General features: G+C 57.3%; 49 protein-coding genes and 1 riboswitch (2 of these 50 running past the window's edge). Of the genes, 21 read left to right on the forward strand and 28 right to left on the reverse strand.

Translation table 11 applies throughout. The features are described from left to right. On the reverse strand, positions 1-249 hold the start of the coding sequence (cmoB, locus tag ACT3UM_RS07350) for a tRNA 5-methoxyuridine(34)/uridine 5-oxyacetic acid(34) synthase CmoB (RefSeq protein ID WP_498897481.1). 762 nt of this gene lie to the left of the window's left edge; only the first 249 of its 1,011 coding nucleotides appear in the window; it begins with the start codon at positions 247-249; the stop codon falls past the left edge of the window. Between the two features lie 2 nt (positions 250-251). Continuing rightward, the gene (gene cmoA / locus ACT3UM_RS07355; protein WP_035578187.1) at positions 252-995 is read right to left on the reverse strand and encodes a carboxy-S-adenosyl-L-methionine synthase CmoA; all 744 of its coding nucleotides are present in this window, start codon (positions 993-995) and stop codon (positions 252-254) included. Positions 996-1,103: 108 nt separating this feature from the next. Here cmoA and pgi point away from each other — a divergent pair, with 108 nt between their 5' ends. The 5 genes from pgi to serB all read left to right on the forward strand — a co-directional run bounded on the left by pgi (position 1,104) and on the right by serB (position 10,183). Then, positions 1,104-2,786: a glucose-6-phosphate isomerase gene (gene pgi / locus ACT3UM_RS07360; protein WP_498897483.1), complete on the forward strand. Its 1,683-nt coding sequence runs from the start codon at positions 1,104-1,106 to the stop codon at positions 2,784-2,786. A gap of 154 nt (positions 2,787-2,940) precedes the next feature. Further along, positions 2,941-4,836 carry a DNA topoisomerase IV subunit B gene (parE, locus tag ACT3UM_RS07365; protein WP_498897485.1) on the forward strand — a complete coding sequence of 632 codons (1,896 nt, stop codon included), beginning with the start codon at positions 2,941-2,943 and terminating at the stop codon, positions 4,834-4,836. 111 nt (positions 4,837-4,947) lie between these two features. Further along, positions 4,948-6,912: a methyl-accepting chemotaxis protein gene (locus ACT3UM_RS07370; RefSeq protein WP_498897487.1), complete on the forward strand. Its 1,965-nt coding sequence runs from the start codon at positions 4,948-4,950 to the stop codon at positions 6,910-6,912. A gap of 83 nt (positions 6,913-6,995) precedes the next feature. Then, the gene (gene parC, locus ACT3UM_RS07375) at positions 6,996-9,242 is read left to right on the forward strand and encodes a DNA topoisomerase IV subunit A (protein ID WP_498897489.1); all 2,247 of its coding nucleotides are present in this window, start codon (positions 6,996-6,998) and stop codon (positions 9,240-9,242) included. A 20-nt stretch (positions 9,243-9,262) separates the two neighbouring features. Then, positions 9,263-10,183 carry a phosphoserine phosphatase SerB gene (serB, locus tag ACT3UM_RS07380; protein WP_498897491.1) on the forward strand — a complete coding sequence of 307 codons (921 nt, stop codon included), beginning with the start codon at positions 9,263-9,265 and terminating at the stop codon, positions 10,181-10,183. 64 nt (positions 10,184-10,247) lie between these two features. On the opposite strand, the gene ACT3UM_RS07385 is transcribed toward serB, so the two are convergent. Genes ACT3UM_RS07385 through ACT3UM_RS07410 form a run of 6 tightly spaced genes read right to left on the reverse strand, consistent with a single transcriptional unit; the run spans position 10,248 to position 16,115 of the window. Continuing rightward, on the reverse strand, positions 10,248-10,634 hold the full coding sequence (locus ACT3UM_RS07385; protein WP_498897493.1) for a Na+/H+ antiporter subunit G: 387 nt from the start codon (positions 10,632-10,634) through the stop codon (positions 10,248-10,250). 43 nt (positions 10,635-10,677) lie between these two features. Then, complete coding sequence (locus ACT3UM_RS07390; RefSeq protein ID WP_008958594.1) at positions 10,678-10,947, reverse strand: K+/H+ antiporter subunit F; 270 nt, start codon at positions 10,945-10,947, stop codon at positions 10,678-10,680. Continuing rightward, positions 10,941-11,438, reverse strand: coding sequence for a Na+/H+ antiporter subunit E (locus tag ACT3UM_RS07395; protein ID WP_498897496.1), 498 nt, complete (start codon positions 11,436-11,438; stop codon positions 10,941-10,943). Before ACT3UM_RS07395 ends, ACT3UM_RS07390 begins: the two co-directional genes overlap by 7 nt. Further along, positions 11,435-12,946, reverse strand: coding sequence for a monovalent cation/H+ antiporter subunit D (locus ACT3UM_RS07400; protein WP_498897498.1), 1,512 nt, complete (start codon positions 12,944-12,946; stop codon positions 11,435-11,437). Before ACT3UM_RS07400 ends, ACT3UM_RS07395 begins: the two co-directional genes overlap by 4 nt. Then, entirely contained in the window at positions 12,943-13,275 is a 333-nt protein-coding gene (locus ACT3UM_RS07405; RefSeq protein ID WP_035578205.1) for a Na+/H+ antiporter subunit C, read from the reverse strand. Before ACT3UM_RS07405 ends, ACT3UM_RS07400 begins: the two co-directional genes overlap by 4 nt. Beyond that, positions 13,275-16,115, reverse strand: a complete 2,841-nt coding sequence (locus ACT3UM_RS07410; protein WP_498897500.1) for a monovalent cation/H+ antiporter subunit A — start codon at positions 16,113-16,115, stop codon at positions 13,275-13,277. Before ACT3UM_RS07410 ends, ACT3UM_RS07405 begins: the two co-directional genes overlap by 1 nt. 173 nt (positions 16,116-16,288) lie before the next feature. On the opposite strand from ACT3UM_RS07410, the gene ACT3UM_RS07415 reads away from it, so the two are divergent. The 6 genes from ACT3UM_RS07415 to ACT3UM_RS07440 are packed head-to-tail and all read left to right on the forward strand — an operon-like array spanning position 16,289 to position 25,673. After that, positions 16,289-17,140 carry an ion transporter gene (locus tag ACT3UM_RS07415; protein ID WP_498897502.1) on the forward strand — a complete coding sequence of 284 codons (852 nt, stop codon included), beginning with the start codon at positions 16,289-16,291 and terminating at the stop codon, positions 17,138-17,140. Between the two features lie 56 nt (positions 17,141-17,196). Next, on the forward strand, positions 17,197-18,903 hold the full coding sequence (gene leuA, locus ACT3UM_RS07420; protein ID WP_498897504.1) for a 2-isopropylmalate synthase: 1,707 nt from the start codon (positions 17,197-17,199) through the stop codon (positions 18,901-18,903). A 36-nt stretch (positions 18,904-18,939) separates the two neighbouring features. Beyond that, on the forward strand, positions 18,940-20,442 hold the full coding sequence (locus ACT3UM_RS07425) for a DUF3375 domain-containing protein (protein ID WP_498897506.1): 1,503 nt from the start codon (positions 18,940-18,942) through the stop codon (positions 20,440-20,442). Positions 20,443-20,444: 2 nt separating this feature from the next. After that, on the forward strand, positions 20,445-21,200 hold the full coding sequence (locus ACT3UM_RS07430) for a DUF4194 domain-containing protein (protein ID WP_498897508.1): 756 nt from the start codon (positions 20,445-20,447) through the stop codon (positions 21,198-21,200). Then, the gene (locus ACT3UM_RS07435) at positions 21,200-24,544 is read left to right on the forward strand and encodes an ATP-binding protein (RefSeq protein WP_498897510.1); all 3,345 of its coding nucleotides are present in this window, start codon (positions 21,200-21,202) and stop codon (positions 24,542-24,544) included. The genes ACT3UM_RS07430 and ACT3UM_RS07435 overlap by 1 nt, the downstream gene beginning before the upstream one ends. Further along, complete coding sequence (locus ACT3UM_RS07440; protein ID WP_498897512.1) at positions 24,528-25,673, forward strand: Wadjet anti-phage system protein JetD domain-containing protein; 1,146 nt, start codon at positions 24,528-24,530, stop codon at positions 25,671-25,673. Before ACT3UM_RS07435 ends, ACT3UM_RS07440 begins: the two co-directional genes overlap by 17 nt. On the opposite strand, the gene ACT3UM_RS07445 is transcribed toward ACT3UM_RS07440, so the two are convergent. Continuing rightward, positions 25,670-26,119, reverse strand: coding sequence for an RES family NAD+ phosphorylase (locus ACT3UM_RS07445; protein ID WP_498897514.1), 450 nt, complete (start codon positions 26,117-26,119; stop codon positions 25,670-25,672). The genes ACT3UM_RS07440 and ACT3UM_RS07445 overlap by 4 nt on opposite strands. Then, a complete protein-coding gene (locus tag ACT3UM_RS07450) occupies positions 26,116-26,532 on the reverse strand; it encodes an Xre family toxin-antitoxin system antitoxin (protein ID WP_498897516.1) in 417 nt (138 codons plus the stop codon). Before ACT3UM_RS07450 ends, ACT3UM_RS07445 begins: the two co-directional genes overlap by 4 nt. 196 nt (positions 26,533-26,728) lie before the next feature. Between ACT3UM_RS07450 and ACT3UM_RS07455 the strand changes: the two genes are divergently transcribed. Then, entirely contained in the window at positions 26,729-27,865 is a 1,137-nt protein-coding gene (locus ACT3UM_RS07455) for a hypothetical protein (RefSeq protein WP_498897518.1), read from the forward strand. A 73-nt stretch (positions 27,866-27,938) separates the two neighbouring features. On the opposite strand, the gene ACT3UM_RS07460 is transcribed toward ACT3UM_RS07455, so the two are convergent. Both ACT3UM_RS07460 and ACT3UM_RS07465 read right to left on the reverse strand, forming a co-directional pair. Continuing rightward, the gene (locus ACT3UM_RS07460; RefSeq protein WP_498897520.1) at positions 27,939-30,020 is read right to left on the reverse strand and encodes a pyrroloquinoline quinone-dependent dehydrogenase; all 2,082 of its coding nucleotides are present in this window, start codon (positions 30,018-30,020) and stop codon (positions 27,939-27,941) included. Between the two features lie 10 nt (positions 30,021-30,030). Next, positions 30,031-30,396, reverse strand: coding sequence for a hypothetical protein (locus tag ACT3UM_RS07465; protein WP_498897522.1), 366 nt, complete (start codon positions 30,394-30,396; stop codon positions 30,031-30,033). Between the two features lie 239 nt (positions 30,397-30,635). Between ACT3UM_RS07465 and ACT3UM_RS07470 the strand changes: the two genes are divergently transcribed. Together ACT3UM_RS07470 and ACT3UM_RS07475 are read left to right on the forward strand one after the other, a co-directional pair. Beyond that, positions 30,636-30,875, forward strand: coding sequence for a type II toxin-antitoxin system Phd/YefM family antitoxin (locus tag ACT3UM_RS07470; RefSeq protein ID WP_144814653.1), 240 nt, complete (start codon positions 30,636-30,638; stop codon positions 30,873-30,875). 1 nt (position 30,876) lies between these two features. Next, positions 30,877-31,263, forward strand: a complete 387-nt coding sequence (locus ACT3UM_RS07475) for a type II toxin-antitoxin system VapC family toxin (RefSeq protein ID WP_035578224.1) — start codon at positions 30,877-30,879, stop codon at positions 31,261-31,263. Between the two features lie 80 nt (positions 31,264-31,343). On the opposite strand, the gene atzF is transcribed toward ACT3UM_RS07475, so the two are convergent. The 10 genes from atzF to epmB form a co-directional block, all read right to left on the reverse strand. Beyond that, positions 31,344-33,164, reverse strand: coding sequence for an allophanate hydrolase (gene atzF / locus ACT3UM_RS07480; protein WP_498897524.1), 1,821 nt, complete (start codon positions 33,162-33,164; stop codon positions 31,344-31,346). 2 nt (positions 33,165-33,166) lie between these two features. After that, on the reverse strand, positions 33,167-33,880 hold the full coding sequence (locus ACT3UM_RS07485) for a hypothetical protein (RefSeq protein WP_498897526.1): 714 nt from the start codon (positions 33,878-33,880) through the stop codon (positions 33,167-33,169). Next, positions 33,880-34,941: an isopenicillin N synthase family dioxygenase gene (locus ACT3UM_RS07490; protein WP_498897528.1), complete on the reverse strand. Its 1,062-nt coding sequence runs from the start codon at positions 34,939-34,941 to the stop codon at positions 33,880-33,882. The genes ACT3UM_RS07485 and ACT3UM_RS07490 overlap by 1 nt, the downstream gene beginning before the upstream one ends. Next, a complete protein-coding gene (gene uca, locus ACT3UM_RS07495) occupies positions 34,938-38,567 on the reverse strand; it encodes an urea carboxylase (RefSeq protein ID WP_498897530.1) in 3,630 nt (1,209 codons plus the stop codon). Before uca ends, ACT3UM_RS07490 begins: the two co-directional genes overlap by 4 nt. 247 nt (positions 38,568-38,814) lie before the next feature. Further along, complete coding sequence (locus tag ACT3UM_RS07500; RefSeq protein WP_498897532.1) at positions 38,815-39,453, reverse strand: urea amidolyase associated protein UAAP2; 639 nt, start codon at positions 39,451-39,453, stop codon at positions 38,815-38,817. Between the two features lie 12 nt (positions 39,454-39,465). Next, positions 39,466-40,203 (reverse strand): urea amidolyase associated protein UAAP1, encoded by a 738-nt coding sequence (locus ACT3UM_RS07505; RefSeq protein WP_498897533.1) that lies wholly within the window; start codon positions 40,201-40,203, stop codon positions 39,466-39,468. After that, complete coding sequence (locus ACT3UM_RS07510) at positions 40,200-40,994, reverse strand: ABC transporter ATP-binding protein (RefSeq protein WP_498897535.1); 795 nt, start codon at positions 40,992-40,994, stop codon at positions 40,200-40,202. Before ACT3UM_RS07510 ends, ACT3UM_RS07505 begins: the two co-directional genes overlap by 4 nt. Continuing rightward, positions 40,991-41,818 carry an ABC transporter permease gene (locus ACT3UM_RS07515; protein ID WP_498897537.1) on the reverse strand — a complete coding sequence of 276 codons (828 nt, stop codon included), beginning with the start codon at positions 41,816-41,818 and terminating at the stop codon, positions 40,991-40,993. The genes ACT3UM_RS07510 and ACT3UM_RS07515 overlap by 4 nt, the downstream gene beginning before the upstream one ends. Before the next feature lie 76 nt (positions 41,819-41,894). Further along, positions 41,895-43,010 (reverse strand): putative urea ABC transporter substrate-binding protein, encoded by a 1,116-nt coding sequence (locus ACT3UM_RS07520; RefSeq protein WP_498897539.1) that lies wholly within the window; start codon positions 43,008-43,010, stop codon positions 41,895-41,897. 57 nt (positions 43,011-43,067) lie between these two features. Continuing rightward, a riboswitch (guanidine-I (ykkC/yxkD leader) is annotated at positions 43,068-43,190 on the reverse strand. Positions 43,191-43,401: 211 nt separating this feature from the next. Continuing rightward, positions 43,402-44,436, reverse strand: a complete 1,035-nt coding sequence (epmB, locus tag ACT3UM_RS07525) for an EF-P beta-lysylation protein EpmB (RefSeq protein WP_498897541.1) — start codon at positions 44,434-44,436, stop codon at positions 43,402-43,404. Positions 44,437-44,535: 99 nt separating this feature from the next. Between epmB and efp the strand changes: the two genes are divergently transcribed. Further along, on the forward strand, positions 44,536-45,102 hold the full coding sequence (gene efp / locus ACT3UM_RS07530) for an elongation factor P (RefSeq protein WP_035578240.1): 567 nt from the start codon (positions 44,536-44,538) through the stop codon (positions 45,100-45,102). An 82-nt stretch (positions 45,103-45,184) separates the two neighbouring features. Next, on the forward strand, positions 45,185-46,165 hold the full coding sequence (epmA, locus tag ACT3UM_RS07535; protein WP_498897543.1) for an EF-P lysine aminoacylase EpmA: 981 nt from the start codon (positions 45,185-45,187) through the stop codon (positions 46,163-46,165). A gap of 26 nt (positions 46,166-46,191) precedes the next feature. On the opposite strand, the gene ACT3UM_RS07540 is transcribed toward epmA, so the two are convergent. Next, the gene (locus ACT3UM_RS07540) at positions 46,192-47,700 is read right to left on the reverse strand and encodes a DHA2 family efflux MFS transporter permease subunit (protein WP_498897545.1); all 1,509 of its coding nucleotides are present in this window, start codon (positions 47,698-47,700) and stop codon (positions 46,192-46,194) included. A 38-nt stretch (positions 47,701-47,738) separates the two neighbouring features. Then, a complete protein-coding gene (locus tag ACT3UM_RS07545; RefSeq protein WP_498897547.1) occupies positions 47,739-48,944 on the reverse strand; it encodes an HlyD family secretion protein in 1,206 nt (401 codons plus the stop codon). A gap of 180 nt (positions 48,945-49,124) precedes the next feature. On the opposite strand from ACT3UM_RS07545, the gene ACT3UM_RS07550 reads away from it, so the two are divergent. Continuing rightward, positions 49,125-49,787 carry a TetR/AcrR family transcriptional regulator gene (locus ACT3UM_RS07550; protein ID WP_498897549.1) on the forward strand — a complete coding sequence of 221 codons (663 nt, stop codon included), beginning with the start codon at positions 49,125-49,127 and terminating at the stop codon, positions 49,785-49,787. A 12-nt stretch (positions 49,788-49,799) separates the two neighbouring features. Here ACT3UM_RS07550 and asd read toward each other — a convergent pair whose 3' ends face one another. From asd to rsgA, 3 genes are read right to left on the reverse strand one after another with little or no spacing between them, the layout of a single operon-like run. Next, the gene (gene asd / locus ACT3UM_RS07555; RefSeq protein ID WP_498897551.1) at positions 49,800-50,633 is read right to left on the reverse strand and encodes an archaetidylserine decarboxylase; all 834 of its coding nucleotides are present in this window, start codon (positions 50,631-50,633) and stop codon (positions 49,800-49,802) included. 10 nt (positions 50,634-50,643) lie between these two features. Continuing rightward, the gene (locus ACT3UM_RS07560; protein ID WP_144814693.1) at positions 50,644-51,486 is read right to left on the reverse strand and encodes a sulfurtransferase; all 843 of its coding nucleotides are present in this window, start codon (positions 51,484-51,486) and stop codon (positions 50,644-50,646) included. A gap of 18 nt (positions 51,487-51,504) precedes the next feature. Continuing rightward, a complete protein-coding gene (rsgA, locus tag ACT3UM_RS07565) occupies positions 51,505-52,524 on the reverse strand; it encodes a small ribosomal subunit biogenesis GTPase RsgA (protein WP_035578253.1) in 1,020 nt (339 codons plus the stop codon). A 136-nt stretch (positions 52,525-52,660) separates the two neighbouring features. On the opposite strand from rsgA, the gene orn reads away from it, so the two are divergent. Further along, entirely contained in the window at positions 52,661-53,254 is a 594-nt protein-coding gene (orn, locus tag ACT3UM_RS07570; RefSeq protein WP_035578256.1) for an oligoribonuclease, read from the forward strand. Positions 53,255-53,270: 16 nt separating this feature from the next. On the opposite strand, the gene queG is transcribed toward orn, so the two are convergent. Beyond that, the gene (gene queG, locus ACT3UM_RS07575) at positions 53,271-54,362 is read right to left on the reverse strand and encodes a tRNA epoxyqueuosine(34) reductase QueG (RefSeq protein WP_498897555.1); all 1,092 of its coding nucleotides are present in this window, start codon (positions 54,360-54,362) and stop codon (positions 53,271-53,273) included. A gap of 144 nt (positions 54,363-54,506) precedes the next feature. On the opposite strand from queG, the gene ACT3UM_RS07580 reads away from it, so the two are divergent. The 3 genes in view from ACT3UM_RS07580 to ACT3UM_RS07590 are tightly spaced (at most 11 nt apart) and all read left to right on the forward strand, a layout consistent with a single transcriptional unit that may run on beyond the window. Then, positions 54,507-55,979: an NAD(P)H-hydrate dehydratase gene (locus ACT3UM_RS07580; protein WP_498897660.1), complete on the forward strand. Its 1,473-nt coding sequence runs from the start codon at positions 54,507-54,509 to the stop codon at positions 55,977-55,979. An 11-nt stretch (positions 55,980-55,990) separates the two neighbouring features. Then, positions 55,991-56,506: a tRNA (adenosine(37)-N6)-threonylcarbamoyltransferase complex ATPase subunit type 1 TsaE gene (gene tsaE / locus ACT3UM_RS07585; protein ID WP_498897557.1), complete on the forward strand. Its 516-nt coding sequence runs from the start codon at positions 55,991-55,993 to the stop codon at positions 56,504-56,506. Then, a protein-coding gene (locus tag ACT3UM_RS07590) for an N-acetylmuramoyl-L-alanine amidase (protein WP_498897559.1) crosses the window boundary here: on the forward strand, positions 56,497-57,671 show its 5' portion. 289 nt of this gene lie beyond the right edge of the window; 1,175 of the gene's 1,464 nt are visible here — the first part of the coding sequence; its start codon is at positions 56,497-56,499; its stop codon lies beyond the right edge, outside the window. The genes tsaE and ACT3UM_RS07590 overlap by 10 nt, the downstream gene beginning before the upstream one ends.

Below are 57,671 nucleotides of genomic sequence, written 5' to 3' on the forward strand. Positions count from 1 at the left end.
GCTATCGCTAAGGTCGAGCTCAACGCTGACGGTATCACTGTTTAAATCCACGCGCCGATCAGAGGGCAGCGTGGGCAGTTTGGCCACAGCTTTTTCCCAGGCAGACAAGTCGCCGTGGCGGTTGCGGTCAAGCCCATAAGCTAGCTGCTCAGGCAGCTTCGCTAGCCAGGGTGTTAGCGAGGCATCCAGTGTAGCTTGATCTAAAAACGCCTGATAAATTGCGCGATGATCGTCGGATAACGGTGCCACCTTTAGCCCTCCTTAAACGCAATCAGCGAGGCAAAATTGAGGTACTGAAACCAAGTCATTGAGCGCGGAAAGCCTGCCTGCTTTAGCCGCCCATGCAGTGCGTCCAGCGTGTCTGGTACCAGCACGTTTTCCAGGGCAGTGCGCTTTTGGCTGATTTCTAAATCGCTGTAGCCATTGGCGCGCTTAAAGTCGTGGTAGCGTTCGACCCGCCAGGCGTTATCGCGCTCGTCGGCATCGACGGTTTTCTCGGAAAGAATCAGCACGCCGCCGGGTTCCAGTGCTGCATAAAGCCGCGCCAGTAGCGCATCGCGGTCAGCGGCGGGTAGAAACTGTAGGGTAAAATTGAGAATGATCATGCCCGAAGGCGCATACTCTAGGGTACGAATGTCGGCTTCTTCGACCTGCATAGCGTACGCTGGGCACTCGTCAGCGAAGGTTTGCCGTGCCTGAGTCACCATGGCGGGGGAAAGATCGACGCCTGTGTAGCGAAAAGCATCAGGCGGCAGCGCGCCCGCCAGTGCAAGCCCGGAGGCGCCAAGGGAGCAGCCCAGGTCATATACATGGGCACCGTGGCGAAGGTGGCGCTGGGCAATTAAACTCAGCATGCCCAGAATTTGCCCGTATCCAGGCACTGATCGACGGATCATATCAGGAAAGCATGCGACGACCTTCTCATCGAAAGAGAACCGCGCTACGCGGTCAAGGGGTGTCGAAAAGATAGCGTCACGGTAAGATGCATCACTCATGGGCAAGCCGGTATTGTTAATGAGGCTGCGTAGTTTACGCGTCCTTCGTAAGTCAGAACAGTACGCCAGAACAGACCTTGCATGGAACGACGCCACTGGAGATGCCACATGGCCTCAGCATCAAGCGCTACCCCCGATACGTTACCCGCGTGGCAGACGTTAAAGCATCACGCTGAAACGCTGCAGCACGTTCACCTAAAAACGCTGTTTGGTACCGAGCCCTCGCGCTGGGAAAGTTTTACTCGCCAGGTGGCGGGCTTGACGCTGGATCTCTCCAAGCAGCGCTGGGATGACGATACGCTCGAGCATCTGTTTACGCTGGCGACTGAAGCGGGGGTGCCCTCGGCGATTGAGGCACTGCTAAGCGGTAAGCGAGTGAATGTTAGCGAAAACCGTCCGGCGTTACATACAGCGTTGCGTTTGCCCGCCGATGCCTCGCTTGAGGTTGAAGGTGAAGATATCGTCGCTGCCGTGCACGAAAGCCTTACCCAAATGGAGCGCTTGGTGAGCCGGCTGCACGCAGGGCAGTGGCGCGGTGCCACCGGCAAGCCGATTCGCCATGTAGTGAATCTGGGCGTTGGCGGTTCAGATCTGGGACCCTTGATGGTCACCCATGCGCTGGCGGATTTCCGTCCCAAAGATATTCACCCGGTTGAGGTGCATTTTGCTTCCACCATGGATGGCTCGCAGTTAGCGGACTATCTGAGCCGGTTGAATCCTGAAACCACCATCTTTGTGCTGTCGTCCAAATCATTCACGACCATTGATACGCTCTCCAACGCTAACACTGCCCGGGAGTGGCTGCTGGGCCGTTTGACTCAGCATGGCGCGACGCCGATCAGCGCAGAATTAGTTGTTCGCCAGCACTTTATCGGGGTGTCGGCGAGCCCCGAGAAAATGACCGAGTGGGGCATTGCGGACGACCATCAGTTAACCTTTTGGGAGTGGGTCGGCGGGCGCTACTCGCTGTGGGGCACTATCGGCTTGCCGATTGCGCTGGTGGTGGGGATGGCGAATTTCCGCGAATTTTTAGCCGGTGCGCACGCCATGGATCACCATTTCGCTAAGGCAGAAATGTCGGAGAACCTGCCCGTGCTGCTAGCGTTAGCAGGAATCTGGAACGTTAATTTTCTGGATATCCGTGCGCACTCCATACTGCCCTACGATGGACGCTTGGAGTATTTTGCCGCCTACCTTGAACAGCTTGAGATGGAGTCCAACGGCAAGTCGGTCACCCGCCAGGGGCAACCGGTCAACTACTCCACCTGCCCGGTGCTGTGGGGGCAGCTTGGCCCCAATGCTCAGCACGCGTTCTACCAGTTGCTGCACCAGGGCACTCAGCCGGTGGTGTGCGATTTTATCGCGCCGCTCAAGCGCTATGATGAGGTGGAAGACCCGGATACCCGCCGTCACCTTAAAACCCAGCACCGTTTGGCACTGGCCAACTGCTTTGCTCAGTCTCGGGTATTAATGCTCGGTGACGACGCCTTGGAAGACGACGGCCCGCGACCGGAGCACAAGCGCTATCGTGGCAACCAGCCCTCGACAACGGTACTGCTCGACCAACTGACGCCCGCTACCCTGGGCTCACTTATCGCCCTTTACGAGCACAAGGTCTTTGTTCAGGCGGTGATTTGGGATATCAACCCGTTCGATCAGTGGGGCGTTGAGTTAGGCAAACAGATTGCCACGGATACCCAAAAGATTATCGACCATGAGGGAGATCTATCGCGGATGGATGCTTCCAGTAAGGGATTGATTGAAGCATTTTGGGCGGCGGAGCAGGAGTGACCTATCCCCGGCACCCCTGGCAACAAGCATGAAGCATGGCTAGATATACAGCTTTTTGCTTTTCAGCTATCCTGTGCGTCTTTGCCAGCCGCCAATTACTCGATTCAGCATTCAATATGGCTGCCAGTACGATTTTTCAGGGAACCGACGTTACATGACCCAGTTTGATGCCTCTCAGTACGGCGCGAGTTCCATCGAAGTCCTGTCGGGCCTCGAGCCGGTACGTAAGCGTCCCGGTATGTATACCGACACCACTCGCCCCAACCACCTTGCCCAGGAAGTCATTGATAACAGTGTCGATGAGGCGTTAGCAGGCCACGCCACCGAAATCAATGTCGTGCTACATAGCGACGGCGGGATCGAAGTGCAGGACAATGGCCGCGGCATGCCTATCGACCTGCATCCTGAGCACGGCGTATCCGGCGTTGAGCTGATCTTTACCAAACTGCACTCGGGGGGGAAGTTCTCCTCCACCAGCTACCGCTTCTCCGGCGGCCTGCATGGTGTCGGTGTTTCGGTGGTGAATGCGCTTTCGCGCCGCTTGGATGTGGAAGTTACCCGCGACGGTGCACGCCATGCCATGGCCTTCGAGTTCGGTGAAAAAGTTGAAGAGCTGCATGAAATTGGTAAAGCGCCCAAGCGGGCGAGTGGCACACTGGTGCGTTTCTGGCCCGATGAGAGCTACTTCGATAGTCCCAAACTAGCGCTAACCCGGCTCAAACACCTGCTGCGTGCCAAAGCGGTGCTTTGCCCCGGGCTCAAGGTCAAGCTGGTAGAGCCCGAGGGCACCACCACCGAATGGGAGTTCGCCGATGGCCTGCGCGACTATTTGGTAGAAGCCACCGATGGCTATGAAGTGCTGCCCCCCGAGCCATTTGTCGGCCACTTTAGCGACGACGAACACGGCGTGGACTGGGCCATCCAGTGGCTACCCGAAGGCGGCGAAGCGCTGCTGGAGAGCTACGTTAACCTAATTCCTACCCCCCAGGGCGGCACCCACGTCAACGGTTTCCGTTCCGGGCTCTTGGATGCCCTGCGCGAGTTCTGCGAATACCGCAACCTGTTGCCCCGCGGCATCAAGCTCACCGCCGATGATTTATGGGAGCGCACTTCCTTTGTGCTCTCGGTAAAAATGCTCGACCCGCAGTTTGCCGGACAAACCAAAGAACGGCTCTCATCGCGTACCATTGCTGGTTTTGTTTCCGGCGTGGTTAAAGACGCTTTCTCGCTATGGTTAAACCATCATGTGGATCAAGCCGAAGCGATTGCAGAGCTGGTGATTAGCGCGGCGCAGAATCGTCAGAAAAAAGCCAAAAAGGTCGCCCGTAAAAAGGTCACCTCCGGCCCCGCGCTGCCCGGCAAGTTGGCGGATTGCTCCGGTCAGGATCCCGCTCAGAGTGAGCTGTTCCTGGTCGAAGGGGACTCCGCCGGCGGCAGTGCCAAACAGGCCCGCAACCGCGAAACGCAGGCGATATTGCCGCTGCGCGGTAAGATCCTGAATACCTGGGAAGTGGAAACCCACGATATCTACGGCTCCCAGGAGGTGCACGATATCGCCGTTGCCATCGGCGCTGACCCTGGTAGCGCTGATTTGGAAAAGCTGCGTTATCACAAGATCTGTATTCTCGCCGACGCCGATTCCGACGGTCTGCACATCGCCACGCTGCTTTGTGCACTGTTTGTGCGCCACTTCCCAAGCTTGGTCGATGCGGGTCACGTCTATGTCGCGATGCCGCCACTTTACCGTATCGACTTGGGTAAAGAGGTGCACTACGCCCTGGATGAGAGCGAAAAGGCCGCCATTCTCAAGCAACTGGCCAACAAGCGCGGCACGCCAAACGTACAGCGCTTTAAAGGCTTGGGGGAGATGAGCCCGCTGCAGCTGCGTGAAACCACCATGTCGACGGAAACCCGGCGCCTGGTACAGCTCACTTTGACCGAGGGCGACGGCACCATGGAAATGATGGATATGCTGTTGGCTAAAAAACGTGCCGGTGATCGCAAAAAATGGCTGGAAGATTACGGCAACCTCGCCGATATCGAGGTTTAGCTAAAAACGGATAAGCGTTAACTAGGCGTTGTTACAGTAACGCGTGCTTTAGCCGATAGTTGAATGCAGGGCTTACAAACTCTAAAACCGTGCATTCATAGGGGAAAAACGTTGTTCAAAACCATATCTAGGCAGCTAACGCTGGCCGCGCTCGCTCTTATGCTACTGATGGCCGCCAGTATCTACGCCGTGATGGCGTGGCGGGGCCAACCGCTGGTGATTGAAGCAAGCCAGTCGTTGGTGGATCGAACGGGCGGTTCGATAGTCAACGCTTTGGATGCGCAGTTATCGCGGGTTGAAGGCAATACCTCGAGTCTTGCCGCCTTGGCTGAGTCGTTACCTCGCGACGAAGAACTTTATTTGCAAGCCTTCCCAAGAGTGGTAGATGACAACGGTAATAGCGTCATTGTCGGCGGTGGCATCTGGCCAGAGCCCAATGCATTTGAAGCGGGGGTTGAGCGTTTTAGTTTCTTCTGGGCAAGAAACGAGCAAGGCGGGCTTGAGTTTTTAGATGATTATAATGCCCCCGGTATGTCGCCTTATCAGGATGAAGAGTGGTACAGCAGCGCCCGTGATGCCGAACCGGGTCAGTGCGTATGGTCCACGGCGTATCGTGACCCTGCCACAGGCGTGGCAATGGTGACGTGTAGCGTCCCTTACTATCTGGATGATGAGTTTGCGGGCGTGGCCACTATTGATATGCAGCTAGAAGGTGTTGCCGAGTTTTTAACTGAAAACGGCGGTGCTACCGGTGGATATGCGTTTGTGCTTGATAGTGCGGGTAATGTCATTCATTTCCCAGGTGCTGACCTGGAAACGGATGAAATGCAGGGTTTAGCGAATTTAACCAGCAGTATGCCTTGGTTGCAGCCCGTTGTTGATGGCCTCAATGAAGGGCGCGACGAAATCAGCGTTGAGACCGCTGGGGTGCTGGATGCTCCCGCTTCGGTGCGCTTGTTTGATATGCAGGATACCGGTTGGACGCTTGGGTTAATGACGCCGCAAGAGGAAGTGACGGCGCTGGCGCGCACCCTAACGCGTGATTTGCTGGTTGTCATTCTGCCCCTGTTAGCCCTGTTGCTTGCACTTGGCTGGTGGGGCGGACGTATCCTGTTGCGGCAAATCCGCAGTACCACCCTGCAGATCGACCAGTTAGGCCAAGGTGGCTCCAGCCGCGAGCTAACCATTTACCGTGACGATGAAATCGGCGAATTGCGCAGCGCCGTTAACCGCTACTCAGATAAGTTGCAGCATCTATTTGGTGACGTGCGCAGTGTGGCGGATGCCATCGCCAGTGAATCGACGGAAATTGCCGCGGGCAATACCGAGCTTTCTAGCCGCACCGAGCAGCAGGCGGCTTCTTTGCAAGAGACCTCTTCCACGATGGAAGAGATGGCCGCGACGGTGAAGCGCAACGCTGACAACGCCCAAGAGGCGGATCAGCGAGCGAAAGAGTCAGCGGAAAAAGTGAAACAAGGTGGTGAACAGGTATCGCGGCTGGCGCAATCCATGGAGGCGATCAACGAAAGCTCCGGTGAAGTGTCGACCATTGTTAGTGTGATTGAGAATATTGCTTTCCAAACCAACATATTGGCGCTAAACGCCTCAGTTGAGGCAGCGCGTGCGGGTGAGCATGGCCGTGGGTTCGCTGTGGTGGCTAGCGAAGTTCGCGAGCTGGCGTCACGCAGTGCTGCCTCTGCCAGAAACATTAATGGGCTGATTAAAACCACTTCTGAGCAGATTGCGACCGGTAGTGGCTATGCTCAAGCCGCTGAATCTGCCATGAAAGACATAGTGGTGGCGATCGAAGAGGTGACTGCGCGGATTAGTGAAATTAGCCAAGCGTCTGGCGAGCAGACTAACGGCATTGACGAGATCAACCGGGCGGTTACCCAAATGGATACGGTAACTCAACAGAACGCCGGCTTGGTCAGCCAGGCCGCTGGTGCTGCCAATGAACTATCGCTCCAGGCCCAGCGCTTGAAAGGATTGCTGGATGAGTTTCACGGCAGTTCTCAAGCGGCTGTACTGTCACACGAGACGAAGGCACCAAACGAAAGGTATCAATTAACATAGCGAGCCATGTTAAGTGGCCGCGCGTCCGCTTATCAGCCGCCCCGACTGGGGCGGTTTTGTTGTCAAGGTAGGATATAATCGACATGGATATTCAAGTAGCGGAGGGCGACGTCGAACGTCTCTCCCTGCGCGACTACACTGAAAAAGCGTACCTCGACTACTCGATGTACGTCATTCTCGACCGCGCCTTACCCAATATCGGCGACGGCATGAAACCCGTGCAGCGGCGAATTATTTACGCCATGCGCGAGCTGGCGCTGCATGCTAATGCCAAGTACAAAAAATCGGCGCGTACCGTCGGTGACGTACTGGGTAAATTCCACCCCCATGGCGACAGCGCCTGCTACGAAGCCATGGTGCTGATGGCGCAGCCGTTTAGCTACCGCTATCCGCTGGTGGATGGACAGGGTAACTGGGGGAGTCCTGACGATCCTAAATCCTTTGCCGCCATGCGCTACACCGAAGCCAAACTCTCCAAGTTTGCCGAAGTGCTACTCGGCGAGCTGGGCCAAGGCACCGTCGATTGGGTGCCCAACTTCGACGGCACCATGCAGGAGCCCCTGGTACTGCCTGCAAAGCTACCCCATGTACTGCTCAACGGCGGTACCGGGATTGCCGTGGGCATGGCCACCGATATTCCGCCGCATAACGTCTCGGAAATCGTCGAAGCCACCTGCCACCTATTGCGCAACCCCAAGGCGACCACCGCTGATTTAATGGAATTCGTGCCCGCGCCGGACTTTCCCACCGATGCGGAAATCATTACCCCGCCGGCTGATCTGCGTAAGCTCTACGAGTCCGGCCGGGGCTCGGTAAAACTGCGTGCTCGCTATATTCGCGAAGAAGCCAATATCGTGATTACCTCGGTGCCCTATCAGGTCAGCGGCGCCAAGGTGCTGGAGCAGATTGCGGCGCAAATGCAGGCCAAAAAGCTGCCCATGGTCGCCGACCTGCGCGATGAGTCGACCCACGAAGAGCCCACCCGCCTGGTGATTGAGCCGCGCTCCAACCGTATTGACGTTGAGTCGCTGATGGCCCACCTGTTTGCCACGACGGATCTGGAAAAGAACGTGCGGGTGAACATGAACGTGATCGGCCTGGACGGTCGGCCACGGGTGATGCCGCTGCCCGAAATGCTGGGTGAGTGGCTGCAGTTTCGCCGTAGCACGGTGCGCCGTCGTTTAGAGCACCGCCTGGGCAAAGTCGAAGATCGCTTGCATATCCTCGAAGGCCTGCTAATTGCCTACCTGGATCTGGACGAAGTGATCCGCATTATTCGCGAAGAGGATGACCCGAAAGCGTCGTTGATCGCAGCCTTTAGCCTCTCCGAGCGTCAAGCGGAAGCGATTCTAGAGCTGCGCCTGCGTCACCTGGCCAAGCTCGAAGAGATGAAAATTCGCGGCGAGCAGGATGAACTGGAAAAAGAGCGCAAGTATTTAGAAGGCCTGCTAGGCAGCGAAGCCAAGCTCACTACCCTGATCGAAAAAGAGATTCGTGCCGCGGGTAAAGAGCACGGCGACGAACGCCGCTCACCGCTGGTCGAGCGCGAAGAGTCCAAGGCGCTTTCAGAAGTCGAACTGCTGGGCGCTGACCCGATTACCGTGGTGCTTTCCGATAAGGGTTGGATTCGCGCGGCGAAAGGGCACGATATCGACCCCGAAGGGCTCTCCTATAAAGCCGGGGATAGCTTCCAGCTGGCGGCGAAAGGTAAAACCAATCAGCCGCTGGTGCTGCTGGATGACACCGGGCGTGCTTATACGCTATCGGCGCATAACTTGCCCAGTGCCCGGGGCCAGGGTGAGCCAGTCACCGGGCGTGCAAATGTCGCCGCCGGGGCAAAAATGGCGGGGCTGATGTTTGCACCGCCCGAACGCCGCTTTGTGCTCGCCACCGACGGTGGCTATGGCTTTGTGGCGCGCCTTGATACGCTGACGGGTAAAAATAAAGCCGGTAAAGCGGTGCTTAGCCTGCCCAAAGGCTGCAATGTGATGGCGCCGGTTGAAGTGCCAGAGGGTGACGAGCTGTGGGTTGCCTCGGTTTCAAACGAAGGCCGGCTACTGCTGTTTCCCTTGGATCAACTACCGGAAATGTCCAAAGGCAAAGGCAATAAGATGCTCGATATACCCGGCCCAAGGGCTGCGCGCAGAGAAGAATTTGTCTGCGGTCTTACCGTGCTGGCGTCTAACGATGCACTAATGATTCATGCCGGTAAGCGCAAGCTAACCCTAAAAGCCGACGATCTGGCCTATTATCGTGGCGAGCGTGGCCGACGCGGCAGCAAGCTGCCCCGCGGCTTCCAAAAAGTTGACCGTTTAGAGGCAGGGGAATAAATAATGGCAGGAGCTAAGTGATGGCAAACGGTGACTTGATCCTAACCGTTTTAGCGCCGCAACTCACCGCGGAGATTCAGGCTCAGGTAGACGCGCTTATCGTGCAGTTTGGTCTACAGGAAAAGCGCACCCAGCGCCTTGCTGATATACAGCAGGGCGAGAGTATCGACTGCATTGAGCAGCGCTTGGTAGGCGAGGTAGATATTGAGGCCGTGCGCAATGCCGCACTGGTCCTGAGCGAAACCCTGGGCGTGGATATTGTTATCCAAGCAGATACGCGCGATCACGTTCAGCCCCGTTTGGTCTGTTTCGATATGGACTCCACGCTGATCAAAGCCGAAGTGATTGACGAGCTGGCCCGCCGCCATGGCGTTGGCGAAGAGGTCGCAGAAGTCACCGAGCGGGCCATGCGCGGCGAGCTTGATTTTAAAGCAAGTTTCCGCGAGCGGATGAGTAAGCTGGGCGGTTTGGATGAGTCGGTGCTGGCGGAGATCGCTGAGGAGCTGCCGCTGATGGAAGGCGTTGAACGGTTGATGGCCAACCTAAAACGCTTGGGCTATCGCACTGTGATTCTCTCCGGTGGCTTTACCTACTTTGCCCGCCACTTGCAGGAGAAACTTGGTTTTGATGAGATCCATGCCAATGAGCTGATCATCGAAGCGGGCAAGGTCACCGGCGCCGTTAGCGAACCGATAGTCGATGCTGAACGCAAAGCCGCACTATTGGAGTCCATTGCGTTAAGAGAAGGTTTTACTCTGGATCAAACGATTGCGGTGGGTGACGGCGCCAACGATCTAAAAATGCTCGCCAAGGCGGGTATGGGCATTGCGTTTCGGGCCAAGCCGTTGGTGCGTGCCCAGGCGCGTCAGGCGCTTTCTACCTCGGGTCTTGATGGCGTGCTCTACCTGCTGGGCTATCACCAGCAGGATTTAACATCGTAAATAAGCGGTCATAAAAAAGCGGGCGATGCCGAGAAGCACCGCCCGCTTTTTATTATATGGCGTTTCAACCATGCCCTTTATCTGGGTGCGGTACCGGCTTGTCGCCTACTTCTTCAGGGCGCAGCTCTACTGGTTTACCCTGGGTTTTATCGGCGTGTGTTAACTTCAGGTGCAGGCCTGACTTGGCCAACAGGTGGGCGCTGACGGGGGCGGTAATAAACAGGAATAGCGTAATCAGCAGCTCTTGAGCATCCGGTTTGCCGTCAATGCTCCAGAAGTACAGCATTGAAGCGATCAGCATGCAGCCGATGCCCAAGGTGGTGGCCTTGGTAGGGCCATGCAGACGCATATAGAAATCGCGCAGGTGCGCCATCCCCAGCGAACCGATGAAAACGAAGATACCGCCAGCGATTAGCAGCAGTGAAATAAGCGCTTCAATGATTACTGACATAGCTCCCCCTGACCTAGATTCATCATTCGATAGTTCATGTTAATCATTCGATGATGTCTCCGCGCAGAATATATTTGCATACCGCCACGGTGCTGATAAAACCTAGCATCGCGATTAGCAGCGCCGACTCGAAGTAGGTTTTGCTGTTCAGCCACAGCCCTAACAACACAATAAGTGCAATCGAGTTGACGTACATGGTGTCCAGAGCCAGTACTCGGTCGGGCAGGCTAGGGCCGATGGTCAGCCGATATAGGTTCATCAACAGTGCCATCACCACCAGGGCTAAGGTGATATAAAGCGCAATGCTCAGCATTCGTAAATCTCCTTGAGCGGGCGCTCGTAGCGCTCACGAATCTGGTTAATCAGCGCCTCTTCATCGTCGACATTTAAGGCGTGAATCAGCAGCGACTTACCATCCATACGCAGATTGGCCGACACGGTACCCGGCGTAAGGCTGATGGTGCTGGCCAGTAACGTGATGGTGAAGCGCTCTTCGAGCATTAGCGGGTATTCGATAAAGTGAGGCTTTAGTCTGCGCCAGGGGTTGGCGATCAAGTAAGCCACCTCAAAATTGGCGGTGATAATGTCGCCCAGTACCCGGAAGATAAACCGCAGTAGGGCGAAAGGCTTAGCGATCAGTGGCCGTGCATCCCAAAAGCGGTGGGTCAGCAGGGGGATCAAGATAGCTAACGAGCCGCCCAGCACGAATTGTCCAAAGGCGTAGCTGCGTACTAACAGCAGCCACACGACCAGCAACAGTAGCGATAATACAGGCGTGGGTAGCCAGGAACGCGGGGCGATCATTGGGCACCTCCAGCATCAGGTAGTAGCGTGCGAATCAGCACCTGGGGGTTGGCTAGTTGCTCAGCCGTGGCTTGAGTGTAGCTGCTCACCGGACCTGCAAGTGCGACTAATAGCGGGGCTGCACTCAACAGCCAGATAACCCCAAACCATTGGCGGTAGGGTAACGGGCTACCGCTGATACTGCCGCGATAGCTACGCCAAAACAGCGTAGAGCCTGCTCGGGAAAGGGCGATCAGCGAGGCCAGGCTGGTCAGCAGCAGTAGGGGCCAGAGCCATAGGCGCTGGGTGCCCTCGGCGGAATTAAGCATCAACGCCTTGCCGAAAGCGCCGGAAAACGGTGGAATGCCCGCTACGGCGATAGCGCCGATAAAAAACAGCATAGCAAGTGCGCCACCTTGCACCATAGGGCGGCCCTTGACCAAGCGAGTGCCCGCTTTGCCACGCTGTAGACCAATCATTTCCGCTAGCAGGAATAAACCACCGGTGATTAGCGTGGTGTGGATGAGGTAATAGAGTAGCGCAGAGACCGCCTGGGGGGAGCGCATGCCAATACCTGCCAGCAGCGTGCCCACCGACACCAACACCAGGTAAGCCACTAGCAAACGCAAATCCCGCGCGGCCATTACCCCAACGCCTGCGGCTGCCAGGGTGCCGAGCGATAGCCACCATACCCAGGGCTGCTCCAGCGCCTCCAAACCGCCAGCGCTCTCGCCAAAAATAAGTGAGTAAACGCGCAGAATGGCGTAAATCCCCACTTTGGTCATAATCGCAAACAGTGCAGCCACCGGGGCCGGGGCGGAGGCATAGGCCTTGGGCAGCCAGAAGTAGAGCGGTAAAATAGCTGCTTTTAACCCAAACACCACCAACAGCATTAGTGCACCAGCGGTCACTAAACCGTCGCGTTCGGTCGGTAGGTCAGCGACCCGGATGGCCATATCGGCCATATTCAGCGTGCCCGTGGCGCCGTATAGAATTCCCACCGCAATCAGAAACAGTGAAGAGCCCGCCAGGTTGAGCACCACATAATGGACGCTTGCCTGAATGCGCGCTTTGCCGCCACCGTGCAGTAGCAGGGCGTAAGAGGCTAGCAGCAGTACTTCAAAGAAGACGAACAGGTTGAACAAATCGCCGGTTAAAAAAGCCCCATTAATGCCCAGCAACTGCCACTGAAAAAGGCCGTGGAAGTTACTGCCTTTCTCGTCGTCACCCGCACAGGCAAAGACCACTGCGCCAACGGCCAATACAGCGGTCAGCAGCAGCATTAACGCCGAGAGGCGATCAAGTACCAGTACGATGCCGAACGGGGCTTGCCAGTCACCGAGTGCGTAGTAAGTGATTTCACCGCTAGCGGCCTGGCTTAACAAACCAATCGCTACCAGCAGCAGTAGCGCAGTGGCGGCAACGCTGACAATACGCTTATAACGCACCAGTCCCTGGCGTTGATAGAGCAGTAAGATGCCCGCCACTAACGGTAGAACAACAGGAAAAACAATCAGGTGCTGCATCATTCTCGGTCTTCCTTTTTACCGTCGACGTGGTCGTTACCCACTTCACTACGCGCCCGCATCGCCAGGATCACTACAAAGGCCGTCATCGCAAAGCCGATCACAATGGCAGTGAGCACCAGCGCCTGGGGGAGCGGGTCGGCGTAGTCAGTTCCCTCAGACACAATCGCGGGGCCATCAGTGGTTAAGCCGCCCATCGAAAACAGGAATAGATTCACGGCGTAAGAGAGCAGCGTAAGGCCCACCACTACCGGAAAGGTGCGGCCTCGCAACGTCAAGTAAAGGCCACAGGCGGTCAATACACCGGTGGTCATCGCATAGAGCAGTTCCATTAGCGAGGCTCCTTGGCAGAGGGCGTTGCCGCGCTGGCGTCGGCATCTTTTTCTGAAGCTTCAGTAACCGGGCGGTGGGCGGTGGTGACCTTGCCCAGGTTGGCAAGAATCATCAGCGTGGCACCCACTACCGCTAAATAAACGCCCAGGTCAAAGAGCAGCGCGGTGGCCAGTTCAAAGGTACCGATCAGTGGTAGCGAGAAGTAACCGAAGGCCGAAGTTAAGAACGGATGGCCGAATAGCCAACTACCCAGCCCGGTTAAGGTGGCAATCGCCACCCCGATAACGGCTACCGGTTGGAAGGGGAAGTCCAAACGCTCTTGTGCCCATGCAACGCCTCGGGCCATGTATAGCAGGATCAGCGCTACCGCCGTAATAAGCCCGGCAATAAAGCCGCCGCCTGGCTGGTTATGGCCGCGCAGGAAGATAAACGCGGAAACCAGCAATGCCAACGGCAGCAGCGTCATGGAAATTGAGGTCAGTACTGCAGGGTAGCGGTCGGGTGACCATACCCGGCCTTCTCCGTCACTGTGGGGGATAAACAGACGTAGGCGATTCAGCAGCTTGAAGATGGCCAAGCCCGCGAGAGCCAGCACAGTGATTTCACCCAGGGTATCGAAACCACGGAAGTCGACCAAAATAACGTTAACCACGTTATAGCCACCGCCACCGGGCTTGCTGTTTTCCACAAAGAAGCTGGAAATCGACAGTGTGTCGCGGGTCATCACCGCGTAGTTCAGGCTGGCAATTACCAAACCCAGTGAACCTGCTAGCAGCATATCGCGGACATTACGCAGCGGGCTGGATTCGCGGGGCGTTTTCTGCGGTAGGAAAAATAGCGCCAGCATCAGCAGAATCATGGTCACGACTTCCACCGAAAGCTGCGTCAGCGCCAGGTCCGGTGCCGAGAAGCGAGCAAAGGTGAGGGCTACAAAAAGCCCCACTACCGAGAGCATCAGCAGTGAAATGAGCCGGTAGCGATGGGTGGCGGCGGTAGCTATGCCACCAAACATCAGCATGCCCGCGCCTAACAGGAGAATACCATCCAGCTCTTGATTGCCAGCAGCACCCGTTAAGTCGGTGATCTGAACCAAGCCGATCCCACCCATGACTAATGCGCCTAGCCAGAGCCAGCCCACATAACGCTGTAGCGAATTGCCTTCCAGGGCTGCGATAAGCTGTTCGGCGCGATAGCCAATAGAAATAAGAATACGCTCGAACACACGTCGGGCATCCACCCCGGCAAACTGCTGGGTAAATCGACGCACTTCGCCATGGCGCCAATACAGCGCAATACCCACTACAAAAGCGAGCATACTCATGATAAGCGGCAGATTCACGCCGTGCCAGATGGCCAAGTGAAAATCGAGCGGACTGCCAATCACCGCTTGGCTGGCGAGCGCTAACAATCCTGTGGCCATAAAGGCTGGAAATAAGCCGACCACAACGCAAAGCGCCACCAATATTTCCACCGGCAGGCGCATTAGGTGCGGCGGTTCATGGGGCGATTTTGGCGGCGCTTCACGGGCTGGTTTGAAGAACACGGCGTGCACTAAGCGCAGCGAGTAAGCGACGGAAAGGATACCACCAAGCGTCGCCAACGTAGGTAGCAGCCAGCTTAGACCACCTAAAACGGGTGTCTCTAGCGCCTCGGTGAAGAACATTTCTTTGGATAAAAAGCCATTAAGCAGCGGTACGCCCGCCATCGCTGCCGCTGCGAAGGTTGTTAATAGTGCGGTCACCGGCATGGCTTTTTTCAGCCCACCGAGCTGCTTTAGCTCCCGGGTGCCGGTTTCATGGTCGATAATGCCAGCACTCATAAACAGTGCTGCTTTAAAAGTGGCGTGATTCAGAATGTGAAACAGTGCCGCCAAGATCGCCATGGGACTGCCGATGCCCAACAGCACGGTAATTAAGCCTAAATGGCTAACGGTGGAGAACGCCAAAATGCCCTTGAGGTCGGTTTTCATTAGCGCAAACCAGGCGCCATACAGCATGGTCACGATGCCCACCAACGAGACCACCACGCTCCACAGCTCGCTACCTGCGATGGCTGGGTGCAGCCGCGCCATCAGGAAAATGCCTGCTTTCACCATGGTGGCTGAGTGCAGGTAGGCCGATACCGGCGTGGGGGCCGCCATGGCGTGGGGCAACCAAAAGTGGAACGGGAACTGGGCTGATTTGGTAAACGCCCCCAGCAATACCAAGCCGAGCATTAGCGGGTAGCGGGAATCCGCCAGAATCACTTCGCCGCTAGCCAGTACATCGCCCATATTAAAGCTGCCCGCCATATCGCCCAACAGCAGTAAGCCCGCCAATAACGCAAGGCCGCCTGCGCCGGTAACAGTGAGCGCCATGCGTGCGCCTTTACGGGCATCCGATTGGTGCGACCAGTAACCGATCAGCAAAAACGAGGAAATGCTGGTTAGCTCCCAGAATAGCCAGAGTAGAATCAGGTTATCCGACATTGAAATACCCACCATTGACGCCATGAAAAGCATCAGGAAGGCGTAGAATCGGCCATATGGTTCATCTTTGGCTAAATAATAGTGAGCATAAAGAATAATCAGCAGACCGATGCCGAGTATCAATAAGTTGAACAGCAGCGATAGCCCATCCAGGCGAAACGCCAAGTTCAGCGCCAGCTCTGGCATCCAGGTGGCCGAAAAACGCAGTTGCTCGCCATCTAAAAGAGCTGGCACGTTGAGTAGCGTCATTACTAAGGCGGTAGCTGGCAGCACCGCCGTTGCGAGGGAACAGAAACTTCGCCCACGCTGTGCGGTGAGTGCCGGTACCAGTACGCCTAGCAGAGGCAATAAGGCTATCCAAAGCAGTGTCATGGGGTCATCCAGCGGCTAAAGTAAAAAAGTCAAAAGAGTACCAACAGGGCGTCTAAAGAGGCGTTCTGGTGGCGTAGGATACATCAAGTGAAACAACAGGATATCACTTGTGTAGTAGGTGTGTAATTTTAGTATAAAGTGTGCGGATTAACCGTTGAGAGATTTTTTGTTACATGAGCGAGCCCTTTACTACCTGGCAGTCCAGATTTGAAAAGCTGCGGTCAAACAAATTTTTTGAAGCGGCAGTGATCGCCATTATCGTCATTTCTGCCCTGGTGATCGGGGCAAAGACCTACGATGAAACCACTCAGGTTGAGCAGTGGCTGCTCTATCTCGATATTGCGGTAACGCTATTTTTCCTGACTGAGATTTTAATCAGAATGGCCGCAGAGCGCACCCTGCTGGACTTCTTTAAAAAGGGCTGGAACGTTTTTGATTTTCTTATTGTGACCGCCAGTCTCATCCCCATGGATGACTCGGAAATGGTGCTACTGGCCAGGCTGCTGCGTATTTTCCGGGTACTGCGCCTGGTGTCGATGATTCCAGAGCTTCAGATGCTACTTAGCGCCCTGGTCAAGTCGGTGCCGCGGATGGGCTATGTGGTGCTGCTGATGTTTATCATCTTCTATATATACGCAGCCATTGGCAGCTTTCTATTTCACAATGTAGACGAGGGTCTGTGGGGCAATATTTCCCTGGCCATGCTAACGCTATTTCAGGTGGCGACCTTTGAGAGCTGGGCTACTGCTGTGCTGTATCCGGCCATGGACGTCTACCCCTACGCTTGGATTTATTTTCTCACCTTTATCTTTTTGAACGCCTTTATCTTTCTCAATATGATGATTGGTATTGTGCTGGACGTAATGCAGAAAGAGAGCGCGCAAATGGCGCTGGACAATGGCGAAGGCGAAGAAGCCGAGCTGCAGTCGCTGCGCAATGATGTGCACGGGCTGAAAGCCCAGCTGGACCGCATGGAGTCAGCGCTCACTCAAGCCTACTCGAACAGCCCCCACACACCAGAATGATGCGGGCGGTAAGCACACCGATAAACCCACAACTGACTGATTTTAGGAGAGCCGCCATGATGTTGACTGATCCTGCCAAAAAGTACCGCCCCTTCGTGGCCGTTGATCTGCCCGACCGCCAGTGGCCAAGCAAGCGTATCGAGAAGGCGCCACTCTGGTGCAGCGTTGACTTGCGCGACGGCAACCAGTCGCTGATTGACCCTATGGATCAGGAGCGCAAGCAGCGCTTATTCGACATGCTGTTAAGTGTCGGTTTCAAACAGATTGAGGTGGGGTTTCCCTCTGCCTCACAAACCGATTTTGATTTCGTACGTTCGCTGATTGAGCAGGATAAAATTCCTGAGGATGTGACCATTCAGGTGCTGACCCAGGCGCGCCCGCACTTGATTGAACGCACTTTTGAAGCTTTGAAAGGCGCCAAGAACGCCATTGTCCACGTCTATAACGCCACTGACCCCATGTTCCGCCGGGTGGTATTCAACGTCGATAAGCCTGAGTGCGTGCAAATCGCCGTGGAGGCTACCCAGCAGATACGTGCCCAGATGGATGCTGCACCGGAAACCAACTGGACGTTTCAGTACTCGCCTGAGCTATTCACCACTACCGAGATGGACTTTGCCGTTGAGATCGTCGAAGCGGTCATGGCGGCTTATGGTTCCAGCGCTGATAAGCGCATGATCGTGAACCTCCCGGCCACGGTAGAAGTCGCCACGCCGAATAACTATGCCGATCAAATTGAGTGGTTCTGCCGCCACGTCAAAAACCGTGATCATCTGATCGTCAGCGTTCACCCCCATAACGATCGCGGCACCGGCGTAGCGGCAGCCGAGCTAACGTTGATGGCCGGGGCCGACCGGGTTGAGGGCACGCTGTTTGGCAACGGCGAGCGTACCGGTAACGTTGATATCGTCACCCTGGCGATGAATATGTACACCCAGGGGGTTAACCCTGCGCTAGATTTCTCCAATATCACTCCCATCATGCGCGAAGTGGAGTACTGCAATCAGCTACCGGTACATCCCCGTCATCCTTATGTGGGCGATTTGGTGTTTACCGCTTTCTCCGGCTCTCACCAGGATGCGATCAAAAAAGGCATGGCGGATCGGCGCGCAAATCCTGACGCCGTTTGGGACGTCCCTTATTTGCCTATCGACCCCCTGGACGTAGGCCGTAGCTACGAAGCAGTGATTCGCGTTAACAGCCAGTCGGGCAAAGGCGGGGTGTCTTACCTGCTTGAGCAGGAGCACGGCATTGAGCTGCCGCGTCGGCTCTCCATCGAGTTCAGCCAGGTAGTGCAGGAAGTGGCAGAGCGCACAGGTAAAGAAATCACCTCTCAAATGATTTATCAGGCCTTTGCCGATGAGTATTTAGAGCAGCGCGCACCTTTTGCGCTAGTGAGCCATCGTTTGTCGTCGGAGCCCGACAGCCCCAAAGTCACGTTGGATGCCGTGGTCGAACAAAACAGTGAGCGACAAACGCTTACTGGCGAAGGCAACGGCCCGCTAGCCGCCTTTGTCAAAGCGCTGGCCGCCGCCGGGCACGATGTGGAAATTATCGACTACCATGAGCATTCCCGCGGCCAGGGCGCGGATGCCGAAGCTATCGCTTATGTGGAAGTACGTATCGATGGCAAAGCGGTGTTTGGTGTAGGCACCGATGAGAGCATTACCAGTGCCTCCATGAAAGGCGTCCTTAGCGCGATCAATCGCCACCACTCCACCCAGCCCGCGGCGGCGAACGTGACGGCGGAGACGTTGGGATAAACAAGGCTTGAATGCTTAAGCGACTTAGATATCAATATGGACAGTAACCCCCAGCAACGCACTCGACACTATATCGCTGCCCGCAAGCAGCACCCCGCTTGGCTATTGCTGGCGTCGCCCCGTGCGCCGTTGGTGCTGGGGTGCCTGACATCGCTGTTTGAATTCAGCGAAGACGGTATTGCCGAGGCGGATGCCCTGGAAGCGCTGTCGCAGATGCTGGGGCGCTACGCCGAGCAGGATGAGTACGCGATCGACCCTGACAATACGCGGCTGCAGGCCGGGCGAGAGCTGCGCCAGTGGATCCGGCGCGGCTTGGTTACTGAGCGTGGTCAGCGTTTGTATGCCACCGATGCCTTGTCATCGGCGATCCAGTTTATCGACTCGCTGGATAACCGCATTATGACCTCCACCGCCTCGCGGCTGTCGGTGGTGCAGCGTGAGATCGAAAACCTGGAAGTGGGCCTCAACCCCAACCCCGAGAGCCGTAAGGCGTCGATCCGGCGCAAAATCCAACAGTTGGAGAGCGAACTAGCCGATGCGGAAGCCGGGCATGTGCCGGTGCTTGCCGAGGCGGAGGCCGTTGAGCGTATCCGCGAAGTGTTTAATCTAGCCACCGGGTTGCGAGCCGACTTTCGCCGGGTGGAAGACTCCTGGCGCGAGGCCGATCGTTCGTTGCGCCAGTCGATCATGTCCGAAAAGTACCACCGGGGCGATATTGTTGACCGCTTGCTGGATGGTCAGGAAGCGCTGCTGGATACCCCGGAAGGGCGCGTGTTCGATAGTTTCCTCCAACAGCTACGCCAGACTGCCGCGCTGGATATGATGCGCCAGCAGCTACGCACCATTCTCGTTCATCCCGCCGCAGAAAAAGCGCTTAATCGTTTACAGCAGCAGGATCTTAAACTTCTGCGTATGCGGCTGATACTGGAAAGCCAAGCCGTTTTGCAGGCCCGGGCGCGCAGTGAAAAGGATGTTAAAGGCTTTATCAAAACCGGGCTGGCCGCCGAACACCACCGGGTGGGGCAGTTGCTCAACGACATCTTTAATACTGCCCAAGCGCTAGATTGGCAGCGCCAAAAGGTGCGCCGGTCAGACGTAGCGTCGTTGCCGCCGCTGGGCTTTGCCTTGGGTAACCTGTCGGTGGTCGAGCGGCTGCGTTTCAAAACGTTGGAAAACGAGCAGGACGAGGTACTTAACCTTGACCAGCAGGCGAGTGACTTGAGCGATATTGAGGCTGAATTCTGGGACTCCCTGGATGGGTTAGACCGTGACGCCCTGGTACAGGAGACGCTGGCGCTGCTGGCAGCAGAGGGACGCCCGCTGACCCTGGCAGAACTGGCCGAGCGCTTGCCGCCCAGCCACGACTTGGAAACCCTGGCGCTATGGCTGGGCATGGCGCGGGAAGCGGGCATCGAGATTGCCGGGCCGGAGACGCAGGAGCTGGTGCTCACCGATAAGGAGCAGTGCGACTGGCTATTCCGGGTGCCCATGGTCACCTTGAGTGAACAGGCCTTAAGCGGTATTGAGTGGGAGTTTTAAGCATGGCGGGTGTATTTGATCGAATTGTTAAGCAACAGGGCGTGGATGAGGCCAGTGAAGAGGAATTGCCTGATCAGCCCCGTGAACCGGCTTCAGCGCATCAAAGTAACGCACTGGATGCTGCTGGTGAGGAGATAAACAGTGAAACCTCCGCCCGCACCGACCTTAAGCTGCGTGAAGTAGCTCAAGAATTGCTGCGCATGGGGCTGTTGGAAGAGAGCCAACGACCCCAGCTGTACCGCGCAGCCCTGGTCGCCATGGAGCGGCTTAATGCCACCTTAGAGCCACTGGATTTAATCGCCCGCGCCGATGAGATCCGTGGACTGGTCTTTCTGGCGATACGCCATGGAGATGCCGACGCGCCCCAGGATGATTGGTCGCATCCATTGGTGCGCAAGCAGCGGCTGAACCTGGAACAGACGCTACTGGTGGCGATTTTGCGTCAGTACTTTATTGCTTACGAGCAGGACGCGGGCACCGGCGCTGGCGACGCCATGGTCGCCGTTGACGAGCTAATTCCGCAGATGCAGGTATACCTGGGTGAAAGTGGTAGCGAGGCCCGTGAGCGTACCCGAGTGCTGCAGCTGTTGGATCAACTCAAAGGCCATGGCCTGGTATCGGCGCCGGATAGCCATGAGCGGGTGGCCATCCGGCCAATGATCGCCCACTTGGCCAACCCGGAAAACCTTACCGCCTTGCTGTATGAGTTAAAGGCGCGGGTAGCCGCGGAGAGTAGTGACCACGGGGAGAGCGTGTAATGACCACCACGACGCTTAGCCAGCCTTCACTACTGGAAGAGCCTCAAGAGAGCGGTTGGCAACTGGCTCCCACCTATATTTTGCAGACCCTGGAGCTGTTTAACTGGGGCGGTTTTGGCGGTATGCATAGGGCCGATATCGACGCCCAGGGCAGCGCCATCATCGGCCCCACCGGCAGCGGCAAGACCACCCTGGTGGATGCGCTGATGACGTTGCTCACGGCCAACCCCAAATACAACCTCGCCTCTACCGGTGGCCATGAGAGTGACCGGGATCTTGTCTCTTATGTGCGCGGGGTGAGTGGCCCAGGGGATGGCGGCGAGGGACAGTCGCATATCGCACGGCCGGGCAAAACCGTCACCGGCCTGGTGGCGACACTTAGCAATGGCGAAAGCCTGGTGCGTATCGGTGCGCTGCTGTGGTTTGACGGCACCAGCATGTCGCCGTCGGATATGAAAAAGCTATGGCTGTTCAGTACCGCCCCCGAGCATACCTTGCAAGGCTGGCTGACGCTGCAACAGGAAGGCGGCATGCGCGCCTTGCGGCAACAGGATAAAACCGACACCGGGATTTGGACGTACCCCAGCAAAAAGGGTTTTCTAGCGCGCCTGCGCGACTTTTTTGAAGTGCTTGACAACGCCTTTAACCTGCTTAATCGGGCGGCAGGACTGAAGCAGCTCAACAGTATCGATGAGATTTTTCGCGAGCTGGTGCTGGACGATAACGCTCAGTTCCAGCGCGCCCGGGAAGTCGCCGACAGTTTCGATGACCTGACCGCCATTCACGAAGAGCTTGAAATCGCCCGCCGTCAGCAGCGCTCCCTGGAACCCATCAACACCGGTTGGGAAAAGTACCAGCGCAACCAAACGCAGCTGGATGACCAGGAAACGCTTAGCCGGGTGCTACCGGTGTGGTTTGGCGAACAGGCTCACCTGCTGTGGAAGGCCGAAGCAGAGCGTCTGCAGCAACAAACCCAGCAGGCCGAGGCCGAGTTGGCAGCGGCTGAGGAGCAGTACGCTCATCAGTATCAAAGCTGTGAGCGCTTAAATGAGGCTTATCTGCGCCTGGGCGGTTCGGATATTCAGACCCTGGAAGCGCTGGTCAGGGAAAAACAAGCCAACCTGGAGCGATGTCAGCGCCATGCGGCAGACTACCAGCGGTTGGCACGCTCGCTCTCCCTTGATGATGCCCTCAACCGTGAAGCAGTCGCCACCAATCAGATGCTGGCCGCCGAGCAGTTACAGCACGCCCAGCAAGAGCTTGAAGCCGCCAAACAGGCCGCCTTTGAGCAGGGTAGCCAACGCTTTCAGATTGAGCGCGAAGGCAGTGAGCTGCAGGATGAGCTGGCCCAGGTAAAAGCGCGCCCAGGGTCGAATATTCCGGGGCGCTTTCAACAGTTCCGCGCCCTGCTGGCCGACGCCTTGGAACTCACTGAAGATGACCTGCCCTTTGTGGCTGAGCTGGTGCAGGTGAAAGAGGGCGAGCAGGCCTGGCGCGGCGCGATTGAGCGGGCAATCGGCAGCCACCGGCTGCGTATTCTGGTACCGCCGGAGGCCAGCCGCCAAGCGCTAGACTGGATCAATAGCCGCCACAATGCGCTGCATGTACGTATCCTGGAAGTGAAACCGCCATCGCGCCAGCCGCGCTTTTTCGAGGATGGCTTTACCCGCAAGCTCGACTACAAGGAGCACCCCTACCGCGAAGCAGTGAAAGAGCTCCTGGCCGGGCTGGACAGACACTGCGTTGCCTCGCCGGAGATTTTGCGCGAGACACCCCATGCCATGACGGTGGAAGGGCTGATGTCGGGCAAGGCGCGCTTTTTTGACAAGCAGGATCAAAAGCGGCTAAGCGATGATTGGCAAACCGGCTTTGATAACCGCGACCGGCTGGCGGCGTTAAGCGCGCAAATCAGCGAAGCGGAAGCGCGCTTGCAGAGCGCCAAGGCGGCAGAAGAGCAGGCGAAGGCCTTACTGGCTACACTTGAACAGCAGGTGGTGTCGCTGACGTCGCTGGTGGAACTGGACTATGCGCTGATTAACACGCCCCACGCCGAGCGTGAATGGCAGCAGCAACGGGACAAACTGGCGGCCTTGACCGCACCGGATTCCGATGCTGCGCTAGCCAAACGCCAACTGGAGCAAGCCCGCGAGGAGTTGGCCGCACTGGAGCAGCAAAAGACCCAGTGCATCAAGCATAGTGCTGAGTTAAACAGTCAGCTGAACACCGCCCAAAAAGAGCAGCAGCGGGCGTTTCGCAAAAGCGAAGCGGGGTTGAAGGAGGCTGAGCGCGCCCTTGCCGATGGCCATTTTTCGCCCCTTGATAAGCAGCAGCTGGCCAACGTTGATGAACTGGAGCGCCAAGCCGCCGCCGCGTTGCAACAGCAGCTAACCACCCTGCGTGCCACCCAAAGCCGGCTGGAAAAGGAGTTGGTCAAAGCCATGTCGGATGCCCAGCGCGAAGACCGCGGGGCGCTATCCGAGGTCGGGCGCGAGCTGGAGGATGTGCCCGACTACCTGGCCCGGCTCAAGGTGCTCACCGAAGAGGCCCTGCCGGAGAAGCAGCAGCGTTTTCAGGCCTACCTGACCGACTCTTCCGACCAAGGCGTATCGCAGCTGCTGGCCACCATTGAGGGGGAAGTGGAGCGCATCGAAGAGCGGCTGGACGACCTCAATAACACCCTGCGGCGGGTGGACTTCCAGCGCGGCCGTTACCTGCAGCTGGTGGCGAACAAGGTGGTGCATGAAAGCCTACGCACCTTTACCCGGGCCAATACGGCGCTTGCCTCGTCGCGGTTTGTCGAGGATGGCGGCGAAAGCCAGTACAAGGCGCTGCAACATATTATCGCCCTGCTGCGCGATGCCTGCGAACGCCAGCGTACCTTGGGGGCACGGGCGTTATTGGATCCGCGTTTCAGGCTTGAGTTTAAGGTCGCGATGATCGACCGCGCCGATGGGCGGGTGATTGAAACCCGTTCGGGATCCCAAGGCGGCAGCGGTGGTGAAAAAGAAATTATTGCCTCCTATGTCCTCACCGCATCGTTGAGTTACGCGCTGTGCCCGGATGGCAGCCCGCGGCCGCTATTCGGCACCATCGTGTTAGATGAAGCCTTTGCGCGCAGTTCGAATGCCGTTGCCGGTCGCATTATTGCCGCGCTCAATGAGTTTCACCTCCACGCGCTGTTTATTACTCCCAATAAAGAGATGCGCTTGCTGCGCAAGCACACCCGCTCGGCGGTGGTGGTGCATCGGCGTGGCAATGCCTCCAGCCTGACACCGATCAGTTGGCAGGCGCTGGATGCGGTGCGGGAAAAGCGCCGCAAGGGGCAAGATGAAGTCCCCCGCTGATATCGCTGGCCGCCTGGCCAAGCAGTGGCAGCAGCCCTTTTGGCGGGTGGAGCGGCTGTTGTCCGCCGATAGCTGGCCGCTGGTGCTGACGATTGGCAAACCAACCGGCCGCCAGTTCGCCGAGCAGACCGCGCAGGTGCAGGCCCATGTGCAGCGCTGGCGGCAGGTGGCGGTGGGCGAGGTCGTGTGGGATGAGGTGCGTTTCCGCGCCGCCGCCGAGCCGGTATCTATGCCCGTGCAGTGGATATTGCCTCAACCCTCGGCGTGGGCGGCCGCGACCGATGATGCTCAGGTGCAACACGAGTTTGCGGCCCTGGAAACCCTGGTGGCAGGCGTCAATCAGCGCTACCGGGAAGTCTTCGTTCGCGAGCGTGCCCTATGGCGCAACAAAGCGATTGACGAGCTGATTGACGCCGCCCGCTTAGCGGATTTACTGCAGCCAGGCATGGCCGAGGGCCGCCCATTAAGGCTGCTCAAAGGGCTGGGGGTGGACACCAAATTTATCGAGCGCCATAGCGTTTTACTGACACGCCTGCTTGATGAACGCTACGACGGCATGGTGAGCCAACAAGGGTTAAGCGGCTTTCTGGATGCCCCCGACGATAAGGACCACTGGCTGTTAGTCGTGCCCTTGGAAAAGGGTCTATTGCCTTTTCAGCGCCAGCGCATTACCGCCAGGGAGCTGGCGGAGGTCAGCTTGCCAGGCTCGCGGGTGGTGGTGGTCGAAAATGAGCAGTGTGAACATTTACTACCCGCCATGCCCGGCAGCGTGGCGATTCTTGGCGCAGGGCTGGATCTGCACTGGCTGGCAGGGGAGGCGCTGGAGCACAAAGCGGTGGCCTATTGGGGCGATATGGATACCTGGGGGCTAGTGATGCTGGCCAGGGCCAGGCAGGCGCTGCCCTCGATTACCCCATTAATGATGAGCGAGACCCACTTCACGGCATTTTGCCACGACAGCGCAGTGCCGGAGCCGGTACCCGCCGAGTTGCCTGCCGCTGGCCTGAACGAGCGCGAAATGGCCTTTTTTAAGTTTCTTAAAGCCCAGCCCCAGGGGCGCTTGGAGCAGGAGTATCTGCCGGTGGAAGAGGTGCAGCGTGAGTTGCTGGGTTGGTTGGAGAGTTGCTAGCTCACTAGCCTGGGGTCGAGAGGAAACTGCTCAACCGAAAGCTTAGCTAGGCTGGCTTCAGGATGGCGCGGGTTAAACAGATAGTTGCTGTTATGCGGCACAATCACCGTGGGTACTTTGAGCAGTAAAGCGCTGCCTTCACTCAGCCATTGTGACCCGAGCGAGCGGGTGAGATGCTGTTGCTGATGCCAATTTTCTGGCAGTTGCTTCTCAACACAGGCCTTGCTGGGAGATGACGGAAGCTCAATCCGCAGTAGGGTAAAGCGATCAGGTAGCTCATCAATGCTCATTTCAAAGTGAACGAGCACTTCAAGCAGCGCCGTGGCGGGCGAGTCTGCCAGGTACACTACCGGTTGGCCTTTGTGATGCCATCGGCCAGCAGTGATCGTGCCGCCTATGCCAGAGAGATCTGTGTAGTTGGATATACGCCAGTAAACGCTGGTCAAGCAGTAAACCCATAGTGGAGTTGCTGAAGTAGCTCTTCAACCGCTTCATAGCCAGGCGTGGTGGTGACAGCTGCCAAGGCGCTGATTCCCCCCAGCGCACGGCGAGGTTTCTCTAACCAACGAATAGCTTTCTCACGGTTGCCGAATACCTCTTCGGCGAGAATAACGATTCTACTCGTTCGGTAGAGGCGGTCTCCCTCGTCGGGCGTTAAGGGTTTTCCTTTTGAGCGCCGATGATCATGGGTGCGGCGATTGATAATTCCGACACCATAAGCATCAATGCCGTGCTCTTTACGTAGCCGTTCAAGGGCATCAAGTGGCACGCCGTTGCGGATCAGGTCATCCGAGCGCGCACCCGCAATACCGCCCATTAGCGCAATAACGTCACTTTCCACTGCATCAATAGTATCCATTGAAAAGCTCCTTTCTAATGGTTTATGACCTTAAGTATAGGATATCTTATTCTATCCGGCAATTTGCTGTAAATAATTGCGCAAATTGCCTAATGGAAGCGTTGTAAAGAGCAAACGTTGTAAAGAGTAACTGCTGTCAATTGTCAGCGTTACGCGTATAAATAGCCTGATAGTAGCGCTGCAGCGGGAGATAGACATGCGTACAGGATGGTCGGTACGAACGGGATGGTTAATAGTAGCGACAGCCATTGTGGTGGCGGGGGTATTAACCACCGTAGCCTCACATGAACCGTTCGAGTCCAAGCTGGTGCGCCTGGAAGCTCAGCGGGCGCTGCCCACGCTAGAGGCATCGCTTGAGCAGGCGTCGCCAGAGCTCAACGCGCTTTTTCTCAGCTACGCCGATGATCAGGCGCTGTGGATGAGCGCTTCTTTGGCGATTTTACGCCACGGCGATATGGCTCGCGATGTGCTGGTGGAGTACGGCTTATCGCCCCAGTTTCAGCAGGTGCTGGTGCGCTATGGGGCCGATGCCATATTGCCAATCAGCTACTTTCGCAGCCACGATGTCGCAACGCTAAGGGCTCAGCACTGGCTTGGAGAGCGCTACCAGCAGCTTAGCCGCTGGTGGGACGATGAGGAGGGCAGTGCGGATTCAGCGTTCACCCTTTACCGTCGCGGCCAGATGGGCATTGCGCTGCTGGAAGCCAATGGCCACGCACTGCTTAACCAGTTTGTGGTCAGTGAGCAAGGCGAGATTGAGTGGTTGCAGGGCGAGCGAGTCGTCGCAGGCGTCGGTGACTTCTTTACCAGCGGGCTACGCGATCTAGAAAGCCAGTGGCGGCGGGGCGACGCCATTGGCGCTGCCGATCTAGGCTGGGCCGGTGTCGATCTACTGGTCATGGCCAGCACCGTTAAGGTGCTGCGGGCGGGCAGGGCCGCTCGTGCTGCGCGGGTGGGGAGCGTTGAAGCCCAGGGCGCTCGCGTTGGTTTGCGCCAGGGAGTTGTTGCCACCAGCGGGCGTTTTGCGACCCTGCCGCGTATGGCCAAGATTGCAGCGGTAGCGGGCACCGCCTATGTGGTGGTTCGCCACCCAAGCCTGGTCAGCGCGCTGGGCGCCAACCTTTCTACCTGGCTAGGCTGGCCGGTATGGTTGGGCCAGTTTCTTATTTGGCTGGTTGTGCTACTGCCGGTGCTGATAGTGGCGCGATTTGCCTATCGCTGGCTGTTGACGCCGCTGCTGTGGCTGCTAGTGCCGTTGATGCGGGTATGTTTTAAAACTGCTAACCATGCGTTAGCCAAACGTACTCCAAGGCAAGTCGACGAGACTAACTAAGAAGATGGGATGTAACATAAACGTGGCGGCCTTAAGGCCGCCCCGTTTGTTTTCTATTGATCAACCGCAAGCGTTATTCCGGCAGGGCATAAACGGCAACCTGATCACCTACCTGATCTTTCAAAATGCTGTTGCCACCGGAAACAAAGGCGACGTATTGGCGACCGTTGTACTCGTAGACAGCAGGGTTCGAGACGGAGGGGGCTTCGGTCTGATCTGACCACAGCTCCTCACCGGTTTCCAGCGAGTAGGCACGCACCTTGGCATCCATGGAAGCGCCAATAAAGATAACGTCGCCAGCGGTGACCGCTGGGCCGCCAATGGTGGGCGAGCCCCAACTCTCTGGCATATAGAAACCGTACTGTTGCGATGCGCCGATGGGACGACGCCATTTGATATCACCTGTCGTCATGTCGAGGGCAACAAGCTCACCAAAGGGTGGTTCCCAGCAGGGCATGCCCAACCGATTGAGTGCGACCTCTAAACGCATTCCATAGGGCGCGCCTTCCTGTGGGGCAAAACCGCTTTCATTGCCGGAGCCGCTATCCGCTTTGTCATAATCTTCGCGATTATAGAGTTTTATGTACTGCACAATGTGCGAGGTATTGACGATCGCTGTCTGGCTTTCGGGGTCGAAGGCTACGCCGCCCCACTGAACGCCACCCGCGCTGATGGGAAAGCCAAGGGTGCCTTCGCCTTGGGTCGTCGGTGGGGTGTACATGCCTTCATAAGTGAGTTCGTCCCATAGCGCCGAGCACTCCCCAAAGCTAACCGCATCAGCCAGCGCCCAGACGTTGGGTTTCTCGGACTGATCTAACAGTGGCGCGGGTTTGGTGGGGAAGGGTTGAGTCGGCGCATAGACTTCGCCCTCAACACTACCGTCGCCGCTGGGTACTGGGCGCTCCTCAATTGGCCAAATATCTTCACCGGTTTCTCGATTGACCACAAACAGAAAGCCCATTTTGGTCGCCTGAATCAGCGCCGGGATCTCTTCGCCATCGACGGTAATGTCCATCAGCGTTGGGGCTGCGTTAATGTCGTAATCCCAAATATCGTGATGCACCCACTGGCGTGACCACACCACTTCGCCGGTCTCGATATCCACCGCGGTGGTGGATGTGCCTAAGGGCACCTCCTCGGTGCGATTGCCGCCCCAGTAGTTCGGTGAAGGGGAGGAAACCGGTAAATAGACTAGGCCAAGCTCTTCATCGGCGGACATATGCGTCCAGACATTGGCGGTGCCGCTCTGCTCGCGCATCTCATCAGACAGCGCCTGGAACGTCCATTCGAGCTCGCCGGTGCGGGCATTGATTGAAAATACGGTGCCAGGGGGAGCCTCTTCATAGGCCCAGTCCATGCCTGCCCAGCCAAGAATTAGATGGTCGCCCACCACAGTGGGTGGCTGTAGCAGCGACAACGGCCATTTTTCATTGGTGTCATTCCACTGGTTGACGTCCAACACGCCGTTATCGGCAAAGTTTGCGCACTGTTCACCGCTATCGGCATCGACCGCGAACAGTTGCGCATCCATGGTGCCCATGTAGATGATCTTTTGGCAGGGCTCGCCTGCTTCCGGGGTGTCCGCTTCCCAATAAGCCACACCGCGATTCTTCAGGGCGGGCTGGGTCAGCGCTTCGAGAGAGGACTGGGTATCGAAGCTCCATTTCTCTTCGCCATTTGCGGGGTCTAGGGCCAGGATCCGGTAGAACGGTGTGCCGATATACAGCGTGTCGTTGGCAAATACCGGCGTGGCAGACCAAACGGTCGCGGGTAAATCACCTGAACCATCCGCCACATCGCCAGTATGCACTTCCCAGACTTTTTCCAATTCGCCAACGTTGTCGGCATTAATCTGATCAAGCGGGCTATATTTCTGGGCGTTGAGCTGACCATGAAAACTGTCCCAGGTCGGCTCTCCAGGCACCAGCGGAATGGGGGCGGCGTTAGTCGCGTCTTCCGGTGTGTCGTTCTCTTGCTCCCCTGGCGATGCCTGTTCACCGGACGGTTCTTGAGCAGTGGGTTGCTGTGTATCTACTGATGACTCCTGAGCGAGTAGCGGCAAGGGCGTAAAGCCAATAGCCAGAGCGGTAATCGCGCCTAAGCCCGAAGTAACAAATTTAAACGGAGTGCTCGGGGCGGATAATAAAGTTGGCATGGGCAGCTCCTTAGGTGTGGGTGAGGCGTGCGTGACGCGCTGGGCGAACTATATCCACAATCAAACCGATCAGGCCGAGCACCATGGCAACGCCAATCCACCACTGATGGAGCAGCATTGCGGCAAAAAATGTACCGGCGAGCCCTAGCAGAATAAGCCCTCTCAGTGTGAGGGAAGCCCCGCGTGTTTTGACTTTCATGAGCAATAGCGCCATCACCGCAAGAACGCAACAGGCCACAATGGCAACCAGTGCCCCGAGTGTTCCCGTGACCCCGGTAAGTGGTGTGAAATAGGCATATAGAGCGATTGCAAGCCCGGCGAGTGAGGCTATCAGAAGGACGATAGCGCCCGATTTTGATGAGAGGGGTGACGACATAACGTGTTGGCCTCCTGCTGAGTGGAAAGCCTGACATTGAGGCTAATTCAACGTCAGAAATCGTTAGCACTATAACTTTAGCAGAAAACGGTACCTTTATGATCTGGGGGCCGTAACCTGATCAAATGTCGCAACACGTCGCACTGTTTTTTTTCAGTGGAGGTGAGGCATTGCAAAATTGCCTATCTCGAATAAACTAAACTAGTTGAACTAAGTCGTGTTTATCGGGAGAACTTCATATGGAGGCTATCAACATACACGAAGCCAAAACGCGCTTGTCGCAGCTAGTCGCGCGGGCTGCCGAGGGCGAGGGGTTTATTATCGCCAAAGCGGGTAAGCCGATGGCGCGGGTAACGGCGATTGACAGCCCTGTGCCTGGTCAGCAGAAGCGGCTAGGTTTTTTGGCAGGCCAGTTTAAAGTGCCTAATGACTTTGATCGGATGGGGCAGGAGGAAATAGCTGAGATGTTTGGAGGCTGATGTGAATCTGCTTCTGGACACGCATGTTTTGCTCTGGGCAGCGGCGTCACCGGAGCAACTCCCGGCGGATGCACTATCGCTGATCAACGACGAGAATAATAGGCTCTACTTTAGCGCCGCCAGCATCTGGGAAGTGGTGATCAAGAACAGCCTGCAGCGCCCTGATTTTCAAGTTGACCCGCACTTATTGCGAAGAGGGTTGGTGGATAATGGCTATTTAGAACTCCCCATCAGTTCACTGCATACACTTAACGTCGCTCATTTACCTAGCATTCATAAAGACCCCTTTGATCGGATTTTGGTGGCCCAGGCAGAGGCTGAGGGTTTTTTGCTAATCACAGCGGATGAGCTGGTGGCTCAGTACGCTGGCCCAATTAGAAAAGTATGAGCGTTTCGTTCGTGAGCCGTAGGTTAAAAATCTGTTTCGCTTAAAAGGCCCATCGACTAGATGGGCCTGATATGTTGGCGCTATGAACGACTCGCCAGCCATCCGCGCCAACCGCCAAATTCGCTGATGTCTTGTGCTTCGCCACCTTCATTAAGCGCTCCGGCGGTGCAAATAAAGCCACACTTCCAGCTACCGTCGGCAAGCTCCACTTGGCCTAAACCGAGCGGGGCGGGAATGCCTGCTAAAAAGCTGCCCACGCTTTCGATGGGCAGGTGCCACACTTCCACTTCAATGGCTTGGCCGTTTTCGTCGCGTAGCAATGCTGGGCGTTTGGGCGGCCCGCCTGCCAGGGCAAACAGCTTATAGCGCGGCGCGCTTTGGGTGGTGCTCACTAATACGCCGCCGCGTTCGGTCAATTGGTGGTTAAGCGGCAGTCCTTGCAGGTGTGCACCGCACACTACCAGCTCCATGGTGCCGTCTTGGGCATTGGTTAAGGGCTCAGATAACGCCGGATGGGCAACGCCTGTGGCACCTAGCGGCAGCATTAAGCGGGCTTCTATGGCTCGGGCGAGGGAGAGCAGCGTTAAGTCAGCAAACACCGGCCCAAACAGTGTCACGCCCACTGGCAAATCGCGCTCGCTAAAGCCTACAGGCACGGCCAGAGCACTGTAGTCGAGCAGGTTCATAAAGTTAGTCCAGGTGCCCAGGCGGGAGTTAACGCCGATGGGGTCCGCCGCCACTTCGGCCTTGCTTGGGTGCGTGACTGTGGTGGGCGAAAGCATGATATCGACGTTAGCGATTAACGCGTCGGCTTGGCGCTTAAATTCGGCGAGCTTATAGCGCGCATCGAAGGCATCCACGGCCAGTGGTGTAGCGCCGCCTTGGGTAATTTCAAACGTTACCGGGTGGATAGCGTCAGGATGGGATTGCATCAGCTCGCGAATAACATGGTAGCGTTCCGCCACCCAAGGGCCTTCGTAAAGCAGGCGTGCTGCTGCGAGTAATGGCGAGCAGTCCAACTCGACTTTCTCGCCGCCGAGAGCTTCCAGTTCGGCAATCGCTTGGTGCATTCCCTTGGTATACGCCTCATCGGTTTGCCACTGGGATTCCAGCGGCACGCCGAAGCGGAACGCCGCAGGGGCTTTGCCATAGCGTTTACCGTGCACAGCAAAGTCATGCTTCCGCGACCAAGCGCACTGATCATCATAGGCAGCGGTAATGCCGAGCACTTTAGCGGCATCGTCGGCGGTGAAGGTAAATAGGCTAATGGTGTCTAGGGTCGCGCAGGCGGGAACCACGCCTCGGGTGCTAAGCAGCCCAAGGCTTGGCTTGACCCCGTAAAGGTTATGGAAACAGGCGGGCACGCGCCCGGAGCCTGCGGTATCGGTGCCCAGCGCAAAGCTGACCATCCCCGCCGCGGTGACCACCGCCGAACCGCTGCTGGAACCACCGGGCACCAGCGTTGGATCGAAGGCATTAGCTGGGGTGCCATAAACTTCCAGCGCCCGCTCGCCGACCAAGCCCGTTGCAAACTGATCCAGATTGGTTTTACCCATCGGGATCGCGCCCGCATCGATCAACTGCTGCACCACAAAAGCATTTTCGGTTGGCGTATAGGCATACGCCGGGCTGCCAGCGGTGGTGGGTATCCCTGCGAGGTCGATATTATCTTTCATCGCAAAGGGAATGCCGTAAAGCGGCAGTGTTTCCGGCGATTCGCCTTCCAGGCGCTGTAGGTAAGGCGCCAGTTGCTCTCGCGTTAAACGAGTAATCCAGGCAGGCTCTTTGCCGTGGCTTTCAGCTTGGGCTAGCAGCTCGTCGATTAACGCAGCGGGGGTAAGCTCACCCTGTTGGTAGGCGGTGTGAAGGGTCGCAATATCCAGTGATGCGATGGGTAACATTATTAAACTCCTATCTGTGAACGGTGACCGTCATTAAACGTTGATACTGAAAGTAGCTCACCCACCCGCCAGGGGTGAGTCGAAAGCACTATCTGCCAACCGTTTTGGCTGCGCTCTAAGTAGTCGAAGCAAAGGCTGGCGCGCCAGCGTAAAGCGCCTTCAGTTAAGTCACTTACTGGTTCAAATAAAGCTGCTAGATTGGCCGTTGCTGAGCGAGGGGTAATCGCTATGGCGTATTCGCCCAGCTGCAGCCAGCGAAGGTGGCCTTGCTCATCGCAACGAACTACTTCTTCAACGGCGTTACCGGAAAGCCGCTGCCAGTGCTCAACGTAGAGCCCATGGGGGTGCCGCTCTTCTAGGGTGGTGTCATCAAGCCAGCGTAGTAGGCCAACATCACGCTCTAAACTGGGGCAAAGATCCTGATAGCGGTGCCATATGCATAGCCCTTCTTCGATTTGGGTAACGCCCGCAAAGGCGGTCAGGCTTGCCAACCACTCAAGCTGTGATCGGTTGCACGCTTCTAGGCCGGTAATGCCGGAAAAATCCGGGCCGTTGGCAGGTAGGCGTAAATCAGCATGCCAGTGCTCGCCCTGGAGCCAGACAACCTGGCTGGTAGTATCGGTCTGTTGGTAGGGCTCGGTGGCGGGCTCGGCATAAAGCGTGCGCTGCCAACCCCCACGAAATTCGCGCGGGATACTGGGTAAGGAAGCGCTCATTATGGGGTTTCCTTATGCTTGCCGTGCTGGCCAAGGCTGCCCACTTCGCGGGCGCCATCGGGCAGCGCGATTTCTCCCTGGGCTAGCCGTTCACGCAGGTATTTAAAGGTTTGAATCGTTTGCGCGTAGAGATGATCCCCCGCTTTAAGCGGTGGGTAATATGCTTGGCTGTGGCGGGTCACCAGCTCGGGCAGCGGGGCGACCACGGTGTGATAATCGCAGGCGAAAAATAGCGGGAAAGAGTAGCGTTCTTCCTTTACTTTACGCACCCGATGAGAGGTGGCGACAAACTCGCCGTTGCTCCATATCTCCAGCATATCGCCGATATTGACCACCAAGGCGTCGTCTCGAAACGGCACATCAATCCATTCACCCGCGCCGTTCATCACCTCAAGACCCGGTGCGGTGGGGAGCAATAGGGTGAAACACTCATAATCTGTATGGGCACCAATGCCCTGAGCATCTTCGGCATCGGGGTTATAGGGGTAGTGAATCAGGCGCAGCTGGCTGGGCGGTTTAGTCACATGGTGAAGTAGGTGGTTCTCTTTAAGCCCTAACGCTAGGGCAAAGCCGCCCATCAGTGTGCGGCCAACCTGGTAGGCCGCGTCATAATAGGCTGCGACCGGCTCGCGAAAGTGCTCAAGGTCGGGCCAGGGATTGGGGCCGAGCAGGGGAGTGCCTGCCAAGACCTCAGGATCATCGCTGGGGAGTTCAAAGGCGAGATCAAAAGCCTCTTTCATATCCGGCTTTTTGGGATCCGGCGACTCTTCACCGGGCGGCACATAGCCCCGGTGGTGGTGGTAAAGACCAATATAGCGCTCCATTTTGGTCTCGGTTGGCTGGGCAAAGAAGCGCTTGGCTTGGCTGATTAGCCCTTCGCGAAGGGAGCGATCAATGCCGTGCCCCACCATTTGAAAGAAACCCACCTCGCGGGCGGCGCGGCCAAGTTGCTCGGCAACGGCTTGGCGCGCGCTTACATCCCCATGTAGCAGGTCATGAATATCGATCACTGGGATCGCCTGAAAATCGGCGAGGCGCTGATCGTTCGTTGATTGGCTCATGGGGTTGCCTCCGCTTCACTGCTAAGCACCACGATGGGCTGCCCGGGGGCAATCGATGCTCCCTCTGCAAGCGGCAGGCGAACGACGCGGCCACCACAGTGGGCGGTGATCTCAACTTCCATTTTCATCGATTCCACCAGTGCCACCGGTTGGCCAGCGGTTACCTGCTCACCTTCTGCAACCAGTAACTTCCAAAGGCTGCCGGTGACGGGGCTTTCGATGCCTAGCTCGTTGTCATCCAGCGCTGTTACTTCGGCGCTTTCCGGTGCCTGATCTTCGAATGTGAACTGGCCATTGGCCCGCCAAGCGGCCATTTCTGCCTGGAAAGCGGCTTCGCGCTTGGTGCGGAAGGTCTCAATCGCTTCAGCATTTTTATCGATCTCGGCTTGGTAGTCCGCTAGGCGAAAACGTGCGGTTTCAATGGATAGATCATATCGACCATGGGGAAAGTCGCGGCGAATTTGCTCAAGCTCTTCGTGGCTGACTTCATGAAAACGCAGTTGATCAAAAAAGCGCAGCAGCCAAGGGTTCTCGAAGTGTGCCGTGGTGCGGTAGCGGTTCCACATTTGCAGCGTACGGCCAACAAACTGGTAGCCGCCGGGGCCTTCCATACCGTAAACGCACAGGTAAGCGCCGCCAATGCCCACGGAGTTTTCCGCTGTCCAGGTGCGCGCGGGGTTGTATTTGGTGGTGACCAAGCGCTGGCGCGGATCTAGCGGTGTGGCGACCGGCGCCCCCAGGTAGACATCCCCCAGCCCCATGACCAGATAGCGGGCATCGAAGACGATATCGCGCACTTGCTGTTCGCTTTCCAGGGCGTTTATACGGCGAATAAAGTCGAGGTTGCTGGGGCACCAGGGCGCATCCGGGCGCACGCTGCGCTGGTATTTGTCGATGGCTTCCTGGCAGGCGGGGTCGTCCCAGGAGAGCGGCAGATGAACCACCCGCGACTCCACTTCCAGCGACTCCACATCGACCAGCGCCTGCTCGGCGTGTTGCAGATGGGTGAGCAGTTCATCCAGGGGCAGTTCCAAGGGCTCATAGTGAATCTGCAGCGAGCGAATACCAGGGGTTAATTCCCGCAGACCGGGCAGCGAATGCTCCCGCAGCCACAGCATCCAGGCGTGTACCCGAAAGCGCAGCGCGATATCCAGCTCCATGGCGCCGAACTCGATCAGCAGGAAATCATCCCCGGCGCGGCGGTAGACAATTCGCTCACCGGCTTGCTCGGCGGCTACGTCGCGCACAACAGGGGTGTCACGCTCTGGCTGAATCTCTTCGACGGGCGCTGCTGTGAGAGATGCCAGTTGGTCTAGCTGGCGCTCTTCCAGGGTGCGAGCGGTGTTAAGACTGACCGGGACAAAGCGTACTTTATCGCCCGCGGCGAGCTGTCCCAGCTTCCAGCGTTCGGCGCGGATTACGGTGGCGGGGCAGACAAAGCCGCCAAGTGAAGGCCCATCGGGGCCCAGAATAACCGGCATATCGCCGGTAAAGTCGATAGTGCCAAAGGCATAGGCGTTATCGTGAATATTGGAGGGGTGCAGGCCTGCTTCGCCGCCGTCGGCGCGTGCCCACTCGGGGCGTGGGCCAATCAGCCGAACCCCGGTGCGGCTAGAGTTGTAGTGAACCTCCCACTCATGATCAAAAAAACGCTCGATATCGTTATCGGTAAAAAAGTCCGGCGCACCGTGGGGGCCGTAAAGTACCGCCACTTGCCAGGTTTTACCGCTGCTTTTATTGCCAAAGGTTGGAATGATCGTCTTATCAAGCTGAGCCGCCGAGGTAGGCGAGAGCAGAGGTAAATCTAGCATATCGCCGCTTCTTAGCGCGCGGCCGCCGTGGCCGCCAAACTGGCCCAGGGTAAAGGTACTGCGGGAGCCCAGGTAACGAGGGCAGGCAATACCGCCGCGTACCAATAGATAGGCGCGGGCGCCCGCGGCGGCTTTGCCTAGGGTTAGGGTGGCACCGGCAGGTATATCCACCACCTGCCAAAAGGCGATGGCTTCTCCATCCAGCGTGGTCGGCAGCTCGGCACCTGCCAGCACGATCTGGGTCGCACGGTGAAAGCGTAGCGTTGGGCCGGTGAGGGTGATTTCAAGCCCGGCGGCATCGGTGGGGTTATCCAGCAGGCGGTTGCCCAGGCGAAATGACCAGTCATCAAATGGCCCGGAAGGCGGCACACCCACATCCCAGTGGCCCTGGCGACCTGGGAAGTCCTGAATCGTCGTCATTGTGCCAGGAGCGATCACCTCTACGACGGGGGGCGCCCACTCAAGGGTAGCAAGCCAGTGCGTATCCAGGTCGGCATGTTGAAAACGCTCGGCACGCAGCACATGGGCCAGCCAGCTGCGGTTAGTAGTGATGCCATAAACACTGGCGGTATCAAGCGTTGCAGCTAACTGCTCAATAGCAGCGTCGCGGCTGTCGGCGTGAGCGATTACTTTGGCTAGCATGGGGTCGAAGAGCGCTGAGATCTCAAGCCCGGCTTCTATGGCGTGGTCGATACGCAGGCCGTCAGCCTGTGGGAAATCAACCTCAGTCAGCAAACCTGCGCTGGGGCGAAAATCGTGGGCGGGGTCTTCGGCGTAGAGGCGTGCTTGCACTGCGTGACCGCTGGGGGCGAGATCTTTTGTCAGTGTTTCAAGCGTGGGCAGTTGGTTTGCGCCCAGTTTTACCATCCACTCAACGATATCAATGCCATACACCATCTCGGTGACGCCGTGCTCAACCTGGAGCCGGGTATTCACTTCAAGGAAATAGAACGCTTCACGTTCGGTGTCATAAATAAACTCGACGGTACCGGCGCTGCGGTAGTTGACCGCTTTGCCCAACTGAACAGCGGTGGCGTGCAGCGCCTGGCGAACATGTTCCGGCAGATTAGGGGCCGGGCACTCTTCGAGCACTTTTTGGTGGCGGCGCTGGGTCGAGCAGTCTCGCTCGCCGAGCGCGACCACATTGCCCTGGCCATCGCCAAAGAGCTGCACTTCGATATGGCGGGCGCGGGCGATATAGGCTTCCAGAAACACGCCGCCATCGCCAAAGTTGCGCTCGCCAAGGCCTTTGACCGAGTCAAAGGCGCGCTCTAACTCTGCAGCGGTTTGGCACACTTGCATACCGATGCCGCCACCACCGGCGGTGGATTTGAGCATCACCGGGTAGCCAATCTGCTCGGCATTTTTGAGTGCTTCATCAACGTTTGTAAGCAGCTCGGAGCCGGGTACTAGCGGTACACCGGCTTTTTCGGCCAGCGCACGCGCTTGGTGTTTAAGACCAAACTGCTCAATCTGTTCGACGGTTGGGCCTAAAAAGGTCAGCCCTGCGGCATCGCAGGCAGCGATAAAGCGGGTGTTCTCTGACAAGAAGCCGTAGCCGGGGTGCACTGCCTGGGCGCCGCTCTGCTGGGCAATGGCGATCAACTTATCGATATTAAGATAGGTATCGCTGGCGCCGCCCTCGCCGAGAGAGTAAGCCTCATCGGCTTGGTGAACATAGGGCGCGTCACGATCCGCATCGGCGTAAACCACCACGCTGCCCACACCGAGCGCTTTCAGCGTGCGTAAAATGCGTGCGGAAATGGCGCCGCGATTGGCAATCAGAACTTTGCTAAACGTTGTATTGATGGACATGGCACTGCCTGCAAACAAAGGCGGGTCGTCCCGCAGAATAATAGGCCTTCCGGAGTCGTCTCCAGGGCTTTAGTGCTGTGGCCAAGTCAGGAGAGACGCGAAAACGCTGTGAACCCATCCGTGGGCGCTCGGCTTTTTCATCTGACCGCCATGGATGGCGGGAATGCCGGAATTGCATGGCGGTCTTTCCGGCCCTGAAAAAGACGTTTCGCTTACTCTCCTGACTTGATCAGCGCCTATTCTCATATCAGCCCCAAACCAATAGCTCGATGGGCGTTGGGTTGTAGCCGTTGCAGGGGTTGTTGAGCTGAGGGCAGTTGGAGACCAGCACGATTACATCCATCTCAGCGATCATCTCCACATACTTGCCCGGCGCGGAGATGCCGTCTTCAAAGGTCAGCCCGCCGTCGGCAGTTACCGGCACGTTCATAAAGAAGTTGATGTTGTGGGTGATATCGCGCTTGGTCAGGCCGAACTCCGGATAGTTGGCGATGGCCTGCATCCAGTTATCCCGGCAGGAGTGCATATGACGCTTTTCCAGGTCGTAACGCACGGTGTTGCTTTCGCTGGCGCAGGCGCCGCCCAGAGTGTCGTGACGGCCGCAGGTATCGGCGCTGATCGTCAGCATGGCGCGGCCTTCACTGGACATTAGCGTCGTGCCTGCGGTGAGATAAACCGCGCCCTGTTCGCGTACCGTATCCATAGCGCTATAGCGTTCGCTGGTATCGTCAGCGCTAAAGAACAGGGTGTCGGCGGCCTGGTTACCCTCTAAATCGAGAATGCGCAGGGTTTGGCCGCGCTTGACGGTGCCGATGTAGTGATCGCCTGCGTTCACCGTTGTGCGGCTCAAGGCGTTTTCTGGGCGTAGGGTGCTTTCAATAATCATGTGGCGTCTCCCTTATAAGCCGAGGTGGTAAAGGCGGTTATTGGCAAAGCCACGCGCGTTTTCAGGCCGTGAGCGGTAGCAGGGGTCGTCTTCTGTCACTGGCTCGGCGGTGCCGAGGGCAATGTCCACGCCACGGTGGGGGTAGTCAGCACTGGGATCTAGGGGGTGAGGGCAAGTATGTAACAGGACAAGCGTGTCCATCTCAAAGCGCAGCGTGACGCTTTTGCCCGGCTGGCAGTGGCCGGGCACATAGCGCAGCTTGCCTTCGTCGTCGCTTTCTACCCGAGAAAACAGGTTGAGGTTGGCCGCCATATCCCGACGGCCCAGGCCGTACTTAGCAAGCTCCACCAAAAAGGCGTCGAAGCCAGTAAGCGTCCAGTCGTTGTGAGCCTGCTGATAGCTGACCGGCTGCCAGCCTTTTTTCAGCAGATGATGGGGCATCAGGTTGCCGCCAACGCTGTCGTGCCAGCCCAGATCGTCATGAGTGATAGAGGCGAAAATGCGCCCCATATCTGAGTAAAGGCAGTGGCCCTGGGTAAGCTTAAAGGTGTGCTGGCCCTTCAAGGTATCGGGCAGGTTTAAGCGTTCCAGCAGGTTTTCCGGGTTGTAGCATAAAAGCCCCACGTTGCTGTCGGCATCCTGCGCGGTCAGGGTCAAGGTGGTGCCGCGGCGCAGGCGCAGCGACCAGTGATGCCCGCCGGGTAAATGGGTGGTGTAAGCGGGTTGGCTATTTATAACAGCGTCTGTCATAGCAGCGTCTCCTGGGTGTGGGTTTTCAAGCCGCCTTGGCTAAGCGCTTCTTGGAGTGCTGTTGATGGGCGGTCTCGCGAGATGGGCAGGTCGTAGGTGATCGTGGCGCCATACGCCTCCGGTGCCTGTGGGTCGTGGCGGGTTTTATCGAATACCCATAGCCGTGTACCCAGCTCGAAGGCCTCTTTTAAATCGTGGGTGATCATAAAAATCGTCAACTGCTGCTCTTGCCACAGGCGGTTGATCAGCACGTGCATGTCCTGGCGAATGCCTGGGTCCAGGGCGCCGAAAGGCTCATCCAGTAGCAGTATGCGTGGTCGCATCATTAGTGCCTGGGCAATGGCCAGGCGCTGCTGCATACCGCCGGAAAGCTCATGAGGGTATTTATTAAGCGCGTGGCCCAGGCCGACTTCTTCAATCCGAGCGCGCGCTTTTTCTATTGCGCGGCGCTTGGCGGCACCGAAGCTTTTGCCCAGCAGTTTTGAGCTGTGTAACTCATCGGCAATCATTACGTTGCCGAGCACGGTTAAGTGGGGGAACACCGAGTACTTCTGAAACACCACGCCGCGATCTGGTCCTGGCTCATTGGGAATGGGCTGATCATCCAGGGTTAAGCTGCCGCGCGAGATGGCTTCGGTACCTAACAGCATTTTCAGAAAAGTCGTTTTACCGCAGCCTGAAGCACCCACTAAGGTGACAAATTCCCCAGGCTCAACGCTGAAATTAAGATTTTCGAGCACTACATGATTGCCGTAGTGCTTTTCTAGCCGTTTGGCCGCCAGCAGGCTCATGAGTTATCTCCTTCACCTGAGTGGTACCAAGGGAATGCCAGTCGCGATACCCAGGCCAACAGCTGGTCAAGCAAAAACGCCAGCAGGGTGATCCAGGCCACGTAGGGCAGAATCACGTCCATGGAGAGGTAGCGGCGCACCAGAAAAATGCGGTACCCAAGCCCTTCCTGGGCGGCAATGGCTTCGGCGGCGATCAAAAACAGCCAAGCGGTGCCCAGCGCCAAACGGGTGGCGTTTAGTAGCCGTGGGGTAAGTTGTGGCAGCAGAACTCTTAACAACACCTGCCAGGAGCTGGCGCCTAAGGTTTGCGCTTTGATTAACTGCTCATCAGGCAGCCGCAGGGCGTGGCCTTGTAGGTCACGAATAAGAAAGGGCGTTACCCCAATCACAATCAGTGCAATCTTGGCGGCTTCGCCGGTGCCAAAGGCGATAAATAAAATCGGCAGTATCGCCATGGGGGGAATCAGTGAGGCGACGGTGACCAGCGGCGAGAACTTGGCACGAAGGATGGGAATGCCGCCGTTTAAGATGCCCACGACCAGGCCAATCAACGCGCTGATACCCACACCAATGACGATGCGCTCCAGGCTTGCGAAGGTGTCTGTCCACAGCACCACCTCTCCTGTACGCACGTTCTCAGCGGTGGCTAAATGGTAAAAAGTGCTGGCCATGGTCGAGGGCGTAGGCAGCAGGCGGTCATCAGGGTTTTCCGCCAGCCTTGCATTGGAGAGGCTCATATACAGCATCGCCAATAGCAAAAAAGGCAGTAGGCCTAAAAGCCAGCGGCTGCCCCGGGAGGGCGCTAGGTTAATCAATCGCTTCATGGCGGTTGTCCACAGAAGATGAGTGCAGAGGGAGCGGCTGGCGCCGCTCCCATCGCGCTAATGCAGGAGGAACCTGTTACTGAGCATCAAGGTAAGCTTGGGTAAAGCTAGGGTCGAAGCGCAGTTGCACATTGCTCTCATCGCCGAATACGCCACTGGGGGTTTCGATGCCGACCACGCCTGCATTGGGTGCCATATCGCCGAGTAGACCGTGCTCAAAACTGAATTCGGCGACGCGCTCCATGGTGTCAAGCAGTTCGGGGTTCTCCATCAACTCGATAGCTTCGGCAGGGTCGGTGTAGAGGTAGGTGGCGTCTAACTGATTACGATAGCCCTCCACATCAGTGCCTGCAGCGTCAGCCATAATGCTCAGCGCGTTCTCGTCGTCTGCTTCGATCAAGTCCATCACTTCGTACCAAGCGCCTACCAGGGCATGACCAAGTTCTGGGTTGTCCGCCAGGGTTTGGGTGTTGACGACCATCATGTCGAGGATTTCACCGGGAATTTCCGCTGAGGTGTACACCACGTTACTGTCGGGCATCTCAGCAATAGCGCTTAGCTGTGGGTTCCAGGCGGCCACGGCTTCGGTGGTGTCGCTAGAGAAAAGACCAACAATATCCGCATCGGAGGTGTTGACGGTTTCGATATCGCGTTCGGTTAGGCCGACGCTCTGAAGGGCGCGAGCGAGAAAGTAATGGGAGACGCTGAACTGAACGAGATTGACCTCGCGGCCTTCGATATCGGCGAGATCGTCACTGCCTTTGAGCACAATGCCGTCGTTACCGTTGGAGTAGTCGTTAATAATCAGTGCGGTGGAGTCAACGCCACTGGCGGCGGGGATTGTCAGCGCATCCATATTGGTCATGGCGCAGCCGTCAACGTTTCCCGAGGTAAACTGGTTAATTGACTCGACGTAGTCGTTGACCTGCACCACATCGATGCTGATGCCGTACTCGTCGGCCCATTTGTCGACGACGCCTTCAACATCGGCGTAGGCCCAGGGCATCCAGCCCGCATAAATCGACCAGCAGACGCTGAATTCATCGCGCTCTTGGGCCTGGGCAGAAGTAACCGAGAGTGGGGAGGTAAGAGCGGCTATCACCAGGGCAGCCGATAGCGGCGCAAGAGATAGGCTTTTCGAGGTACGCTTTAGGGATACACGATTTGGGGAAATACGCTTGCAACGGGTCATGGCAGCCTCCAGCGGCTAAGAGAAAACTCGGGGGCATCGGCGCATCACTGCACCTTATCCTCCCGGGCTTTTGTCCCGCCGTGTAACCTAACGCCTTAGCGTTAGGTCGATTGCTCTCGGACCAGCCACAGCCATCAGGGGGCGTACGTTGATGGTGTCGGAACCCTAGCGATCTATTGGAAACTAAATTGTGTGGCAGCGTTAGCCACCGATACCCCGTTTGTTACGCTTAGATACAAGGCAAAATCGTGGCCGATTCAATCTAAATCTTTCCGTTTCAGATAATTACCGTACAGAAGCCTGCAGAGCGGCAGGGGCATGGGCCCGCTGCATGCATCTTAATAGTGCGAAAAAGTAGGCTTCTGCACTGATTTGTGTCGCCTGGTTAGCGTCAAAGAGGTGTTTTACTGCCCTTACCAGGAATTTCCCGCACCAGGCGTGGCATCAAGAACCCCGGTAAATGATCGCGCAGTTGAGCAACGAGCTCACGGGCTTCACTATCCGGCACATCAAAATGCGCAGCGCCCTGCACGGGGTCTAATACATGTAGGTAATAGGGCAAAATGCCCGCTTCAAATAGCCGTTCCGATAGCGCTGCAAGCGCACTGACGCTATCGTTCACTCGGCGCAGCAGTACGCTCTGATTGAGTAGCGTCGCCCCGGCTTGTTTAAGCCGCGTGCAGCCATCAACGACTGCCTGGTCAATCTCGTTGGCGTGGTTAATATGCAGCACCACGACTTTTTGTAGTCGGGTGGTGGATAACCAATTGAGTAGGGCGTCATCAATGCGGTCAGGAATCACGACCGGTAGGCGGGTATGAATGCGTAGCCGCTTAAGGTGCGGGATGCTTTCTAGCTGTTCCACCAGCCATGCCAATTGGCGGTCATTGGCGGCCAGCGGGTCGCCGCCAGAAAGAATCGCCTCGTGGATAGTGGTGTCGTTGCGTAAGTAGTCGAGGGCTTCCTGCCACTGGGCTCTGGAAGGCGAATTGTCGCTATAGGGAAAATGGCGGCGAAAGCAGTAGCGGCAGTTAATGGCGCAGTTAGGGCTGGCGATCAGCAGCACCCGGCCCGCATACTTATGAATCAACCCTTTAGCGGGCCGGTGGTCGGCCTCTTCCAGGGGGTCAACAACATAGCCCTGAGGTGTGAGCGCTTCCTCGCCTAGCGGTATTACTTGGCGCAGCAGCGGGTCGTTTATGTCGCCATAGGCTATTCTGTTGAGATACGCTTCAGGCACGCATACCTCAAACAGTTCGTGGCCTAACTTGGCGCCGGGCAACCATTCGCGGCTGAGCCCCAGCCGTTGGCATAGTGCCTGAGGGTCGCGAATGGCATGGGAAAGTTGCTGCTGCCAAGTGGGTCGTGCCATTGAGCTGCCATGGCTTTGCGTTTCAGACGCGGCAATAATGATGTTCTCCTGCAAAAAAGCCCTCCTTCGGGTTATCATGCGGCGCACTGATCACAAGCGTGAAGCTGCGGCTTCGCAGACAAAGTCGTTAAGAATAGGTAATTGAGAGGCAATATGGCGAACTATTCTACCAATGAATTTAAAGGCGGTCTGAAAGTAATGCTCGACGGCGATCCTTGTTCGATCGTTGAGAATGAGCTGGTCAAGCCGGGTAAGGGGCAGGCGTTTAACCGCGTTAAGCTGCGCAACCTGATGACCGGCCGCGTGGGTGAGAAGACTTTCAAGTCCGGTGACTCGCTGGAAGGTGCTGATGTCATGGATTTGGAGATGGAATATCTCTACACCGACGGTGACATGTGGCACTTTATGAAAACCGATGGCTCCTTCGAGCAGTACGCGGTGGAGAAGAAAGCCTTAGGTGACACCGAGAAATGGCTCAAGGAGCAGGTGCCCTACATTATTACGCTTTGGAATGACAAGGCGATCTCTGTGACGCCGCCCAATTTCATTGAGTTGGAAGTCGTTGAAACAGATCCTGGCTTGAAAGGCGATACTGCCCAAGGTGGCTCTAAACCTGCGACGCTGTCGTCTGGCGCTGTTGTCCGCGTACCGCTATTTATTAATCAGGGCGAAGTATTGAAAATTGATACCCGCAGTGGCGACTACGTCTCCCGCGCTTAATCACTTTTTACTCGCACTTTTTGATGGCCACGCCTTGTGCGTGGCCATTTTTACTTGGGAATCGTGTGTCTAAGGAGCAGTGATGGCCATTGACTGGCAACCCTCGGCGTCAATTGAAACGCTCCACGCTCGCGCGCGGTTAATGGCCAAAGTGCGAGCTTTTTTTGCCCAGCGTGACGTGTTGGAAGTAGAAACGCCGGTGCTGGGGCAGGGGGGCAGTACGGATGTGCATTTGGTGTCGCTGCACACCTTGGCGCGGACGGATAAAGGTCAGCGCCGCCTGTGGCTGCAAACCTCCCCTGAATTTCATATGAAGCGGCTGTTAGCGGCTGGCAGTGGGCCGATCTTTCAGCTCGCCAGAAGTTTTCGCGACGCTGAAATCGGCGCCCGCCACAATATCGAATTCACCATGCTGGAGTGGTATCGACCACAGTTTACGCTGGAAAAGCTGATTAATGAGGCCGCTACCCTGGTCATGTCGCTGCTACCCAGTTTCCCGGGACCGCTTGTGCATTACCGCTACCGGGAGCTGTTTCATACTCACTTAGAGGTTGACCCTTTTACCACCTCGCTGGAAAAGCTGCGCTCATTGGCCGCTAAGCGGGCGCAAATGACTGCCCAGTCCTTAGCTGGCGAAGGCCGTGATACCTGCCTTGACCTGTTGATGAGCATGGTGATCGAGCCGCAGCTAGGCCAGCATGAGCTAAGTGTGGTGATTGATTACCCGGCAAGCCAAGCAGCCTTGGCGCGCCGCCACCAAGATGCCGACGGTGAATGGGTAGCGTCCCGCTTTGAACTGTATCTAAACGGTATTGAGTTGGCCAACGGCTACGATGAGCTGACCGATGCGGCTGAGCAGCGCGCCCGCTTTGCTGAAGATAACGCCGAGCGCCGCCGGTTAGGTTTACCGGAAGTGGATATCGATGAGCGCCTGCTGGCCGCCCTTGAACACGGGATGCCGGCAGGTGCCGGGGTGGCGCTGGGGATTGATCGTTTGATTCAACTGGCACTAGGTAAGGCGCGTCTGGAAGAGGTGCTGGCGTTCTCGACACCCAATTGCTAGGGGCGGCGTAAGCCTAGGGCCTAAGCTTAAGCCTCGATGCGTTTAAGTAGGAACACCAACGGCACCGTGGCGATGTAGATTAGCCCCAGCCAGGTAAAAATGTCGTTAAAGGCCAGTACTTGGGCCTGCTGTGAGACTCTCTGGGCCAGCATCGCGACGGCGGCGTGGTAGGCATCGGGCACCGAGCCGGCGAGCATCGTCTGGTACTTGGCGATCTCTGCCACCACCACTTCACGGCTGGTATCGATGGCCGGAATCAGTTGGTTCCAGTGAAAGTCCTCGCGAATATCGCGCACGGTATCAAGCAGCGCCAGCCCAATAGCGCCACCCAGGTTGCGCATTACACTGAACAGCCCGCTGGCGTTGCCCACCTCACTGGGCGGCAGCGTGCCCATGGCGATACGTGAGGCTGGGATGATACACATGATCAGCCCCATGCCGCGTACGATCTGGGGCACGCAGAACTGCCAGAAACCCGACTCGACGGTGAGGTTGCTGTTCATCATGGTGCCCACGCCAACCAGCAGCAGGCCAATGAACAGCATAATGCGCAGGTCAAGGCGGTTGGTCAGCTGACCGACGACCGGTGCACACAGAAACATCGTTACCCCGGTGACAAACATCACTTGGCCGATCTGCAGGCTCGAATAGCCGCGCACAAAACCGAAGAACAGCGGCATGATGTAGACCAGCCCATAGAGCGCAATGCCGATGATAAAACCCATTCCCGCGCCGATCGCGAAGTTGCGGTTGGCAAAAGCGCGCAGATCGACAATCGGGTGGTCGTGGCGCAAGGTGCGGGTAAAAAACCACACCCCCGCTACCAGACAAGTCAGGCTGAACAGTATGATCCGCTGGCTGGCGAACCAGTCGTCGCCGGGCCCCTCCTCAAGCACAAACTCCAGCGAGCCGAGAAACAAGGCGATCAGTATCAGCCCGATGACGTCCAGGTTGCGCGCTACCGCGTGGTTAGGCTTGTCGATATCTAAGTAAGACCACGCCAGCCAGCAGACCAGCACACCGGGAATCACGTTGGCCAGGAACAGCCAGTGCCAGCTCAGTGTGTCGGTAATATAGCCGCCTACCGTGGGGCCGACCGAGGGGGCCATGGTCACCACCATACCGATCACTGCCTGGACGCTGCCCATCACCCGCCGGGGAAAAATTGAAAAGCTCACTGCCTGGGTAATGGGGATCATCGCCCCGCCCATAAAGCCTTGAATGGCCCGCAGCACGATGAGTTGCTCAATCGAAGTGGCCAGCGCGCAGCCGAGGCTCGCCAGGGTGAAACCGACGCAGGAGAGGGTGAAGGCCACTCGGGTCGAGAGGATCCGCATCAGCATGCCCGACAGCGGGATCATCACAATCTCGGCGATCAGGTAGGCGGTCTGCACCCAGGAGATCTGGTCTTCGCTAGCCGACAGACCCGCTTGGATCTCGTTGAGCGAACTGGCGACAATCTGAATGTCCAGAATCGCCATAAACATGCCAAACACTGCGGCGATGAAGCCGATGCGCTGCGGCCAGGGCGGCATATCGCTGACGCCTGGGACTGAACCTGCGGCCACGTTGCTCACGAATCGGCCAGAGTGCCGGAAGTTGTGGCCATCGGACGATGACTCTCTTCGGTCGCATCATCCTTTCGAGGGTTCAAATCACGGGTATCGACTTCTGGCACTGCAGATAACCCAGCGCGCAACCTGCCTAGCGCCTCGGCGGGGCCGGTAACGCGAATTTTGACCGGTACCCGCTGGACGATTTTGTTGAAGTTGCCGGTGGCATTGTCCTGGGGCAGCAGGCTGAACTCGGTACCGGTGGCTGGCGACAAGCTGTCGACCACCCCCTGGTAAGTGATGTCCGGGTAGGCATCCAGGTGCACTTCGACCGGCTGGCCGACGCGGATCCGGGCGAGCTGGGTTTCCTTAAAGTTGGCCGCCACGTAGGCCGAATCAATCGGCACTAACTGCAGAAGTGTCAACGACGGCTGTGCCAGCGTACCGGTCTCGACCCTCAGGTTACCGATCACCCCATCGCGAGGGGCGACGATTTGGGTCTTGTCCAGTTGGTGGCGAGCATAGTCAAGATCGGCGCTGGCAGCGTCTAGATTAGCCTCGGCGCGGGTTACATCGCTCTCGGCGACGGCCAACTGTCGCCGGGCCGATACGACGGCGGCACGGCTTTTAGCCAGGTTGGCTTCGGCAACCCGCAGTGTGGCTTGGTCGTCCTCGCGCTGCTGGCGCGAGGCATAGTTGTTGGCAGCCAGGGAGGAGGAGCGTTCGAGGTGCTGACGCGCCTGATCAACGTTAGCCTGGGTGGCCTGCTGCTCCGCTATAGCTTGATCGATAGCTGCTTGTTGGAGTTCCACCTGGCGACGGGACTGAGCAATCGAGGCCGCCGCCACGGCCTGCTGCGCCTCAGCCTGGGTGACCTGGTCGTGGTAGCTTTCGGCGTCCAGGCGTACGAGTAAATCGCCTTGTTTCACTATCTGGTTGTCGTCCACCGCTACTTCGGCGACCCGCGCTGAAAGCTCGGCGCGCACCGCGACACTGTCGGTGCGCACATAGGCGTTGTCGGTTTCTTCGATAAAACGACCGGTTTGCCACCAGCCCAGCCCCCACCAGGCTAACGCCGACAAGGCAATAAGCCCGACCAGTAAGATGAGTAGTTTGCGCTTAGCTTTTCCGTTGGATCCTGCCTTTCGACCCGTGACTGAATCGTCGCGCTGGTGTTCGCTCTGGTGTTTGGCCTGAGCCTCGCTGCGCTTGCCATCCGTTGTCATGGCCACTCCTCAATACCTACCGTCACAAAGGGGCTTTCCTGGGAGGTGCAGACACCGCCCTTGGAAGTGAAGATGCATAGTGTAATGAATGCTACACTACATATCTAGCGCTAACACATGTCATTCACGCTTAGCGCCTATATCATTGACGATTACTCGTATGCTTCAACGGGAGTGGAAATGCCTCGTTCAACAATATCAGGTTCGCCCGATTGCCCTAATAGGGCGGATGCCATAGTGACTTCACGGGGTATGGCGCGTCGCGAACGCCTGTTGGACGCTGCCCGAGATGTCTTTCTTGAACAGGGCTATGCAGGCGCTAGTGTTAATGAAGTGGTTGCTCGCGCGGGTGGGTCACTGGCGACACTGTACAAGCAGTTTGGCAGCAAGGAGGGGTTATTTACCGCGGCCATGGAGCGCCATATCTCTACCGCCTGGGCCGTGCTGGAAGAGGGGCGGCGGGATCATCATGCCCTAGAGCAGGTGCTTTATGAGCTGGGCCGCCGCATGTTGACGCTGGTGTGTGACCCTGGTGTGATTCGTCTGGTTCGCGGCTTGGCCTTTGAGGCCGAGCGGTCCCCCGAGCTTTGCGAGCTGTTCCTTACTCGCGGCCCCGACCAGACGCGTCAGGCGTTAGCGATGTATCTTGGCGAACAGGCCGCCGCCGGTCGCCTTAACCTCGATAATCCCCGCGAAGCGGCCGGTATGTTTATGGGTATGTTGCTCGGTGAGTGGCATATTGACGCGCTGCTTGGCCGCAGTTTGTGTCTTGACGAGGCGCAGTGTAGCGCCCGGGCAAGGCGCTGTGTCGCGATTTTTCTATCGGGCGTAGCCGTCGTCTAGAGCCAGCGTCTCCTATCCCTCTCCCAGTGTCTGGCCCATTTGCACCATGGTGGCGGGGGAAAGCGCTGCGAAATTGACTTGGTTGGCAAAGCACATGACCACCGTGGAGCCGAGCTTGAAGCGGCCCATCTCGGCGCCTTTTTCTAGCGTAATGGGCTGCCCAAACTGCATGCGCTGGGGATGACCCGAAAGCGGCGTTACTTGCCCCGACCAGACGGTTTCAATGGCGGCGACGATCATGGCACCGACCAATACCATCGCCATGGGGCCTTGCTCGGTATCAAAGATACAGACTAATCGTTCATTGCGGGCAAACAGGCCGGGCACGTAGTTGGCGGTGGCTTGGTTGACCGAGAACAATCGCCCAGGGACGTAGATCATTTCTCGCAGGGTGCCGGTTACCGGCATATGCACCCGGTGGTAGTCCCGTGGCGATAGGTAAACCGTGGCAAAGCTGCCACCCAGAAACTCTTCTGCCAGAGCGGTATCGCCGCCGAGCAGGGTTTGGGCGGAGTAGGTGTGGCCTTTTGCCTGTACCAGTTGCCCAGCCTGTAGCAGCCCGTATTGGGAGAGCGTGCCATCGGCGGGGCTCAGGATGCCATCGCCCAGTGGGCGCGCATCGGCTTTTAGGGCGCGGGTGAAAAAGTCGTTAAACGTGGCGTAGGCGGTGGGGTCGGGCTCCAGCGCCTGGCTCATATCCACATTAAAGCGTTTGATAAAGGCGTTAATCAGGGTGTTTTTCACCCACGGGTTATTGCACTGGGCGAACTTGCCAGTCAGGCGCGAGAGCGCGTGGTGGGGCAGCGGATATTGGAGTAGCGAAAAGGCTTTTTGGGAAAGAGTCACAATAATATTTTCACTTCTCAATCGGTGTGTCGTCGCGGTTGCCCCATTCACCCCAGGAGCCCGCGTAGCCGCGCATATTGAAGCCCAGGGCTTTACCTACCAGCCAGGTAAAGCTGCTGCGGTGGTGGCTCTGGCAGTGGGTGGCAATTTCCATGTCGGGCGTTAGGCCGAGTGCGCCTAGCTCGGTGATAAGCTCGGCGTAATCGCGGATGCGCAGCGCGCGGTGGCGATCCATGGCCTGCAGCCAGTCCATGTTGACCGCGCCGGGAATGTGGCCCAAGTGCTTATTGTTACCGCGTACGCCATCGTACTCATCTTTAGAGCGTGCATCCCATACCGCGAACTGCTTATCGCTGAGCTTCTCTTTGATCTCTTCACAAGTGATCAGGGCATCGGGGTTGAGGATCTCAGCATGGTAATCGCTGGGTGTCGGGGCTGTCGGTTCGATGCTCTCGTCGAATCCTGCATCGCGCCAAGCGTGAATACCACCGTTTAAGTAGGAGTAGCGGGTGTGGCCGATCAGGTCTAGCGTCCACAATAGCCGTGCCGCCCAGCCGCCGCCTTCGTCATCGTAAGCCACTACATGGGTATCGCGTGTCAGGCCTAAGGCGCTAAATAGTCTTGATAGCGCATCCACATCGGGAACGTCGCTGGGTACCGGTCCTTCGCCGCGCATCAAGTAGCGGAAGTCGAGGAATATAGCGCCGGGTACATGGCCCTGGCGATAGCTGTCGCCGTTGACCGGCACATCGATAATCAGCAGCTGTGAATCACCCAAATGCTCCTGCAGCTGTTCGGGTTCAACGATCAGCGGCAGCAGGTTGGCTTCCGACGATTGGCTTGCGGTGCTCATGACTAACTCCTGTAAATCCTAGCTATCCAAACTATCGAGAATTCGCCGATAGCTGGTAAAGCGTGCTGGATGAATCTTGCCTGCCTCAACCGCTGCAAGTAAAGCGCAGCCGGGCTCATTGCGGTGGCGGCAGTCGCGAAAACGGCAGTGGCCAATATAGTCGTGAAACTCAATAAAGCCGTCGGTGACTTCCTGCTCATTAAGGTGCACCAGGCCAAACTCGCGAATACCCGGTGAGTCGATCAGGTCGCCGTCGGCCACCTCGGCGCGACTCATGGTGTAGAGGCGTGCCGTGGTGGTGGTGTGGGTACCTTTACGGGAATCTTCCGAAAGCGCGCCAATGCGCAGGGTTTCGTCGGGTAGCAAAAGGTCAATCAGCGATGACTTGCCGACGCCGCTCTGGCCAACAAACACCGAGGTACGCCCTTCAAGTTGGCTGCGCAGCTCGTCTAGCCCCGTTTCTGTGGCGGTGGTGGTGCGGACGACGGGATAGCCCAACTCGCGATAGCGCTCCAGCAGTTTACCCAGCTCACCGCCATCTTCCGGCAGCAAATCGGTTTTATTGAGCACCAGCACCGGCGCAATGCCGGTGGCTTCGGCAGCCACCAGATAGCGATCAATAAGGTTGGCGTGGGGCGCGGGTTCCACTGCGAACACAATCAACAGCTGATCAATATTGGCAGCTACCGGTTTGAGCAGGCCGCGGGCGTCAGGGCGCTTGAGCACGCTGTCTCGCTCCTCTCGAGCGACGACCACGCCGGAGCCTTCTTGCCCGGCGCGCCAAATCACCCGGTCACCGGTGACCAGGCCGTCCAAATTGGCGCGCAAGTGGCAGCGCACCGGTTCATTGTCGCTGTTGCGCACCTCTAGAGTGCGCCCAAAGTGAGCAACGACACGGCCCGGCTGTTCGGCGCCGTATTCGCCCGCGGCGAGTTTTTCAGCGTCCTGCACATCGCGCTTTTCTGCACGCTGGGCCCGTTCCGCCTGGACTTTCTCGACTCGCCACTGCTGCTGGCGACTTAATTTACGTTTGCTCATGACCACCTGATGATCGTTACAATGGCGGTCATTGTACCTACCAACTAGCCAAGCTGTCCTGTATAGCTGCTTGATGGGCTTATTTAAGGCACACTTGGATGATATTAATGGCCATTTGGGCAAAGGAAGAACGGTAATGAGCAACGAAAAGACGGATTCAGCGGTGCCACGGGATGATCTGCTGGTGTGGATTGATCTAGAGATGACCGGTCTGGATCCTAATATAGAGCGCATCATTGAAGTGGCCACACTGATTACTGATGCGGATTTAAACGTGGTCGCGGAAGGGCCGGTGATTGCGGTGAAACAGCCGGACAGCTTGCTGGCGCAGATGGATGACTGGAATCAGAAAACCCACGGCGAGTCGGGCTTAGTTGCCCGTGTTAAAGCCAGCCAAGTGGAAACAGCAGAAGCCGAGCAGCAAACCCTGGCATTTTTACAGCAGTACGCGGTGGCAGGCTCGTCGCCGATGTGCGGTAACAGTATCCACCAGGATCGGCGTTTTCTGGAGCGTGAGATGCCTGCGCTGCTTAACTTTTTCCACTACCGCAATCTCGATGTGTCGACACTTAAAGAGGTCGCCAAACGCTGGAACCCCGGCGCGCTGGCCGGCTTTAGTAAGCAAAATGTGCACTTGGCCATGGACGATATTAAAGAGTCGATTGCCGAGCTCGCTCATTATCGCAATACGTTTTTGCGCGTTGATCAGCGCAGCGACGAAGAAGAATAGCTAAGAAGAGTAGCCTTTAAGACGCGTCAGTGGCAATGCGCTCACTGCGTTTAAGGCGCTGCTCCTCAAGCGCCCAGGCGACGTGTTCGCGTACCAGGGCACTTGGGTAGGCTCTACGGGCCCATAGCGCGGCTTCAACAGCCCCGCTCCAGGGTGCATTGCCCAGGCCAACGGCGATATTGCGCAGCCAGCGCTGGTAGCCAATGCGCCGGATGGGGCTGCCGGCGGTTTTATCCAGAAACTCCGCTTCACCCCAGCAAAACAGGCTGATAAGCGTTGCGCGGTCTAGATCGTGGCGCGGTGCAAAGTCATCTTCCTGGGTCATATGGGTAAAGCGAGTGAACGGGCACACAAGCTGGCAGTCGTCGCAGCCGTAAATACGATTACCCATGGCGCGACGGTACTCAACCGGAATAGCGCCGTGCAGTTCAATGGTGAGGTAGGAAATGCACTTGCGTGAGTCGACCACTTTGTCGTCAACGATGGCGCCGGTGGGGCAGGCCGTTCGGCAGGCACTACAGCTGCCGCAGTGTTCATGCTCAAAGGGTGCATCAATGGGTAGCGGGAGGTCGGTATAGAGTTCGCCCAGAAAGAATAGCGAGCCCGCCTTGGGGTTGAGTAGCATGGCGTTTTTGCCGAACCAACCGAGCCCGGCTTTTTGCGCTAGGGCACGCTCCATGACCGGCGCGGAGTCGACAAAGGCGCGATAACCGAAGTCGCCGACTTCCTGCTCAATTTTTTTTGCTAATAGGGCTAACCGTTTGCGTATTAGCTTGTGATAATCACGCCCTAAAGCGTAGCGCGAAACATAGGCGCGGCTGGGCTGGCCAAGCACCTTGGTGCTCTCCACTTCGGCGGGCAGGTAATCCATGCGCACGCTGATAATGCGCTGAGTGCCGGGTTCAAGTTCTGCAGGACGGGTACGCTTGGTGCCATGCTTGGCCATAAAGCCCATTTCGCCGTGATGGCCGTTTTCCAGCCACGTGTCTAGGTGGGCTTCATGAGCGGACAGTTCAGTATCGGTAATACCTACCTGCTGGAAGCCCAGCTCGCGTCCCCAGGTTTTAATCAGGTCGGCAAGATCGGTAAGAGTGTTTTCTGAAAGCATGAGCGCCGTTTTGTCGCGAAAAATGAAAAGCCAAAGGAATTGGAAGTTGATACTCAACGGCTAGACGTTAGCCGCGCTATGCTAACGCATTGGCAGCCATCAAAACATGTGAAAGGAGCGATCGTGTCGATCCCGAATACTTCCATGCTACGCCCATTATATAAAGCCGCCCAGGTGCAGGAGCTCGATCGCCGCACCATTGCCGGTGGTATCGATGGATTTGCGTTGATGCAACGCGCCGCCTCGAGTGCTTGGCACAGCTTCCGCTCGCGCTGGCCCCAAGCGCGTGGCATCACCGTGATGTGTGGCAGCGGGAACAACGGCGGCGATGGTCATGTGCTGGCTGCGCTGGCCATGCAGTCTGGCCTTAAAGTGCAGCGGGTAACCCTTAAACCCCTTGAGGAACTAAGCGGCGACGCGGCACGTGCAGCAGCGCTGGCGACATCCGCAGGCGTAGGCTGCGAAGAGTGGAGCGCCGGGATAGTGCTTACTGGCGAAATAATTGTCGATGCACTGCTAGGTACCGGTTTGACCGGTGAGGTAGAAGGGCGCTTCAAGCGTGCTATTGAAATGATTAACGCCGCAGATCAGCCGGTACTGGCGATTGATATCCCTTCCGGGTTAGTGGCTGATACTGGCGCCGTGCTGGGTATCGCCGTTAAAGCCGCCTGCACGGTGACGTTTATTGGCGATAAGGTGGGTTTGCACACAGGGGATGCACCTGCCTATACCGGCGAAATAGACTTTCGCCCCCTAGGCGTCAAGGCGCAGGCCTATTTTGATATTCCGCCCACGGCTTGGCGGCTGGATGATTCGTTACTGCCAGAGGCCTTTGCGCCCCGCCTACGTACCCACCATAAAGGGGATATGGGCCACGTACTGGTGATGGGCGGGGCGCCTGGATTTGGCGGGGCGGCGCTACTTGCCTGCCAGGCCGCCGCGCGGTTGGGGGCGGGTAAAGTGAGTTTGGCAACGGCGCCTGAACATATTACCGCCAGCTTGGTGCGCTGCCCGGAAGTGATGGCCCATGGCGTTCGCGGTGGCGCTGAAGCCGCTGAGTTGCCCAACAACGTTGACGTTGTGGTGGTCGGGCCAGGGCTGGGTCAGGCTGCTTGGGGGCAGGCGATGCTACAGAGTGCGCTGCAGTCAGACGCACCCTTGGTGGTCGATGCCGATGGCTTGAATCTTTTGGCGCGTCAGTGGCCGGATGTTCGCCGCGATAACTGGGTATTGACGCCGCACCCCGGTGAAGCCGCGCGACTGCTGGGCTGTGAAGTGGCCGATATTCAGGCGGATCGGCCTGCCGCCGCCCTGGCACTGCAACGTGCCCGGGGGGGCGTGGTGATTCTAAAAGGTGCAGGCAGTTTAATTGCTGGCCCTAGTGGCTTGGTGGTGTGCCCTTACGGTAACCCAGGCATGGCCAGCGGGGGTATGGGCGATGTGCTCAGCGGCATGCTGGGGGCACTTATGGCGCAGCGTGGTGACGTGGAGTTTAGCGCTTGGCTGGGTACCATGGTGCACGCGCTAGCGGCAGATCGCGCAGCCGAGGAAGAAGGCGAGCGTGGCCTGCTGGCCAGCGATCTGGCATCCTATGCGCGAAAATTGATTAATCCGTGAAGGCAGCCCACATGCAGGTGCGATTAGACAGTGAAGAGGCCCAGGTAGCTTTTGGCGAAGCATTAGGGCAAGTGTTGCAAGGACGCGGACGGGTGTATCTAGAGGGTGAACTGGGTGCCGGTAAAACGACACTAACACGTGGCATTCTGCGCGCTTACGGGCATCAAGGGGCGGTTAAAAGTCCTACCTATACGCTGGTGGAGCCTTACGAACTGGGCTCCCAGCGGATCTATCATCTAGATTTGTACCGTTTGTCTGATCCAGAAGAGCTAGAGTTTATCGGTGGTCGTGACGTGCTGGCCGACGATGCGATTTGCATTATTGAGTGGCCCAGCCGCGGTGAAGGATGGCTGCCAGTGCCGGATCTTCGTCTGGTGCTGGAAGTGGCTGATCCAGGGCGTTTGGTCTCCTTGGCCGCGGGTAGTGAGCAAGGTGAATGCATATTGACCTCCTTGCAACGTCAGCTAAGTAACGCAAGTAAGCTAAGTTCCGACCAGTTGGAGAGTGGTGTGATTCAATGGAAATAAAGGGCATAGCGGCACGCGTATATCGTTTATTGGCCGCCAGTTTTTTTGCCCTAGCGGCGGTTAATGTTCAAGCGTCCAGCGTCGAAAGTATGCGTTTGTGGGCGGCGCCGGATCATGCCCGGCTGGTATTTGATCTCTCCGCTGCCACCAATGCCAACGTGTTTTCGCTGGAGAATCCTGCGCGTTTGGTGATTGATTTAGATGATACCCAAATGGGTACCGACCCAAGCACGCTGCCTTTGAATGACAGTGCGATTGAATCGGTACGCACTGGCGTACGGGAGGGCGGTGGCCTGCGGGTGGTGCTTGAACTTAACCGTGAGATTGAGCCGCGTCATTTCACCCTGACGCCCAATGATCAATACGGGCACCGCCTGGTAGTGGATCTCGAATATCCCGGTGAAAGCGCCGTTGAGAACCCGATCGACCCTATCGAGGCGATGATTCGGGATCAGGAAATTCAGGCCCAGCGGGCATCGGCGCAAAACCAGTTGCCGGGCACAGCAGAGCCACCCAGTGACTCAGTGCCGGTTGAGGTTCAGGAAGCCAAGCCGCATCCGCGTAGAGACATTATTATCGCCGTCGATGCCGGTCACGGTGGCGAAGACCCAGGGGCCATCGGCCCTTCAGGTACCCGTGAAAAAGACGTGGTGCTGGAAATTGCCCGTCGTTTGGCCTCGGAGGTCAATGACACGCCGGGCTTCAAGGCGGTGCTAACGCGCGACGGCGACTACTATATAGGGTTGCGCCAGCGTACCGCATTGGCGCGGGAGCAGAAGGCGGACTTCTTCGTCTCCATTCATGCCGATGCCTTTACTAGCCCACGCCCTCAAGGCAGTTCGGTGTATGCGCTCTCCCAGCGCGGCGCTACCTCGGAAACCGCCCAGTGGCTGGCGGATAGCGAGAACCGCTCCGACTTGATTGGCGGCGTTGATGGCAACCTCTCTTTGCGCGATAAAGATCAGGTGCTGCGCGGGGTATTGTTGGACTTAACCATGACCGCTACCTTAAACGATTCGCTGTCTATCGGCGGGCAGGTGTTGGAACAATTAGGGCGGATAAATCGGCTACATAAGTCCCGCGTCGAACAGGCTGGGTTTATGGTGCTTAAATCTCCTGATATCCCCTCGCTATTGATTGAGGTGGGGTTTATCTCGAACCCCGA

Source organism: Halomonas sp. AOP13-D3-9 (assembly GCF_052379125.1).
Taxonomy (GTDB): domain Bacteria; phylum Pseudomonadota; class Gammaproteobacteria; order Pseudomonadales; family Halomonadaceae; genus Vreelandella.

Coding starts and splice junctions, on each gene's coding strand:
- cmoA (WP_035578187.1), bottom strand. CDS start 995: ATGAGTGATGCATCTTACCGTGACGCTATCTTTTCGACACCCCTTGAC.
- pgi (WP_498897483.1), top strand. CDS start 1,104: ATGGCCTCAGCATCAAGCGCTACCCCCGATACGTTACCCGCGTGGCAG.
- parE (WP_498897485.1), top strand. CDS start 2,941: ATGACCCAGTTTGATGCCTCTCAGTACGGCGCGAGTTCCATCGAAGTC.
- parC (WP_498897489.1), top strand. CDS start 6,996: ATGGATATTCAAGTAGCGGAGGGCGACGTCGAACGTCTCTCCCTGCGC.
- serB (WP_498897491.1), top strand. CDS start 9,263: ATGGCAAACGGTGACTTGATCCTAACCGTTTTAGCGCCGCAACTCACC.
- ACT3UM_RS07385 (WP_498897493.1), bottom strand. CDS start 10,634: ATGTCAGTAATCATTGAAGCGCTTATTTCACTGCTGCTAATCGCTGGC.
- ACT3UM_RS07390 (WP_008958594.1), bottom strand. CDS start 10,947: ATGCTGAGCATTGCGCTTTATATCACCTTAGCCCTGGTGGTGATGGCA.
- ACT3UM_RS07395 (WP_498897496.1), bottom strand. CDS start 11,438: ATGATCGCCCCGCGTTCCTGGCTACCCACGCCTGTATTATCGCTACTG.
- ACT3UM_RS07400 (WP_498897498.1), bottom strand. CDS start 12,946: ATGATGCAGCACCTGATTGTTTTTCCTGTTGTTCTACCGTTAGTGGCG.
- ACT3UM_RS07405 (WP_035578205.1), bottom strand. CDS start 13,275: ATGGAACTGCTCTATGCGATGACCACCGGTGTATTGACCGCCTGTGGC.
- ACT3UM_RS07410 (WP_498897500.1), bottom strand. CDS start 16,115: ATGACACTGCTTTGGATAGCCTTATTGCCTCTGCTAGGCGTACTGGTA.
- ACT3UM_RS07415 (WP_498897502.1), top strand. CDS start 16,289: ATGAGCGAGCCCTTTACTACCTGGCAGTCCAGATTTGAAAAGCTGCGG.
- leuA (WP_498897504.1), top strand. CDS start 17,197: ATGATGTTGACTGATCCTGCCAAAAAGTACCGCCCCTTCGTGGCCGTT.
- ACT3UM_RS07425 (WP_498897506.1), top strand. CDS start 18,940: ATGGACAGTAACCCCCAGCAACGCACTCGACACTATATCGCTGCCCGC.
- ACT3UM_RS07430 (WP_498897508.1), top strand. CDS start 20,445: ATGGCGGGTGTATTTGATCGAATTGTTAAGCAACAGGGCGTGGATGAG.
- ACT3UM_RS07435 (WP_498897510.1), top strand. CDS start 21,200: ATGACCACCACGACGCTTAGCCAGCCTTCACTACTGGAAGAGCCTCAA.
- ACT3UM_RS07440 (WP_498897512.1), top strand. CDS start 24,528: ATGAAGTCCCCCGCTGATATCGCTGGCCGCCTGGCCAAGCAGTGGCAG.
- ACT3UM_RS07450 (WP_498897516.1), bottom strand. CDS start 26,532: ATGGATACTATTGATGCAGTGGAAAGTGACGTTATTGCGCTAATGGGC.
- ACT3UM_RS07455 (WP_498897518.1), top strand. CDS start 26,729: ATGCGTACAGGATGGTCGGTACGAACGGGATGGTTAATAGTAGCGACA.
- ACT3UM_RS07460 (WP_498897520.1), bottom strand. CDS start 30,020: ATGCCAACTTTATTATCCGCCCCGAGCACTCCGTTTAAATTTGTTACT.
- ACT3UM_RS07465 (WP_498897522.1), bottom strand. CDS start 30,396: ATGTCGTCACCCCTCTCATCAAAATCGGGCGCTATCGTCCTTCTGATA.
- ACT3UM_RS07470 (WP_144814653.1), top strand. CDS start 30,636: ATGGAGGCTATCAACATACACGAAGCCAAAACGCGCTTGTCGCAGCTA.
- atzF (WP_498897524.1), bottom strand. CDS start 33,164: ATGTTACCCATCGCATCACTGGATATTGCGACCCTTCACACCGCCTAC.
- ACT3UM_RS07485 (WP_498897526.1), bottom strand. CDS start 33,880: ATGAGCGCTTCCTTACCCAGTATCCCGCGCGAATTTCGTGGGGGTTGG.
- ACT3UM_RS07490 (WP_498897528.1), bottom strand. CDS start 34,941: ATGAGCCAATCAACGAACGATCAGCGCCTCGCCGATTTTCAGGCGATC.
- uca (WP_498897530.1), bottom strand. CDS start 38,567: ATGTCCATCAATACAACGTTTAGCAAAGTTCTGATTGCCAATCGCGGC.
- ACT3UM_RS07500 (WP_498897532.1), bottom strand. CDS start 39,453: ATGATTATTGAAAGCACCCTACGCCCAGAAAACGCCTTGAGCCGCACA.
- ACT3UM_RS07505 (WP_498897533.1), bottom strand. CDS start 40,203: ATGACAGACGCTGTTATAAATAGCCAACCCGCTTACACCACCCATTTA.
- ACT3UM_RS07510 (WP_498897535.1), bottom strand. CDS start 40,994: ATGAGCCTGCTGGCGGCCAAACGGCTAGAAAAGCACTACGGCAATCAT.
- ACT3UM_RS07515 (WP_498897537.1), bottom strand. CDS start 41,818: ATGAAGCGATTGATTAACCTAGCGCCCTCCCGGGGCAGCCGCTGGCTT.
- ACT3UM_RS07520 (WP_498897539.1), bottom strand. CDS start 43,010: ATGACCCGTTGCAAGCGTATTTCCCCAAATCGTGTATCCCTAAAGCGT.
- efp (WP_035578240.1), top strand. CDS start 44,536: ATGGCGAACTATTCTACCAATGAATTTAAAGGCGGTCTGAAAGTAATG.
- epmA (WP_498897543.1), top strand. CDS start 45,185: ATGGCCATTGACTGGCAACCCTCGGCGTCAATTGAAACGCTCCACGCT.
- ACT3UM_RS07540 (WP_498897545.1), bottom strand. CDS start 47,700: ATGCCGCCCTGGCCGCAGCGCATCGGCTTCATCGCCGCAGTGTTTGGC.
- ACT3UM_RS07545 (WP_498897547.1), bottom strand. CDS start 48,944: ATGACAACGGATGGCAAGCGCAGCGAGGCTCAGGCCAAACACCAGAGC.
- ACT3UM_RS07550 (WP_498897549.1), top strand. CDS start 49,125: ATGCCTCGTTCAACAATATCAGGTTCGCCCGATTGCCCTAATAGGGCG.
- ACT3UM_RS07560 (WP_144814693.1), bottom strand. CDS start 51,486: ATGAGCACCGCAAGCCAATCGTCGGAAGCCAACCTGCTGCCGCTGATC.
- rsgA (WP_035578253.1), bottom strand. CDS start 52,524: ATGAGCAAACGTAAATTAAGTCGCCAGCAGCAGTGGCGAGTCGAGAAA.
- orn (WP_035578256.1), top strand. CDS start 52,661: ATGAGCAACGAAAAGACGGATTCAGCGGTGCCACGGGATGATCTGCTG.
- queG (WP_498897555.1), bottom strand. CDS start 54,362: ATGCTTTCAGAAAACACTCTTACCGATCTTGCCGACCTGATTAAAACC.
- ACT3UM_RS07580 (WP_498897660.1), top strand. CDS start 54,507: ATGCTACGCCCATTATATAAAGCCGCCCAGGTGCAGGAGCTCGATCGC.
- tsaE (WP_498897557.1), top strand. CDS start 55,991: ATGCAGGTGCGATTAGACAGTGAAGAGGCCCAGGTAGCTTTTGGCGAA.